Origin of the sequence: Escherichia sp. 20412-1 (assembly GCF_003027595.1) — a bacterium.
Classification (GTDB): domain Bacteria; phylum Pseudomonadota; class Gammaproteobacteria; order Enterobacterales; family Enterobacteriaceae; genus Escherichia; species Escherichia marmotae.
Genome location: NZ_PYQM01000008.1, coordinates 57672 through 115342 on the forward strand (window position 1 = coordinate 57672; position 57671 = coordinate 115342).

Sequence of the window (57671 nt, forward strand, 5' to 3'; positions counted from 1 at the left end):
TCGTAAGGGAAATAGAGATGGAGCTATCGCGCAGGAAGCTCAGATTTTTGGGCAAATTCATCTCTTCGGTGGAACGCGAACCTTTACCGCACATGCTGCCAATCCAGCCAGAGAGTACATACCCCAAAGTACCAAAGTGACCAAAAGCGATTTCATCATTCCCGGTAATACGCCTCATGTAACGTTGTGCTAACGCAGGGAAAAACGCCATCACTAATCCCAGAATAAGAGAACCGGTAAATACCAGTGATATACCTTCAAAACCAGCCACTGTCAGAATCACACCAATCATGCAGGCCATATAAAATGTGTGGTGTCCGGTAAGAAAAATATATTTCAGGCGGGTAAAGCGGGCAACAATAATATTCGCTACCATACCAAATGCCATAATAAGCGCCGTCGACGCGCCATATTTTTCCAACGCAATAGAAACAATAGCCTCATTATTCGGAATGATACCCTGAATATTAAAGGCATGTTCAAACATACTACCCAGCGGATTTAAAGAACCAACCAGAACAGTGGCACCACCGCCCAGAACAATAAATCCGAGAATGGTTTTAATTGTGCCTTTAACAACATCTGAAAATGCTTTTTTCTGAGCAACCAGACCGATTAAGGCAATCAAGCCGACCAGTACCGAGGGTACTTTGAGTATATCAACAACAAAATTCAGCGTTTCAAGGATAAACATATCCACCTCGCTTCAATTAAGGTTATTGTTTTGCGAACCAGTTACGCAGTTGCGTTTCAAGTTCATTAATATCAATGATGTTGTTGATAACCACCAACTGACTTTCCGGTACGCTGGCACTGGCGGCAATATCTTTAGCCATCACAAATAAATCGGCAGCCCCTGGCGTTGCTGATGAGAGATCGGAATGTTCCACTTCCGCTTCTATCTCCATTTTTTTCAGAACTTTTTTAATATTCATTTCGACCATAAAACTACTACCAAGCCCTGAGCCACAAATAGCCATAATTTTCATTATATTCACCATGTTAAGTTGTAGAAGTTCTCATCACGCAACGGCGTAATGTTGTGACAAGACTGAATTTTGAATGTAATTAGAATCGTGAAATTATCGTTTTTATTTCCTCCAGGTTGCGAGCCTGATGCAATTCCTGTAAATCCTTCTCACTGGAGAATAACTCAGCCAGTGCAGATATCATTTCGATATGGCTGTGTTTATCTGGCGCGGCAAGTAAAATGATGACATCTACAGGATCAAATTCCTCTGCATTAAAACTGACACCTTCTTCGAGTTTTAATAATGATAACCCCAATCCTTTTGCACCTTCTTCTGGTCGGGCATGGGGCATTGCCAGCCCAGGCGCCAGGACATAATAAGGCCCCAGTTTTTCATGTTGTGTTTTTATCGCACTGAGATAATCCGTCGTAATTATCTCCGCCTCCAGTAACGGTCTGGCACAAATATCTAATGCTTGCTGCCAGGTTGTGACATTCTTTCGTAATGCGATTGTTGAATCAGAAAGCCAGGTATTAAGCACTTGTCCTCCTCATTTTCCGTGTCAATGAGCAGACTTTAAGCAAGCAACGGCGGCATATCTGAGATCAATCTCACAAAGATAGCGCTATCAGTATGTATCATTCATATTTGTGATAGCGCTATCAAAACGGATTTCACTGATGAAATCCAAACTTCTACCAGAAATTAAGGGGTATACTCTGCTACCAACAGGAAGCCGTTGGTGATAAGTAAAAAAAGATCTCCATATGTAGTCGCTGAGCAGGATTTTGTATGGCAATAACCCGAAAACGTCGTAGTACTGGTAAAGTCACTATCGCCGATGTCGCGCAACTCGCAGGAGTTGGCACAATGACTGTATCCAGAGCGTTACGCACTCCCGAACAAGTTTCCGATAAACTGCGGGAGAAGATTGAAGCCGCAGTTAATGAATTAGGGTACATGCCCAACCTCACTGCAAGCGCGCTGGCATCGGCATCTTCGCACACGATTGCAATGGTCGTACCAAACCTGGCTGAAGCAGGATGCACGGAAATGTTTGCCGGGCTGCAACATGTACTACAACCAGCGGGGTATCAGATAATCCTGGCTGAGTCACGCCATCGTCTGGAGCAAGAAGAAAAACTGCTGGAAACTCTGCTGGCTTCTAATATCGCCGCAGCGATTTTGCTCAGTGTTGAGCATAATAATACCGTGCGTAACTGGCTCAAAAATGCCTCGATTCCCGTTATGGAAATCGGTGCCATTCGTACCGATCCGATTGATATGAACATTGGCATTGATAATGTCGCAGCAATGTTCGAACTGACGGATATGCTGGTACAACGTGGTTATCAGAATATCGGTTTGCTATGCGCCAACCAGGAACAGTGGATCTTTCAGCAGCATTTACAGGGATGGTATAAAGCTATGTTACGCCATCATATGTCTCCCAACCGTGTTATTAACGCTGCTCTGCCACCGGTTTTTTCCACCGGAGCATCACAATTACCGGAATTTTTACTCGCATGGCCGGAACTGGATGCCTTGGTATGTGTGTCAGATGAGTTGGCCTGCGGTGTTCTGTATGAATGTCAACGAAGACGCATCAAAGTACCAGACGATCTCGCCGTAGTGGGATTTGGTGACAGTGACGTTAGTAAAGTTTGCCAACCACCATTAACAACAATGGCCGTTCCTCACAGGAAAATTGGTCTGGAGGCAGGAAAGGCTTTGCTGGAACGAATTAGAGAAGGTAACTGGAGCGATCAAGTACTCATCGCTCCCAGTTTGTGTTTACGTGAAAGCTGCTGAAACTTATTAAGCCTCTTCTGGATCTTCTTTCGTTTCTACTTCATTCCTGGCATTGCGCTTCATCCACAATGCCAGGGCTTTCAGCGAGTCTGGTGTGAACTCATCGCAACGTGCGGTAATTTCTTCCGGCGTCAGCCAGCAAACCTCACTGACTTCATCTTCCTGGAGAGCGAAAGGACCGTGGGAGACACAACTGAATAACGCGCCCCAGACACGGCAATTTTTATCTTCGAAATAGAACTGCCCGTGCTCGGCAAAGGGGACTCCGGCAATGCCCAACTCTTCTTCCGCCTCGCGACGTGCGGATTCCAGCAGTTGTTCATCGGCCTGGACCACGCCACCTGCGGTCGCATCTAACATGCCGGGTAAAAAGTCTTTTGTCTCGGTACGACGCTGCACAAGAATTTTGCCCATACCATCATGTACAACGATGTAAGTTGCACGATGGCGCAGACACTGTGCCCGCATTTGTTCCCGGCTGGCTTGTGCAATGACTTCGTTCTCTTCATTGACAATATCCACCCATTCAGTACTTGCCAAACGACGCTGTTCCATTATCAGGAAACCTTCTTTTTCTGGCGCTCTTACGGCGCATTTTGAGTTGTGGGGTAAATTACGGATTAATCGCGACCTGCGCAATGATACTTTGATCATTGAGTGCGATTACGCTTAGTACGTCATCATCCAGCGTGCCATAACTCGCCGGATAGCCGCCTTTCGGAATGCTTACCGAACCGGGGTTAAAGTGGAAAATATCCCCCCGCTTTTCCGCTACTGGTAGATGGGTATGACCATACACCAGCACGTCGTTCTGGTTTAAAGCAGGCAGATTATCCGGGCCAAACAGATGGCCATGCGTCAAAAACAGACGTTGTTTTTCCAGTAACACCTGTTGCCACGGCGCGGTTATCGGGAAATGCAGTAGCATTTGGTCCACTTCGCTGTCGCAGTTGCCGCGCACGGCGATAATGTTATGCGCCATCTCATTCAGCCGTTCGGCTACTTTGGCTGGCGCATACCCTTCAGGCAGGGCGTTTCGCGGACCATGATTCAGCACGTCTCCGAGAATCACCAACCACTGGGCACCGCTTTGGGCAAATAAATCCAGAACACGTTCCGTCGCCGGTAACGACCCATGAATGTCCGATGCAAACATCAGTTTCATCACTCACTCCTCGTCGAAAAAACGTAAGCTATGATACTGGATTCTGTCGTTGCTATCAGCCAGATTGCTTTGCTGAAAGTGCAATAAAACGCTGAACTGAAGCCCGCTGCCACTGGAATGCCGCATAATCCACCAGACGTTCCGACACCTCATCACCATGTAGTACCAGACGATTAATCATTAACGCTAAATCAGTATCCGCAATACACCATTCGCCAAACAGATTCGGCTGACCATGCGCCAGTAAATGTTCTGCCATCGCGAACAGTTTCTCCGCGCTGGCTTTTCCCATTGCCGATAGTGGCGCTTTCTTCGCACCGGCAAAAACGACATCCGTAGAACGTTCTTCGCGGATGGGCATCAGATCGCTGCGTAGCCAGGCCTGAATCTGCCGTGCCCGCGCCCGGTGTTGTAAATCAAGCGGATAAATACGCTCCCAGGTCGGCGGCGCAAAACAGTCCTCCAGATATTCTGCAATGGCAGAGGATTCACTCAACTCAAAATCATCAATTTGTAACAACGGCACGCGCCGTGTCTGCCCATAACCTTGCCACGTCGGCTGCAAATGTTCACCGCTGTCGAGGTCGATGGTCTTCATATGAAAAGGCAGACCTTTTTCCTGCAACGCCACCCAGGCGGATAACACATAAGGGGAGAAAAAATGGGCATCTGACCAAAGCGTGATAGCGGGTTTACTCATTATGTCCTCAGCGATAAATGGGCTTGCTATCAAACTATAGAGCCTTTTTGTCACCGTTACGTGATGAAAACTCACACAAGTCGCCACGGTTTCTATACTTGAGATGTTCAGATTATTAGATAACCGGAGCTGCGATGATCGATCTCTATTTCGCCCCCACACCGAATGGTCACAAAATCACGTTGTTTCTCGAAGAGGCAAGGCTGGATTATCGCTTAATCAAAGTTGACCTCGGTAAAGGCAGTCAGTTTCGCCCGGAGTTTTTGCGCATTTCACCGAACAATAAAATTCCGGCAATTGTCGATCACTCCCCAATTGACGGCGGCAAACCATTAAGCATGTTTGAGTCGGGGGCTATTTTGTTGTATCTGGCAGAGAAAACAGGACTCTTTTTGAGCCATGAACCGCGTGAACGCGCCGCCACATTACAGTGGTTATTCTGGCAGGTTGGCGGCCTGGGGCCGATGCTCGGGCAAAATCATCATTTTAACCACGCTGCACCACAAAGCATTCCTTACGCAATTGAACATTATCAGGTTGAAACCCAACGTCTCTATCACGTACTGAATAAGCGGTTGGAAAACTCCCCCTGGTTGGGCGGAGAAAACTACAGCATTGCAGATATTGCCTGCTGGCCGTGGGTCAATGCCTGGGCTCGCCAGCGCATTGACCTCGCGATGTATCCGGCAGTAAAAAACTGGTATGAGCGAATCCGTTCGCGTCCTGCTACCGGGCAGGCGCTGCTAAAAGCGCAAGTAAATGATGAGATTTCGAATAGTTAACAGAACCGGGTTCTCGTGTATTATTTAATCCTAAATAAAACAACGGAGAACCTGCAATGGCACAACCTGCCGCTATTATTCGTATAAAGAACCTTCGTTTACGTACGTTTATCGGAATTAAAGACGAAGAGATTAACAACCGTCAGGATATTGTTATCAACGTTACGATCCACTACCCCGCCGATAAAGCGCGCACCAGCGAAGATATTAACGACGCGCTGAATTATCGCACCATTACTAAAAACATCATTCAGCATGTAGAGAATAACCGTTTCTCTTTGCTGGAAAAATTAACTCAGGATGTGCTCGATATCGCACGTGAACATCACTGGGTGACGTATGCTGAAGTGGAGATCGATAAACTTCACGCGCTGCGCTACGCCGATTCGGTATCAATGACCTTGAGCTGGCAGCGTTAACCGCCATATCGGGAGGCTGCATGAATATAGTGATCACCGGAGGGACGGGATTAATTGGTCGTCATTTAATCCCTCGTTTGCTGGAGTTGGGGCATCAGGTCACGGTGGTGACGCGTACCCCGCAGAAAGCCAGCTCCGTCCTCGGCCCTCAGGTGACACTATGGCAAGGGCTTGCCGATCAACGCAATCTCAACGGCGTGGATGTGGTGGTCAACCTGGCTGGTGAACCCATTGCTGATAAACGCTGGACTCACGAGCAAAAAGATCTCCTCTGTCAAAGTCGCTGGAATATCACGCAAAAACTGGTGGATTTGATTAACGCCAGTGACTCGCCGCCGTCAGTGCTTATTTCAGGCTCGGCGGCGGGATATTATGGCGATTTAGGTGAAGTGGTGGTCACCGAAGAAGAACCGCCGCATAACGAATTTACCCATAAACTCTGTGCCCGCTGGGAAGAAATAGCTTGTCGGGCACAAAGTGACAAAACACGAGTATGCCTGCTACGAACCGGTGTGGTGCTGGCACCAGATGGCGGTATCCTCAGCAAAATGCTGCCACCGTTTCGCCTTGGTCTGGGAGGTCCGATTGGCTCTGGTCGGCAGTATCTGCCCTGGATTCATATTGATGATATGGTTAACGGTATTCTCTGGCTGCTGGATAACGATCTGCGGGGACCATTTAATATGGTTTCGCCATATCCGGTACACAATGAACAATTTGCCCACGCGCTAGGCCATGCACTGCATCGCCCGGCGATTATGCGCGTCCCTGCCGCAGCCATTCGCTTGCTGATGGGGGAATCATCGGTTCTGGTATTGGGCGGACAACGTGCGCTGCCAAAAAGGCTGGAAGAAGCGGTGTTCGCTTTTCGCTGGTACGATTTAGACGAAGCGCTGGCGGATGTTGTTCGCTGATACGCTTTGCCGCGAACATCCGCCAGGTAGCCTCGGGGTTTACTGGATCAGTGACTTTGCGCCAGAAGCTCATCTGGCGAAAGTCGGGTTACCATCAGAACTAACTCTCTGTCTAAACCTCTCTCCAGCATCTCCTGAGCAATACGCAGAGCTTCTTCATGTTTGCCCTGCATTGCGCCCTCTTCACGTAATCTGTCAGCAATAGTCATCAGTTTCTCCTTTTCTTGCGGTGCTCGTTCCGCTATCTCACCTATAAATGTACGGAACCGCTGGGCATCCCCCGTTTGTAAAACGTAATTAAACAGTGCTTGTAGCTGCCTGTCATTAGTGTTCCCTGTAACTAAAAGAGAAACAATTTGCTCCACTAAACCCAATAAGTCGCGCTGGCGAATATGTTTCTGAATTAACTCCAGCAATGCCATTTTACGGTGTTGCATAATCTCGTCATCCGGCACTACAGTAATATCTACCAACGGAAAAGCCGATGAGTAAATTTTGCGGGCAATCGCAGGTTCTGCAAATTCATCAAGCCAGCAGAGAGAATAAGGATAAGGACTTCTGCAACCATGATAAAACAGCATTGGGATCACCAAAGGAAGCTCTTTATAGCCCGCATCCAGATGGTTTTGCATCGCCGCGATGGAATAACGCATCATGCGAAAAGCCATTAATTCTTCCGCCTTACTTTGGTGTTCAATGACGACATAAATATACCCCATCCCCTCCTGTGTTTTCACTGACCACAAGACGTCGGAGTAATATTGTCGCAGGTTTTCATCAATAAAACTGTTTGGTTCCAGTTTTAACGTTGTTAAATCACACAGATTGCGCAGCGGTGCTGGAAGATGAATATCAATAAAATCTCGTGCTGTATCTGGATGGCGTAAAAAGGATTTAAATACCGCATCATGCGGCGTGGAAGTGGTCGATATTGTCATGGCGTTCCGTCACCCATCAAATTTAAGAGGACGAGACAATAACTACCCTTTATAACCAATGCAGTAGGCAGTTTTTATATTTGGACAACGAATTCAGAAGTATTTTAAGTGGACTGAAATATATACATTTCAATGGAAGCTAACTCGCAAATTAGCCTTGAAAATACTCCGGCAGCATTAGCCGCCGGAGAGGCAATTATTTCAGTGATCCTTTAAGGAACTGTTGCAGACGCGGGCTTTGCGGGTTGCCAAATAACTGTTCCGGCGTCCCCTCTTCTTCTATTTTCCCCTGATGGAGAAAAATGACGTGGGTAGAGACATGGCGAGCAAAGCCCATTTCATGAGTCACCACCACCATGGTTTTCCCCTCTTCCGCCAGTTGCTGCATAATGCGCAGAACTTCGCCTACCAGCTCTGGATCGAGCGCTGAGGTAGGTTCATCAAACAGCAAAACTTCCGGTTCCATTGCCAGCGCCCGTGCAATGGAAACACGCTGTTGCTGACCACCGGAAAGATGCACCGGGTATTTCCCCTGCGCACGTTCGTCTATGCCAACTTTCGCCAGATATTTCACCGCCCGCTCGCGTGCTTCCTGCTTGCTCAGCCCCAACACCTGAATCGGCGCTTCCATGACGTTTTCCAGCACCGTCATATGGCTCCAGAGATTGAAGTGCTGAAACACCATCGTCAGGCGCGTACGCAGTAAACGTAGCTGATTTTTATCGGCAACTTTGAGTTGGCCGTCTTTATCGCGCACCAGATTGATGTTCTGCCCGTTAACCACGATCGCGCCTTCGCTCGGTTTTTCGAGGAAGTTAATACAGCGCAGAAAGGTACTTTTCCCCGATCCCGACGATCCGATGATACTGATCACATCCCCGGCGTTCGCTTGCAGTGAAACGCCTTTCAGCACTTCGTGTTCGCCGTAGCGTTTGTGCAAATCGATAACGTTTAATTTATTCTCGGACATCGTATTCTCAGTGCGTTGAAGAAGGTTTCACATGCTGCAACCAGCGTTTTTCCGCTTTGCGAAAGAGGCTGATCAGGACATAAGAGATGATTAAATAGAGCACCGCGGCAATGCCAAAGGCAGTAAAAGGTTGATACGTGGCGGCGTTGATATCGCGGGCAATTTTCAGCAGATCCGGCACCGTGGCAGTAAACGCCAGCGCAGTAGAGTGCAGCATCAGAATCACTTCGTTGCTGTAGGCCGGTAATGCAATACGCAGTGCCGACGGCAAAATAATGCAGCGATACATTTTAAAGGTTGAGAAACCATAGGCTCTGGCAGCTTCAATTTCCCCATGCGGCACCGACCGGATCGCCCCGGCAAAAATCTCAGTGGTGTAAGCACAGGTGTTGAGCGTCAATGCCAGCACGGTACAGTTCAGGCCACTGCGGAAAAAGGCGTTAAGGAACTCGGTGCCTTTAACAATCTCCAGCGTGTACATGCCGGAATAGAACACCAGCAACTGAACATACAGCGGCGTACCGCGAAAAATATAAGTAAATAACCAGATGGGAAACTGAATGTATTTATTACTTGAGACGCGCCCAATCGCCAGAAACAGCGCCAGAATCCCACCAATCACCACCGACAGAATCAGCAACCAGAGAGTGATCGCCACACCGGTAAAGCGATAACCGTCAGTCCACAGCAGCGGTTTCCAGTATTCATGTAAGATTTCGATCACAGGTCAGCCCTCTTCACACCCACGGAGTAGCGGCGCTCAAGGAACAGCAGCACACCATTGGAAACGGTGGTAAAAACCAGATAAATCACGCCACAGACGATGGCGAAATAGAATGGTTCCCAGGTACTTTTGCCTGCCAGTTGAGTGGCTTTCACCACATCTTCCAGTCCGAGTAACGAAACGAGAGCCGTTGATTTAAGAATGACCTGCCAGTTGTTGCCAATCCCCGGTAGGGCGTAACGCATCATCGCCGGGAACATAATCCTCCGAAACACTTGCCCACGGGTAAAGCCGAATGCTGTTGCCGCCTCAATATGCCCTTTCGGCACCGCCATAAACGCGCCGCGGAACGTTTCGGTGAAGTAAGCGCCGTAGATAAACCCCAGGGTTATAATACCGGCGACCATCGGGTCGATATCAATCTGTCCGACGCCCATCGCCTCCGTCACCGTGTTTAGCGCGATCTGCAAACCGTAGAATATCAGCAGCATTAACACTAAATCCGGCACACCGCGTATCAGCGTGGTATAGCCTTCGAAAATCAGTCCCGATAACCGATTTTGCGAAAGCTTACCGCCAGCGCCAATAAGACCGATAATTACAGCGAGCACTACAGAGCTGATAGCCAGCTCCAGCGTGACGAGCGCCCCCTGTAAAATTACACCTGAAAACCCATACAACATGCTGCCTGTCCTGTTGTGTGTGGTGAATTTACCGCCTCTTATCTCCCTCCGGAGCCTCGAAGGGAGCGTGCTTTCTTTCACCGATGGCGATTAGCCACCATAAACATCAAAATCGAAGTACTTTTTCGCTAATTTCTCGTAAGTACCGTCAGCGCGCATTTCAGCAAAGGCTTTGTTCAGTGCCTCGCGCAGTTCGTTATCTTCTTTACGCAGCCCCATGCCGGTGCCTACGCCAAACAGTTTTTCATCTTTAACAGACGGACCACCGAATTTGTAATCTTTACCGACTGGCTGTTTGAGGAAACCTTCACTGGCGGCAACTTCATCCTGGAACGCGGCATCAATACGTCCGGCAGTCAGGTCTGAGTAAATATTGTCCTGCCCCTGATAAGAGACGATTTCAATGCCTTTGGGAGCCCAGTGTTCGTTACCAAATGTCTCCTGGGTGGTGCCCTGCAATACCCCTACCCGCTTGCCTTTCAGCGATTCTACTGTCGGCTGGATGTCAGAATTTTTCGCCACCACCAGACGAGAATCGGCAGCATACAGTTTGTCGGTGAAGGCAATTTCCTGCTGACGTTTTTCCGTGATGGAAAGTGATGACATGATGGCGTCAATCTTCTTCGCTTTTAATGACGGAATTAACGCATCCAGCGGATTCTCAACAAAGGTACATTGCGTATTGATGCGTTTGCACAACTCCTTCGCCAGATCAATATCAAAGCCAACCAGTTCGCCTTGTGAATTTTTTGATTCAAATGGTGCATAGGTTGGATCGGTGCCGATACGGATATTTTGCGGAATAGCAGCAAACGCAGCGGTTGCGCTGGAGAAGGCCAGAACCAGAGAGAGCGATAGCACCAGTTTTTTCATAATGTCCTCAACTGACAGTCTTTTTATAGGGAATATTTACAGGCTTGTTACAGTTATCGTGCCATAAAATTGACCAACAAGGCAAAATATCCAGGCCAGTTAGTCGTATTATTTTTCATTAAAATTGCTTAAGTATGCATTTTAATGCACCACGATAGTGCAACAAACCTGGAATGCACCATGATGATTCCCCATCAGGCGCTACTTCCCTGCGACGTATCAGCCACCATAGACATTAAAGTCGAAATACTTTTTTGCCATCTTGTCGTAAGTGCCATCCTGACGCAGTTCGCCAAGCGCCTTATCAAAGGCGGCTTTCAGTTCGGCATCATCTTTACGTAGCCCTACACCTGTACCATCACCGAAGTATTTTTTGTCTTTCACTGATGAACCAGCAAAGGCGAACTCTTTACCGGCGGGTTGCTTGAGGAAACCTTCGCTGGCAGCGACTTCATCCTGCAGAGCGGCATCCAGACGACCTGCATCCAGATCGGAATAGACCAAATCCTGGTTAGCATAGGCCACCACATCGACGCCTTTACTGCGCCAGTTGTCATTGGCGTACGCTTCCTGGGTGGAGCCTTGCAGCACACCAACATGTTTACCTTTCAGCGAATCCAGCGTTGGTTGGATCGGTGAACCTTTAGCTGCAATCAAACGAGAATCCGCGGCATACAGCTTGTCGGAGAAGGCAATCTCCTGCTGACGTTTATCAGTAATAGAGAGCGATGAAATAATGGCATCGATTTTTTTCGCTTTCAGTGACGGGATCAGCGCATCAAAGTCACTGGCAACCCAGGTACATTTAACCTGCATGCGTTTGCACATCTCGTTACCCAGATCGATATCAAAGCCAACAAAGTCACCTTTGGCATCTTTCGATGAGAACGGCGCATAGGTGGTATCCGTTCCGATACGTACCGTCTCCGGCAGTGCCGCAGAGCTGGAAGCTGCTGCGGACAGACCGACTAACAAAAACAGAGCAAGAATCGACTTCTTCATACATAACCCTCAAGTGAAATGGCTTTTTTATGTTGTGTATTGTGTTGTGTGTTTGCAGGCTCGTTCATGCAGGTCTTATGCCATCTTGACAACAGCTCAAACATATAACGTTAAATGTGTTAATAAGACGTTGCATTATTGTCCTAAAGTTGAAGATAGCAGGTATGCCGGTTGAATCGCAGCGTTTCGATTCAATGGCAGGAACAAAATGTCGAGGATTTGATCACGGTTGCAAAATTGCCCCGAAACAGGGCAACAGCAAAGTTATGCGCCCTGCCAGCGGGCAAAGAGATCTTCGGGAAGGGTTATCGTAAACTGATCAAGTACACGGTTAACCGTTTGATTTATCACATCATCAAGCGATTGCGGACGATGATAAAACGCCGGAACGGGAGGCATAATTACCGCACCAATTTCCGCAGCCTGAGTCATTAAACGCAAGTGTCCTAAGTGCAGCGGCGTTTCACGCACGCAGAGCACCAGTGGGCGACGCTCTTTCAGTACCACATCTGCTGCTCGGGTCAGTAAACCATCGGTATAGCTATGGACAATGCCGGAAAGGGTTTTGATTGAACAGGGTAAAATCACCATCCCCAACGTCTGGAAAGACCCGGAAGAGATGCTGGCGGCAATATCGCGCGCATCATGGGTGACATCGGCTAATGCCTGAACTTCGCGCAGGGAAAAATCCGTTTCGAGGGATAAAGTCTGGCGCGCAGCCTGGCTCATCACCAGATGCGTTTCAACATCTGCGACATCACGCAGAACCTGTAATAAACGTACGCCATAAATCGCGCCGCTGGCACCGCTGATGCCTACAATGAGTCGTTTCATAGATAATTGCCCTGTCAGACTTGCAGGCAGACTTTGCAGGATTTCGGCGGGAGTTGCAAGTCAGGGTGCCAGACCGGCACCCTGAACGAAGGTATTATCCTTCGTTATGCATTTCCAGGTTTTCAACTTCGTTCTGACGTTGCACTGCTTTAGCGTCGTCATTACGTAAAGTATCGAGGAAATCGAGGTAGCCTTGATCAACGTCTTTGGTGACATAGACGCCATTAAACACCGAGCATTCGAACTGCTGAATATCCGGATTTTCAGCGCGAACGGCTTCGATCAGATCGTTTAGATCCTGGAAGATAAGCCCATCAGCACCGATGATCTGGCGGATTTCATCCACTTCACGACCGTGTGCGATCAGTTCCGTGGCGCTCGGCATATCAATACCATAAACGTTCGGGAAACGAATTTCCGGCGCGGCAGAGGCGAGATACACTTTCTTCGCTCCGGCTTCACGCGCCATCTCGATAATCTGCTCAGAGGTGGTGCCGCGGACAATGGAGTCATCGACCAGCAGAACGTTTTTATCGCGGAACTCAGCGCGGTTGGCGTTCAGTTTACGACGAACAGACTTACGGCGCAGTTGCTGGCCCGGCATGATAAAGGTACGGCCAACGTAGCGGTTTTTCACGAAGCCCTGGCGGTACGGTTTACCCAGAATGCGAGCGATTTCCAGTGCGATATCGCAGGAGGTTTCCGGAATCGGGATCACCACGTCAATATCCAGATCTTCCCATTCACGGGCAATTTTTTCGCCAAGCTTGGTGCCCATATTAACGCGGGCGCTATAAACGGAAATTTTGTCGATGAACGAATCCGGGCGGGCAAAGTAAACATACTCGAACAGGCACGGATTGCTGACCGGATTGTCGGCACACTGACGGGTAAACAACTGCCCTTCTTCAGTGATGTAAATCGCTTCGCCCGGTGCGACGTCACGCAGGAACTCAAAGCCCAGGGTATCGAGCGCAACGCTTTCAGAGGCAACCATATATTCTGTGCGATTGTCATCAACATCGCGTTTTCCCAACACCAGCGGACGAATGCCGTTAGGATCGCGGAAAGCAACCATACCGTGGCCGATAATCATCGCCACACAGGCATATGCGCCACGGATCAGACGGTTAGTGGCGGCAATGGCGGCGAAAATGTTATCGGCTTCCAGCGGATAGTGGCGGAAGTTATCCAGTTCGCTGGCGAAGATATTAAGCAAAATTTCCGAGTCAGAAGTGGTGTTGATGTGGCGGCGTTTTTCTTCAAACAACTTTTTACGCAACTCGTGAGCGTTAGTCAGATTGCCATTATGGGCAAGCGTGATGCCATATGGAGAGTTAACGTAAAATGGCTGCGCTTCAGAAGCGCTGGAGCTGCCAGCCGTAGGGTAACGCACATGACCAATGCCCATATTGCCCTGCAAACGCTGCATGTGGCGAGCTTCAAATATATCGCTCACCAGACCGTTCGCTTTACGCAAACGAAAGCAGTTATTGGCATCAATGGTGATGATGCCTGCGGCATCCTGACCGCGATGCTGAAGCACCGTTAAGGCATCATAAATCGACTGGTTAACCGGCATAACACCGGCGATACCGACAATACCGCACATACGTCTTTTTCCTCGTTAAGCCACATCTCAGAGCACTTACGCTCTGGGCAAGAAACTTGACGAGCTTTGCAGATAATCAAAAAACCATCTGATGATAAAACTGAACTGTGGGATCAGCTGTGATTTGCTCCAGTCTTCGCTTTTCGACACTCCGGTAAAGGAGTCGAGAAAGAAAAGAATAGCGGCAACAATCAATACGCCGCGCAACGCACCGAAACAGACGCCCAGCACCCGATCGGTGCCTGACAACCCCGTTTTCTCCACCAACTGACCTATCACGAAGTTCACGATAGCGCCAACGATAAGCGTAGCGATAAACAGTACCGCGATGGCAATCCCATTTCGAACCAGTTCGTCTTCAAAGCCCGTAAACCAGGCTGACAGGTAAGTGTAGTAATGACTGGCGACAAAGAACGCACAACCCCATGTCACCAGCGATAATGCTTCACGAACAAAGCCGCGGATCAGGCTAACCAGAGAAGAAAAAGCAATCACCGCGATTATGGCGTAATCAATCCAGACCATATGTGTCCCACGATTTTACGCCCTGTCATCCTGTTCGGGGCGCATTCTAACAGAAAAAGAAAACGTTTGCGTAGGGATTTCCTTCCCGCGCATCAATAAAAATGGCGCTGAAAAAATATTCAACGCCATCGACTTTTTGTGCCTTTGCGGCACCGGCTATACGTGTCGGATGCGGCGTGAACGCCTTATCCGACCTGGGGTTATGCTCCCGCGTAGACCTGATAAGACGCGTTAGCGTCGCATCAGGCAAACCGTATTAATTCGGCGTATAGCCCATCACCACGCCGCTCAAGCCAGAAAGCTGCCTCAACTCACCCAGCGAACCTTTCAGCTTCTCTTTAGAAGCATCCGGCCCAACCAGAATGCGGGTGATTTTACCCTGCACTGGCGTCGACGGCGACGTATAAACGCGATATCCCGCGCCACGCAGCTTAGCAACAATCTCATTCACTTTATCGGCATTTTTCAGCGCGCCCAGTTGCACTACATACGCTTTACCCGTCGGTACCGCTTTTTCTTCGACGGCAGGTTTTGGTTCTGGCTTCGGCGCTGGTGGCATTTCCACCTTCGGCTTCGGCGGTTCCACAGGTTTCGGCTTCGGTGGAGCAACCGGTGCAGGTTCCGGTTCAAACTCAGTATTATTGGCTGCAATGATTGCCGGATCGAGCGAAGGCGCTGCGGCATCGCCTGCCCGCACCTCTTCTGCCGCGCCTTCTGGCGGCTGTGTCGGCAACGCCTGAGTGGCGGCTGGCATCATATCAGGCTCGTCACGATCGCCAGCTTTCGGCACCAGCGGGATCGCTGCGAACTCATCCTGATAATGTTTTTTCTGCCCATCGAGCAGCCCTGGAAGCACAATCACCCCCAGCGCCACCAGCACTATTGTGCCAACTAACCGATTCTGAAACTTACTCGCCACCGCTTCTCCTCGCGTCAATCACTTCCATGACATGTGCGACCGTATGGAATGAACCACACACCAGCACGGTATCTTCCGGTTTAGCGTCCGCCATCGCGGCATCCCATGCCTGCGCAACGCTGTCAAATGGTTTGCCATTACCCAGATGTTCCAGCAGTTGCTCTGCTGTAGCACCGCGTGGCCCTTCCAGTGGCGCACAATACCAGTCATCAACTACGCTTTTCAACCAGGCCAGAGTTCCGGCAATATCTTTATCATGTAGCATACCGATAACCGCCAGCACGCGCCCGCTTTTCGGTAACGCTTGCATACGTCCGGTGAGATATTCTGCCGCATGTGGATTATGGGCGACATCAAAAATGACGCGTGGCAACTCACTCACAATCTGGAAACGTCCCGGTAAAATTGCACTGGCAATGCCCTCGCGAATTGCCTGTTCACTGACCTCCAGGCCGCTGGCGCGAAGTGCTGCCAGCGCCGTTGCGGCATTTGGTTGTGGGACAAGCGGCAACGGCAGGTTTTCTAGCGTACCGTGAGCATCGGTAAACGACCAGTCATGGTCTGTGACAGAATAATTCCACTCAACACCGCGACGTTGCAGCAATGCACCTTTTTCCTGCGCCACATCGGCAATGGTGTACGGCATTTCCGGTTCACCGACAATCGCCGGTTTTTCACTGCGGAAGATCCCCGCTTTCTCGCGACCAATGCTTTCGCGATCTGGCCCCAGCCAGTCGGTATGATCAAGCGCAATGCTGGTCACTACCGCGACATCAGCATCAACAATATTGGTGGCATCCAGACGACCGCCCAGCCCGACTTCCAGAATCACCACGTCAAGTTGTGCCTGTTTGAACAGCCACAACGCCGACAGCGTACCGTATTCGAAATAGGTCAGAGAAATATCACCGCGTACCGATTCAATCTCAGCAAAAGAGGCTGTATGAGCCGATTCCGGTAATTCCTGACCCTGCACACGAACGCGCTCGGTATAACGTACCAGATGCGGCGAACTGTAGACCCCCACTTTGTACCCTGCCGCCATCAGAATCGACTCCAGCGTGCGACAGGTTGTGCCTTTGCCATTAGTACCCGCGACAGTAAACACAAACGGTGCTGGTTTCAGAACGCCGAGACGCGCTGCCACCTGGCTTACGCGCTCAAGGCCGAGATCGATAGTCTTACTGTGCAGGTTTTCCAGATAAGAAAGCCACGAAGCCAAAGGCGACGCGGCTTGAGGTGTGCGTTTGATAATCATGGTATCCGCTGATTCATTACGGGGATAATAGCAAAAGGGCAGAGCCAGCGGCCCTGCCCTTATCAGTTATCAGGCCTCTGGTTCCTGATCCGGTGCTGGTGGCACCACTTCGCCTTCGCGTGGCGCTTCAGGATTCGGCGCTGGCAGATTCATCAGCTTCGCCAGGATGCTCGCCAGTTTCAGGCGCATTTCCGGGCGGCGGACAATCATGTCGATCGCGCCTTTCTCGATCAGGAACTCACTGCGCTGGAATCCCGGCGGCAGTTTTTCGCGAACGGTCTGTTCAATAACACGCGGACCGGCAAAACCGATTAACGCTTTCGGTTCAGCAATGTTGAGATCGCCCAGCATCGCGAAACTCGCAGAAACACCGCCCATGGTTGGGTCAGTCAGCACGGAGATGTACGGCAGACCGCGCTCCTGCATTTTCGCCAGCGCCGCAGAGGTTTTCGCCATCTGCATCAGCGACATTAGCGCTTCCTGCATACGTGCGCCACCGGAAGCGGAGAAGCAGATCAGCGGGCAGTTGTCTTCCAGCGCCTGCTCAACGGCACGCACGAAACGCGCACCCACCACGGATCCCATTGAACCGCCCATAAAGGCAAATTCGAATGCCGCAGCAACGACCGGCATTCCATACAAGGTGCCTTTCATTACTACCAGCGCGTCTTTTTCGCCGGTTTCTTTCTGTGCAGATGCCAGACGGTCTTTATACTTTTTGGAGTCACGGAACTTCAGCACATCTTTCGGCTCAAGCTCGCTACCCAGCTCCACAAGGCTTCCTTCATCCAACAGGCTATGCAGGCGATTACGCGCCGTCATACGCATGTGATGGTCACACTTCGGACAGACCTCAAGATTACGTTCCAGCTCAGCACGGTATAAAACCTGACCGCAGCTATCACACTTAGTCCACACGCCTTCAGGAATGCTCGCCTTGCGGGTGGGAGTAATGTTGCTTTTAATTCGTTCAATCCAGCTCATTAGGGACCTTTCTGTCTGAACCTGGTTCGATGCCAGCTTTATCTTTGGGGACGCATAATGCCATTTTTGCCCCCAACAGACCATGAATGTTGCACATTAAAACATAACAGCCCGAAACTTTGGATAAAAAAGTGGTCGAACCGCGGAGTTACTTTTTATTTTGCGGCGCGTGCCGCAGCGCGTTTGTGACGGATAATTTCGATGACGCCCGGCAGAATGGAAACCACAATAATCCCGACGATCAGCAGCTTAAGGTTATCCTGAACCATTGGGATTGTACCGAAGAAATAGCCTGCGTAGGTAAAAAGTAGAACCCACAACAGCGCGCCGATCACGTTATAAACGGCGAAATGACGGTATGACATGTGGCCCATCCCCGCAACGAACGGGGCGAACGTTCTGACGATTGGCACAAAACGGGCGAGAATAATGGTTTTGCCGCCATGTTTCTCATAAAACTGATGGGTTTTGTCGAGATAACTGCGACGGAAAATTTTCGAGTTCGGATTGCTGAATAATTTCTCACCGAACAACCGCCCAATAGTGTAGTTAACGGCATCGCCAACAATCGCGGCAACCAGCATCAGTACTACCATCATATGGACATTGAGATCGTTAGTTCCCAGCGAGGCCAGCGCCCCGGCAACAAACAGCAGCGAATCTCCCGGCAGAAACGGTGTCACTACCAAACCAGTTTCACAGAACAAAATCACAAACAAAATGGCATAAACCCAGACGCCATACTGCGCGACCAGTTCCGCCAAATGCACGTCAATGTGCAGGATAAAATCGATGAGGAAATAAATCAGGTCCATATTTGCCTATGCCTTGTACGACTAAAATTAGTCCGCCAGAAAGAGCGGGCCCATTGGCGGCTTTGGAAGATCGAATCTGTCCGGGTAATCCACCGCGACCAGATACAACCCTTCCGCTTTCGCCGTTGCTGCCGCCAGCGTCCTGTCCTTAGCCGCCAACAGCTCTGCTATCCAGCTCTCCGGCTGGTTGTGGGCACCCACTTCCATCAGGCTGCCGACAATATTCCTCACCATATGATGTACAAAGGCATTCGCTTTGATATCTACCACCACATAGGGACCGTGACGCGTGACGTTGATATGCATAACGTTACGCCACGGCGTTCGGGACTGACACTGCACCGCGCGGAACGAGGTGAAATCATTCTCGCCCAACAGGTATTGTGCCGCCCGATGCATCCGTTCGGCATCCAGCGGTTCGTAAAAGTGGGTAACACCTTTACTCAGTACCGCCGGACGCAGTCGATGATTGTAGATGATGTAGCGATAACGGCGAGCCGTAGCGCTAAATCGGGCGTGAAAATCATCGGGTACAGCTTTAACCCAACGCACGGCGATGTCACCAGGTAAATTCGCATTTACGCCTAACGTCCACGCAGCGTCTTTGCGTAACGCGGTGGTTTCAAAATGCACTACCTGCCCGGTGCCGTGTACCCCTGCGTCGGTTCGCCCGGCACAGAACACGGTGATGGGTTCGTTCGCTACCTGCGAGAGCGCCTTTTCCAGCTTTTCCTGCACACTGCGGACTTCATTCTGCCGTTGCCAGCCGTAATATCTGCTGCCGTCGTACTCAATACCCAGCGCAATTTTATAAACTGGCGGTTGTTGCTGGTCGGACATTAGTACAGGTACTCCTGCACCAGTTTTTCAGCGATCTTCACCGCCATCAGTGCCCCCCCAAAACGGACGTTGTCGGCCACCGACCAGAACTGGATTTGCTCTGGCATACCATAGTCATTACGAACACAGCCGACAGAAAGATGCGGAGAACCAGACGCATCGCCCACCTGCGTTGGGAATTCATTCTCTTCAGAAAGCACAATATCTTCGCTTTGGGAAAACGCATCACGCGCTTCTTCTGCCGCCAGCGGACGTAATGCTTCGAAGTTGACCATCTGAGCATGACCGTAAAATACCGGTGCCTGAACGACACTAGCCGAAATCATCAGCCCTTCGTCCTGCATAATTTTGCGCACTTCATCGACAATACGGCGCTCTTCGCGTACGTTACCTTCGCGATCCGGTAGCAAGGGCAGCATATTAAACGCCAACTGACGACCAAAGAAATCATCTTCATCAATCGGAATACCGTTGAGCAATTTCGCGCTCTGCCCGGCTAATGCATCCACCGCTTTTTTGCCCTGAGCGGAGGCAGAAATCAGGCTGGTAACGCTGATGCGCGACAAACCGCCCTGATCGATTAACGGTTTCAGTGCAGCCAGTAACTGGCTGGTCAGGCTATCAGGAACAGCAATAACGTTACGGTTACGGTAGTCCGCCAGTACAAACGGATTCACGTCCGGCACCACCAGCGGAACATCAGGTTCGAGAGCAAACAGGCCGCTGCTATCAATGACCAGACATCCCGCGTTAGTGGCTTCTTCAACCCAGGCGGCGGTAGCTTCTTTACCTGCAACAAAAAACGCCAGTTGCGCCTGCGTCCAGTCAAAATCGGCAGCATCCTGCACGGTGATTGTCTTACCACCAAAACGCAGATGTTCACCTGCGCTTTCGTTACGTGCCAGTGCATAAATTTCCCCAACCGGGAACTGACGTTCAGCCAGCGTTTCAATCAGGGCTTCGCCCACAGCGCCAGTTGCGCCCAGGACAGCAATGTTCCAGCCTTCAGACATGGTGGTTTACTCCAGAAATAGCAAAACTCCCTGCCGATATTACAGCAGAGAGCATGAAGAAGAGATTAACGTGCCGGATGATGAACGGCGTTAAAACCCAATTTACACAGTAATGCCGCCGCGTTGGCGTCATCGCAAATCACATACAGAGACGACCATTCACGGCGTTCAAGGTAATTTTTGCGCAGTTTATCGAACTCACCCGGTATCCCGGCGACTTTACGCAGCGGTGCGTCATCGCGGCGCACATCATACACCAAATGCACCAGCCTTTTTAGCGTTGGCTGATCGAGCGAGCCATGCAGCGTAATACGGCCAAATTCTGGTGTTGGCAATAAGGTATCCAGCGCGATGTGCTGTTCATGACCAATAAACTTGCTATAAGCCTCAAACACTTGCGTGGTGCCACGCGCTTTACCTTCGAGGGTATAGCCCGCGATATGCGGCGTGCCGATATCCACTTTTTGCAGCAGCTCGACGTTGAGTTCTGGCTCGCCCTCCCAGACGTCCAGCACCACGCTTAACTTCTGGCCTTCATTCAGACAGGTCAGCAGTGCGGTATTATCGACGACTGCGCCACGGCAAGCGTTAATCAGAATCGTCCCCGGCTTCAGGCTGCGGATCAGTTTTTCATCCGCCAGATGCCGCGTTTTGTACGGACCATCTTTAAAGAGTGGCGTATGGAACGTCAGAATATCCGCGTGCTGAACCAGCTCATCAAGAGAACGGAAATCTCCCTCATCCCCACGATCGGCGCGTGGCGGATCGCAAAGCAAGGTTTTAATTCCCAACGCCTCCAGCCGCGCCTGTAATCGACGACCAACGTTACCAACTCCCACGATCCCCACGGTACGGTCATGCAGTGAAAATCCATCGCGTTCGGCAAGCATTAGCAACGACGAGAAAACATATTCCACTACCGCAATCGCATTGCAGCCAGGTGCGGCAGAAAAACCGATCCCTGCCTGCTGCAACCATGCCTCATCAACATGGTCGGTCCCCGCAGTGGCGGTGCCAACAAATTTTACTGATTTCCCCGTCAGCAGCGACGCGTTCACTTTCGTGACCGAACGCACCATCAACGCATCCGCGCCATCCAGTTCTGCGACTGGAATTGGACGCCCCGGAACCGCTTTCACCTCACCCAAACGGCTAAATAATTCGCGGGCATAAGGCATATTTTCATCAACAAGGATTTTCACGTTTGTGCTACCTGTATGAGAACGAGAGTTAACCGGACAAGTGTGCCATAATCTCGCGGCCAGGCATACTTGCGATGATTTCAGGTATAAGGATACGTAATGATACAACCTCTTTCAGGCCCTCCTCCTGCGCAACCACCAGGTCAGGGGGATAACCTGTCGTCTGGCGCAGGCAATCAGCCTTTATCCAGCTTGCAACGTACCGCGTTGGAAAGTTTGATGATCAAAGTGACTTCGCTGACGCAACAGCAGAGCGCAGAGTTGTGGGCCAATATAAAGCACGACATCGGTCTGCCGGGTGATTCACCTTTGCTTTCACGCCATTTCCCGGCAGCAGAACAAAACCTTGCGCAACGTTTGCTGTCTGCGCAAAAAAGTTATTCTGTCCGCCAACTTTTGGCCCAATTGGGGGAGTATTTACGTCTGGGGAATAATCGTCAGGCCGTCACGGATTATATCCGGCATAACTTTGGTCAGACGCCGCTAAATCAACTCTCACCAGAGCAATTAAAAACCGTCCTGACGCTACTACAGGAAGGGAAGATGGTTATCCCGCAGCCGCAACAGCGCCAGGCGACCGACCGACCTTTATTACCAGCGGAACACAATACGCTCAAGCAACTGGTCACCAAACTCGCGGCGGCAACAGGGGAACCCAGCAAACAGATTTGGCAATCGATGCTGGAACTTTCAGGGGTGAAAGATGGCGAGTTGATTCCGGCGAAACTGTTTAACCATCTGGTCACCTGGTTACAGGCTCGTCAGGCGTTAAGTCAGCAACACACTCCGACGCTGGAGTCACTCCAGATGGCGCTAAAGCAGCCACTGGATGCAAGCGAGTTGACGGTATTATCGACGTATGTTGAGCAAAAGTATGGGCTTTCAACACAATCAGCCCTGACGTCTGCACAGGCCGAAGATATCCTTAACCAGCTCTATCAACGGCGGGTGAAAGGCATTGAACCGCGTGATATTCAACCGCTGCTCAATCCCTTTACCCCATTAATTGACACGATGAAAGAAATGTCAATGCGCCCCAGCCTGTGGATATTATTCGTCATCATCATTGTGATGTTGATCTGGCTAGTGGGTTAACCCCGGCGAAACGACAGTATCGTCACAATAATCCCCAGCACCGCCGATATCGCCCCGGCAAGAAATACCGAAGAGTAGCCAAACGAGGTCGCCAGAACACCCGCCAGCGGCCCGGAAACACCGAGGGCGATATCCTGAAACGCGGCATAGCCACCGAGCGCTGTGCCGCGCACCTGGGAAGGAACGCGTTTAACCACTTCCACACCCAGGGCCGGGAATATAAGCGAACACCCAGCCCCGGTTAACGCCGCGCCCGCTAATGCGACCCACGCTCCCGGTGCCTGCCAGAGCATCAACAAGCCGGCCGTTTCTACCAGCAGAGAGACTATCGCCACTTTTACGCCACCAAAACGGTCTGGCATCCAGCCAAACATTACGCGCATTACGACAAATGCGCCGCCAAAGGCGGTGAGCGTAAAGCCCGCCATCGCCCATCCTTTGCTGGCAAAGTAAAGCGAAACGAAGGTCCCGATAACCGCAAAGCCCACGCCCTGAAGCGCCAGGCCCAGCCCAGGCTTCCAGACAAGACCGACGACACTCCACAGCGAGGGGCGTTCTCCCGCCAGAGCTGGTACTTTGCGCACCGTGCCATTGCAGGCCCACGCCAGCAACGGCAGTATCATTGTCGTAAGTGCCAGGACGGCAAAACCGTAATGACTATGGATCAGTAAGCCAAGCGGTGCGCCGACAGCCAGTGCGCCGTAAATCGCCATCCCATTCCACGACATCACTTTTCCGGAGTGTTTTGGCCCGACGATGCCTAATCCCCAGGTCAGAGCACCAGTCAGCAACTGACTTTCACCAAAGCCAAGGATCAAACGCCCGACGACCAGCAGGGCAAATTTAATCGGCGCAGAAACGGGTAAAAGCGCAGCCAGCAATAAAGCACCACCGGCCAGGCCACAGGATAACATGCCCTGAAGTGCTGAACGTTTTGCCCCATATTGATCGGCCAGCCGTCCGGCATAACCTCGTGTTAATACCGTGGCCAGAAACTGAATGCCAACGGCAATTCCGACCATGGTGTTGCCATAGCCTAGCTCATGATGGACAAAAAGTGGGATCACCGGCAAAGGTAACCCTACGGTCATGTAGGTCAAAAAAACCGCAAAGGCGATGCGAAAAAGCGAAAAATTGGCAGAAGATCGTGTTTCTGTTTGGCTTACAGCAGTCATGCATTACTCCAGAATGCAGCGCAAGGCGAAGAATTTCCCCGTCTTATCTCTCTGGTTTTCAGGGTTACAGTGCGTTGGAAGGGTTTAACGCGTACGTATTTTCAGCAGGAAATCGACAAAGCAAGAAGTTTGCCTGGAACAAACAGCGATTGTCAATGATGTGAAAAAGGGAACCATAGGCTCCCTTTTGCGTTACTGCCGAATGCGGAGCTGGCGCGTAATGTCGGATGCGACGCTTACGCGTCTTATCCGAGCTGCTCCAACCGACTCCGACATGTCGCAGAATTAATCTTTCAGCTTACGCATTACCAGCGTGGCGTTGGTGCCGCCGAAGCCGAAGCTGTTAGACATAACGGTGGTCAGCTCGCGATCGGTCGTTTCGGTTACGATGTTCAGTCCCGCAGCCTGCTCGTCCAGCTCTTCAATGTTAATGCTTGGGGCGATAAAGCCGTGTTCCAGCATCAGCAGAGAGTAGATTGCTTCCTGCACACCCGCAGCGCCCAGTGAGTGACCGGTCATCGCTTTAGTTGCAGAAATCGCCGGGCTATTATCACCGAACACTTCCCGGATAGCTGCCAACTCTTTCACATCGCCAACCGGAGTCGAAGTACCGTGAGAGTTCAGGTAGTCGATTGGGGTATCAACGCCGTGCATCGCCATCTTCATGCAGCGAACCGCGCCCTCGCCAGACGGAGCAACCATGTCTGCGCCATCAGACGTTGCGCCGTAGCCAACGATTTCAGCGTAGATGTGAGCACCACGAGCCAGCGCGTGTTCCAGCTCTTCAACCACCACCATACCGCCGCCGCCAGCGATAACGAAACCATCGCGGTGAGCGTCATAAGTACGGGAGGCTTTTTCCGGGGTGTCATTGTATTTGGTAGACAGCGCGCCCATCGCGTCAAATTCGCACGCCATTTCCCAGCACAACTCTTCGCCACCACCAGCAAACACGATGTCTTGTTTGCCCAGTTGGATCTGCTCGACTGCGTTACCGATACAGTGTGCGGAAGTCGCACAAGCGGAGCTGATGGAGTAGTTAACACCGTGGATTTTAAACGGTGTGGCGAGGCAGGCAGAAACGCCAGATGCCATCGCTTTGGTGACCACATACGGGCCAACCGCTTTCAGGCCACGCGGGCCGCGCATTGCGTCAGCACCGAACACCTGGAAACGCGGGGAACCGCCGCCAGAACCTGCAATCAGGCCAACGCGCGGGTTATTCTGGTAAGCTTCCGGGGAGAGGCCAGCATCTGCGATTGCCTGCTCCATAGAAAGGAATGCATAGATGGATGCGTCGCTCATAAAGCGCACAACTTTGCGGTCAATGAGGCCAGTGGTATCCAGTTTTACGTTGCCCCAGACGTGGCTACGCATGCCGGAATCCTTCAGCTCCTGAGAGAAAGTGATCCCTGAACGTCCTTCACGCAGAGATGCCAGGACTTCCTGCTGGTTATTACCGATGCTGGAAACAATGCCCAGGCCAGTAATCACTGCACGTTTCATTCAATACCTCTGTAAGTCGCACATAGAGTAAGTTTCGAATGCACAATAGCGTACACTTGTACGCCGAACAAGTCCGATCAGACAATTTATAGAGAAATTTGCGCAGCCTGACACACATCGCTAAGATCGAGCCACCGCCTGTAAGACGAGTAACTTACGTGAAACACTACGCTATACAACCTGCCAACCTCGAATTTAATGCTGAGGGTACACCTGTTTCCCGAGATTTTGACGATGTCTATTTTTCCAACGATAACGGACTGGAAGAGACGCGTTATGTTTTTCTGGGGGGTAACCAATTAGAGGCACGTTTTCCCACACATCCACATCCTCTGTTTGTGGTAGCAGAGAGCGGCTTCGGCACCGGATTAAACTTCCTGACGCTATGGCAGGCATTTGATCAGTTTCGCGAAGCGCATCCACAGGCACAATTGCAGCGATTGCACTTCATTAGTTTTGAGAAATTTCCCCTCACCCAGGCTGATTTATCGTTAGCACATCAACACTGGCCAGAACTGGCACCGTGGGCGAAACAGCTTCAGGCGCAGTGGCCTTTACCCTTGTCCGGTTGTCATCGTTTATTGCTCGATGAAGGCCGCGTAACGCTGGATTTATGGTTTGGCGATATTAACGAACTCACCAGCCAACTGGACAATTCACTAAATCAAAAAGTGGATGCCTGGTTTCTGGACGGCTTTGCGCCAGCGAAAAACCCGGATATGTGGACGCAAAATCTGTTTAACGCCATGGCGCGTCTGGCACGTCCTGGCTGCACGCTGGCAACCTTCACGTCTGCCGGTTTTGTCCGCCGGGGCTTGCAGGAAGCTGGATTCACGATGCAAAAGCGTAAGGGTTTTGGGCGGAAACGGGAGATGCTTTGCGGCGTGATGGAACAGACATTATCACTGCCCTCTTCCGCACCGTGGTTTAATCGCACAGGTAGCAACAAACGGGAAGTGGCGATTATTGGCGGCGGTATCGCCAGCGCGTTGTTGTCACTGGCGCTGTTGCGGCGCGGCTGGCAGGTAACGCTTTACTGCGCGGATAACGCTCCCGCGCTTGGTGCTTCTGGTAATCGTCAGGGAGCGCTGTATCCGTTATTAAGCAAACACGATGAGGCGCTGAACCGCTTTTTCTCTAATGCATTTACTTTTGCCCGTCGGCTTTACGGTCAATTACCCGTTAAATTTAATCATGACTGGTGCGGCGTAACGCAGCTAGCCTGGGATGAGAAAAGCCAGCACAAAATCGCGCAGATGTTATCGATGGATTTACCCGCAGATCTGGCGATGGCGGTCAACGCAAATGAGGTTGAAAACATTACAGGTGTTGCGACAAATTGTGGCGGTATTACTTATCCGCAAGGCGGCTGGCTATGTCCGGCAGAACTTACCCGTAATGTACTGGAACAGGCGGAACAGCAAGGTTTGCAGATTCGTTATCAACATCAGTTGCAGGATTTATTGCGTAAGGATGACGGGTGGCAACTGACATTTGCAGATCATCAGCAGGTGATGCATAGCGTGGTGGTACTGGCGAACGGGCATCAAATCAGCCGATTCAGCCAGACGTCACCTCTACCGGTGTATTCGGTTGCCGGACAGGTCAGTCATATTCCGACAACGCCGGAACTGGCGAAACTGAAGCAGGTGCTGTGCTATGACGGTTATCTCACACCACAAAATCCGGCGAATCAGCACCATTGTATTGGTGCCAGTTATCACCGCGGTAGTGAAGATACGACCTACAGTGAGGACGATCAGCAGCAGAATCGCCAACGGTTGATTGATTGCTTCCCGCAGGCGCAGTGGACGAAAGAAGTTGATGTCAGTGATAAAGAGGCTCGTTGTGGTGTACGTTGTGCCACGCGCGATCATCTGCCCATGGTGGGAAATGTCCCCGATTATGACGCCACGCTCGCGGAATATACCTCGCTGGCGGAACAGAAAGATGAAGCGGTAAGCGCACCAGTCTATGACGATCTCTTTATGCTTGCTGCTTTGGGTTCGCGCGGTTTGTGCTCTGCCCCGCTGTGCGCCGAGATTCTGGCGGCACAGATGAGTGAAGAACCTGTTCCGATGGATGCCAGTACGCTGGCGGCATTAAATCCAAATCGGTTATGGGTACGGAAGTTATTGAAGGGTAAAGCGGTTAAGGTAGGGTAATCTGCTTTGGCATTGTTTGCCGGATGCGGCGTGAACGCCTTATCCGACCTACGTGTGACCTGTAGGCCTGATAAGACGCGGTAAGCGTCGCATCAGGCATGGTGCTCCCAATGTCGGATGCGGCGTGAACGCCTTATCCGACCCACGTGTGACCTGTAGGCCTGATAAGACGCGGTGAGCGTCGCATCAGGCATGGTGCTCCAGACGCCACAACTTACTGCTGTGAAGCCTGCTGAAACAGGTGTTCCCACATATCGGTCACCAGCGCCTGATCGCGTGGCGACAATTCACCCGCACCAATTGCTTTCTCCAGACTCTGGCTAACGGTTGTATGCACCGCCTGGGCGGAGTGGTCATCACCACTTTCCAGTTCTGCGATGGCTAACGTCAGGTGGCCACGCAAATACCCACTGGCAAACAACTCATCATCACTGGCATGGTCAACCATACCGTCGATTAATGCCAGAATGCGTGATTCAAACTCCGCGATCATCTTCTTTCCTCATTGTAAACGTGGCGCTGGCTTCAGTTGAGCGCTTCCGGCCACGGGAACTGTTCCGCCGTAAGTTCCGGCGTGTGATAATAATTTCGTAATGCTTTTATGAAGCGTGCCGGACGTTCAGGAATACCGTTCGCCAGATAATCCATCACCTGCGCATGAACCCGTCGTTGGAATACCACACGATCCGGTTCGACGTCGCCTTCCAGGTTGTCGCAACTGACGTTAAACGGATATCCCGCCGCCACGCAGAACAACCAGTCAAGCGCCTGCGGCTTAACTTCAACATCTTCAAACTGGCTTTGCGTCCGGGCATCGCGTCCGTCAGGGCAATACCAGTAACCAAAATCAACCAGTTCACGGCGCGCTTTCCCGGCAATACACCAGTGCGAAATCTCGTGGATAGCACTGGCGTAAAAGCCATGAGCAAAGACGATTCGGTTATATGGAACTTCCGCATCAGCAGGAAGATAGATCGGTTCGTCGTCGCCTTTAATCAGACGGGTATTAAATTCATCGGCAAAGCAGCTATTAAAAATTTCAATCAACTGCTCGTAGTGGTGTGTACTGTTCATTAGTTCATCCCCAACCAGTGGAGGATCTCCTGTCCATGGCTATCATAAAGTAATTTGGCACTCATCACCGCCGAGACGATAACGATCATCGGGCGGATCAGTTTTTGTCCTTTGCTCAACACCAGTCTTGAACCCATACGCGCGCCGAGGAACTGCCCCACCAGCATCACGAATCCTGTCGCCCAAATCACTTTGCCGCCGAGAATAAACAGCAGCAGACCGCCGATGTTTGACGTTGCGTTAAGTAATTTGGCATGGGCGGTGGCTTTGGCGAGGTTAACGCCGCACAGCGTAACGAAGGCCAGTGCGTAAAACGATCCGGCTGCCGGGCCAAAGAATCCGTCGTAAAAACCAACGCAGCCCCCTGCGACCAGCGCAAATGGCAGCCCATACATCCGACGCTGGCGATCTTCTTCTCCCAGTTTGGGCATCAGTAAGAAATAAAGACCGATACAAATCACCAGAATCGGTAAAATTTGCCGCAGCACATCAGCTTTAACATACTGCACCAGCAGTGCGCCGCTCATCGAGCCGACAAAGGTCATGGCGATATTGAGTTTCTGATCGCTTAAGCTGACGACTTTGCGGCGAATAAAGTAGATGGTGGCGGAAATAGAGCCACCGCAGGCTTGCAGTTTGTTAGTTGCCAGCGCGTTAGCCGGAGACATCCCCGCCGCCATCAATGCCGGAATAGTGAGTAACCCACCACCACCGGCAATCGAGTCGATAAATCCCGCCAGTATCGCGACAAAAAAGAGAACTCCCAGCAACAGCGGGGAAACCATAAACAGGCTATTAAACGTTTCCATTAGATCACGAGCTCATCCAGTAGCGCCTGGCAGGAAGGCGGCAACGGAGGCGGTGTCTTCTTCTCAGGCTTTGTTGTTCCCGGTTTTGGTGGTTCAAACCAGCTTTGCAGTTCTGCCCCGCAACCATCGCCCGGCGGTGGTAAAGGTTGGTCTTCACACTCCAGGCTATCGGCAGGACAACGTAATCGTACATGCATATGTGCGCGATGCTGGAACCAGGGTCGCACTTTCCGCAACCAGTCACGATCGGTGCCTGCATCAAGGCAAAGTTGTTGTTTAATCGCCGGATTAACAAAAATGCGCGTCACGTCTTTGTCCTGCGCAGCAAGTTTGATCAGACTGAAAATTTCCGGCTTCCACAGCGTTGGGACGACATGCTTGCCATCACGGGAAACCAAATCCAGCGCCTGCGGACGCAAAAGTTGCGCGGCGGTCCAGCGAGTTTTCGGCAGTTGCAGGAAGATATCGACATCCAGTCCGGTCTGGTGGCTGGCGTGGCCGCCGTTGAAACGCCCACCTGCGGGCATCCCCATATCGCCAATCAGCACCGTCCCCATACCCAGATTGTTCACCTGGCTACTCAGACGCTGGATAAACATCACCAGATCCGGATGACCGAAATAGCGACGCTGATCGGTACGCATCACCTGATAATGTTCGGACTGTATCGGCAGCGTGTCAGCGCCGACGATACAGCCATTGGAAAAACTGCCTATCGATTGTGCGCTACCCGGCACAGGTTGGGTAATTTTTTGCCACGGCGTTGCTGCCAGGCTGGTGCTACTGGCAAGCAGGGCCAGCAGCGCAATCGCAGTTTTGTTCATTTTTTACCAGCGTGGAATATCAGTCTTCACATCGGCATTTTGCGCCCGTTGTCGTAACAGGTGATCCATCAAAACGATTGCCAGCATCGCTTCAGCGATCGGCACCGCGCGGATCCCGACACAAGGATCGTGACGGCCTTTGGTGATCATCTCAACTTCTTCGCCAAAGCGGTTAATTGTACGCCCAGGCACGGTAATGCTGGAGGTCGGTTTTAGCGCCATATGGGCAATGATTTGCTGCCCGCTGCTGATACCACCGAGAATACCGCCCGCATGGTTGCTCTGAAAACCTTCTTTGGTGATTTCGTCACGGTTCTGGCTGCCACGCAGCGCCACCACGTCAAAACCGTCGCCAATTTCCACGCCTTTCACCGCATTAATGCTCATCAACGCGTGGGCGATGTCAGCATCCAGGCGATCAAATACCGGTTCGCCAAGTCCGGCGGGTACGCCACTGGCAACAACAGTCACTTTCGCACCGATGGAGTCGCCCTCTTTTTTCAGCGCGCGCATCAACTCATCTAACGCGTCGATTTTATCCGGGTCCGGGCAGAAGAACGGATTTTGTTCAACCTGCGACCAGTCTTTGATTTCCAGTGGAATGTCGCCCATCTGGCTCAGGCAGCCGCGAATTTCGATGCCAAATTTTCCGGCGAGATATTTTTTAGCAATTGCTCCAGCCGCAACGCGCATGGCGGTTTCACGGGCGGAAGAACGTCCGCCGCCGCGATAATCGCGCAGGCCGTATTTTTGTTCGTAGGTGTAATCGGCATGACCCGGACGGAAAACGTCTTTAATTGCGCTGTAATCTTGAGAGCGCTGGTCGGTGTTTTCGATCAACAAGCCAATACTGGTGCCGGTGGTGACACCTTCAAAAACGCCGGAAAGAATTTTGATCTGATCCGGTTCACGACGCTGTGTGGTATAGCGCGATGTCCCCGGGCGACGCCGGTCGAGATCGTGTTGCAGGTCTGCTTCCGTCAGCGGGATGCCTGGCGGAACACCATCGACGATGCAACCGAGCGCAAGCCCGTGCGATTCACCGAAGGTGGTTACGCGAAAGAGTTGTCCAATTGTGTTTCCAGCCATCACGGCTCCGTTATTGTTGTGTTTGCATTTTTTACTCTAAATAATTCAAGTTGCAGGAAGGCGACAAGTGAGTGAATCCCCAGGAGCTTACAGAAGTAAGTGACTGGGGTGAACGACAAATCCGCATGGAGCGGATTTGAACGCTACTTGCAGCGGCCCCGTAAAGGGGGAGGCCCATGGATGAGCCGAATAACCCGCAGACGCAGCACATGCAACTTGAAGAATGACGAGTAAATTTAATCTTTATAAATACCAAAATGTTCTCGTGCCGCAATAAGCTGCGCTTTGGTGAGCATAAACACACCATCGCCACCGTTATCAAACTCCAGCCAGGTGAACGGAACATCCGGATATTGTTCCATCAGATGTACCATGCTGTTGCCGACTTCACAAATCAGTACACCATCATCAGCAAGATAATCCGCCGCGTTGCCGAGAATGCGACGTGTCAGTTTCAGGCCATCAGTGCCAGACGCCAGCCCCAGCTCCGGCTCGTGACGGTATTCGTTTGGCAGGTCGGACATATCTTCCGCATCGACATACGGCGGGTTGGTGACGATCAGGTCGTACTGCACTTTCGGCAAATCACGGAACAGATCGGAACGAATCGGTATGACGTTGTGGATCAGACCATGTTCTTCAATGTTCTGTTCGGCTACCGCCAGCGCGTCGGGAGAGATGTCCACCGCGTCGACTTCCGCTTCCGGGAAGGCATAAGCGCAGGCAATAGCAATGCAGCCACTACCGGTACACATATCCAGAATATGTTGCGGTTGCTTGCTGATAAGTCCGGCAAATTTATTGTTGATCAGTTCACCAATCGGTGAACGCGGCACCAGCACGCGTTCATCGACGTAAAATTCATGGCCGCAGAACCAGGCTTTGTTGGTCAGATAGGCAACCGGAACGCGCTCGTTGACGCGGCGGATCACGCGCTCAACAATACGGTGTTTTTCGCTGGAGGTCAGGCGGGCGTTGCGCATATCTTCCGGAATATCCAGCGGCAGGTAGAGCGACGGCAATACCAGTTGCACCGCTTCGTCCCACGGGTTGTCGGTGCCATGACCGTACCAGATATTTGCCGCGCTGAAGCGGCTAACCGACCAGCGCAACATGTCCTGAATGGTTTGCAGTTCATTTACTGCTTCATCAACGAAAATTTTATCCACGTATTCCTCCAGGGCATGGTCGCATTAATTTCGGCGGCTAGTTTGCCATGAAGATGACGATAAATCAGCATTCACGCGGCAATGACGCAGGAAAATTATGTTTTGGCCGATCGATTGCGCTACGAGTCGGGTAAACTGTAGGAAAAATAAAATAGAGATGCATAGATGAAAAAGAAAACAACTCTCAGCGAGGAGGATCAGGCCTTGTTTCGCCAGTTGATGGCGGGTACTCGCAAGATTAAGCAGGACACGATTGTCCATCGACCACAACGAAAAAAAGTCAGCGAAGTGCCGGTCAAGCGGTTGATTCAGGAGCAGGCTGATGCCAGCCATTATTTCTCTGATGAATTTCAGCCGTTATTAAATACCGAAGGCCCGGTTAAATATGTCCGCCCGGATGTCAGTCATTTTGAGGCGAAGAAACTGCGACGCGGTGATTATTCGCCGGAGTTGTTTCTTGATTTGCACGGCCTGACGCAGCTACAAGCCAAACAGGAACTGGGCGCATTAATTGCCGCCTGTCGCCGTGAACATGTGTTTTGCGCCTGTGTGATGCATGGGCACGGTAAGCATATTTTGAAGCAACAAACACCGCTGTGGCTGGCACAGCATCCGCATGTGATGGCATTTCACCAGGCACCAAAAGAGTACGGCGGCGACGCGGCGTTATTGGTATTGATTGAAGTGGAAGAGTGGCTGCCGCCAGAACTTCCCTGACATTCAATACAACAAGAGCCACTTAAGTGGCTCTCTGAAAGTTGATATGCGATATAAACGTTGCGTAATTATATCGCTTTTGCCATTTTCAAATTACACGGGCTCATCTGCCAGTTAAATTCGCCTTTTCCGCTTTCATCAAGCGTTACGCTGGCAATAGCTGAAGTGGTAAACATAGGCGGCGTTTCGCCCGGACATAACTCGGCTACCAGATAACCGACTAAGGGTAAGTGAGAGATAACCAGTACCGACCCGACTCCCTCGTTGGTCAATGCCTGAAGATAAGCACTAACCAGACCGACATCGCCGCAGGGCGTCAATTCTGGCAGAACTTCGACACTGGATGGCAGTTCCATACAATCACCTACGACATCCAGAGTTTGCTCGGCTCGCAGGAACGGGCTCACCAGAACACGTTCGACTTCCACTTTTTGACCTTTCAGCCAGTTCGCCATCAGGCGAGATTCGTCACAACCGTTAGTGGTCAGAGGACGAACCGAATCACTGGCGGCATCGAGGGCTGCGTCGCCGTGACGCATGATAAAAACTTGCATATTGCACCGCTTTTGTTAACCAGATTCACCCGTCTTCTTTCATCTGAAACCAGAGAAAGAAGACGGTGGCCGGCATTGTGCCTTATCCATTCACCGAATGAAACGCTGTTTTTTACCTCAATGGCGTAAGTATAGTCAATATGCGTTTACATTTTAACCAAAGCTCCACCATTCAGCGCGGATTCATATAGCTTTGACCTTCTTATTGCAGGTCAGTTGCAGTTGTTTTCCAAAAACTTTCCCCATGCTCACTCATCTCAAGTAAACGCTCGCAAGGGGTAAAACGGGAACCATATTGCGCGGCCAGTCGTTGCATTATTGCAACCACTTCGCCCGCGCCGAGAGAATCGATATAGCGGAACGGACCACCGAGAAATGGCGGAAAACCAATTCCAAATACTGCGCCAATATCCCCGTCTCGCACGCTACGGATAACCTGCTCGTCCAGACAACGTACTGCTTCATTCAGCATCAACATCACACACCGTTCAGCAACCTGCGGTGCGGACAGTCGCCCCTGCCCTTGCGCGCCAATCAACGGGTAAATGGCGGGATCAACCTGTTTTTTGCTTTTACGCCCTTTTTGGCGGTAAAGATAGAAACCCCGGCCATTTTTTCTACCTTTGCGATCGTCGTTCAAAATTGAAGAAACAACATTTGCAGGCGCACTAAAACGTTCTCCATAAGTTGCTTCCAGTACAGGAATAATTTTAGTCCCTGTGTCGATTCCTACCTCATCCAAAAGTTGGATTGGTCCCACCGGAAAACCAAATTTAACCAGTGCGGCATCAATGTGCTCAACACGCTCACCTTCGGTCAACATGCGGATAGCTTCATTAATGTAAGGTGCCAGAATGCGATTAACGTAAAATCCGGCTTTATCCTGCACCACGATTGGCGTTTTGCCCTGTTTTTTCGCCAGTTTTACCGTAGTGGCGAGGGTTTGCGCCGATGTCCCGGCGTGAGGAATGATTTCTACCAGCGGCATTTTTTCTACCGGGCTGAAGAAATGCAGGCCGATAACCTGCCCTGGTCGTGAGGCGTGAGCGGCAATATCGCTAATCGGTAAAGATGAGGTATTGGAGGCAAAAATTGTATGAGGGGCGCAGTTTTGCTCCACTTCCGCCACCATCTGTTGTTTTAATTCGAGATTTTCAAACACTGCTTCAATAATCAGATCGCGATGGGAAAAACCGTGATAATCCATAGAACCTGAAATCAGCGCCAATTGTTTGTCGCGTTCACTGGCTTTGATATGCCGGCGGCGCACTTTCCCCTCCAACTGATCCCAACTGTATTTCAAAGCATGATTTATGCCCTGGGCGTTGATATCTTTAATTCTTACAGGTAGCCCCGCTTTACCGGCTGTAACGTAAGCAATACCACCGCCCATCAAGCCACCACCTAATATCCCCACGCTATTTAATGGGGCGGGGGCAACATCGCTGCCAGGATCTTTCTTCACGTCGGTACTGGCAAAAAAGATATTACGCAGAGCCTGTGATTGCGATGTCATTGCCAGTTCGCCAAAGGCTCGTGCTTCAGCGTCATAACCGCTACTGGAGCCCTGCGCTAATCCTGTTTCGATAACCTCAAGAATGCGTTCTGTCGCCGGGTAGTTGCCCTGGGTTTTCTGTTCTGTTTTCTTGCCTGCCATTTTGAATAACAGCGCACGACCTAATGGCCCGGCCATCACTCGTTCACGAATCGGGAGAGTCCGAGAAACTGTACGCTCCTGCTTCGCCAGCTCTACAGCGGCTTCCAGTAAAATAGAATGCGGAACGACGTCATCCACCAGCCCCAGCTTTAACGCCTGCTTTGCCCGTAGTTGCTTGCCAGTGAGGATCATCTCTAGTGCTGTGCTGACGCCGATCAGGCGCGGTAAACGCTGGGTGCCGCCTGAACCAGGTAACAACCCAAGTTGTACTTCCGGCAAGCCGAGCACGGTTTTAGGGTCGTCTGTACAGATACGACCGTGGCACGCCAGTGCCAACTCCAGACCACCGCCCAGGCAAGCGCCGTGAATGGCGGCAATAACAGGAACTGGCAAAGCATGAATTTCCGCCATCAACTGTTGGCCCTGCCGCGCCAGTGCTTCCGCTTCTTGCGCGGTTTTGCAGTTGCCAATCATGTTGATGTCTGCACCGGCAATAAAGTTGTCCGGTTTAGTGGAGATAAACACTACGCCTCGAAGTTCTTTATTTTCGCGGAGTTGTTTAATAATGGCGCGCACCTGCGAGGCAAACTCTGCCTTCAGGGTATTCATTCTTTCGCCGGGAACGTCAATGGTGATGACGGCAATATTGTCCAGACGTACATTGAGGGTAAAAGCCGATACCATTTCCATTATTCCGCCTCCAGAACCATTGCCGCACCAAGTCCACCTGCGGCACAGGCGGTCACTAAACCAAATCCACCGCCGCGACGGCGAAGTTCGTGTAATGTCTGGGTAATCATCCGCGCGCCGGTTGCCGCGAAGGGATGACCATAAGCAATGGAACCGCCAAGCACGTTAAATTTGCTATCGTCCACTTCGCCAGTGGCATGTGCACGCCCCAGCACATCGCGGGCAAAACGTTCGCTACCCAGCAACTGAATATTTGCCAGCGTCTGGGCGGCAAATGCTTCATGCATATCAATCAATGTCAGATCGGCCATCGTCAGGCCTGCTCTCTCCAGCGCCAGCGGCGTTGACCAGGCCGGACCGAGCAACATGTCCTGCCAGACATCAATAGCGGTAAACGCGTAACTGCGCAGATATCCCAGCGGCACCAGCCCTAATTCTTTCGCTCGCGATTCGGTCATCAGGATCACTGCCGCCGCGCCATCGGTCAGAGGCGTACTGTTCGCCGCAGTTACCGTTCCGTGTTTACGGTCAAATGCCGGACGCAGTTTTGCGTAATCAGCAAGCGTGGAATTACCGCGAATATTGTTGTCTTCCGCGAGGGGTTGTTTATAAGGAGGGATAAAGGCGGTCATCACCTCTTCTTTGAGTTTGCCTTCTGACCATGCCTGGGCAGCACGCTGGTGCGAACGGTGCGCCAGTGCATCTTGCTGTTCGCGGGTGATACCGTAGGTTTTCGCCATTTGTTCGGCGGTATCGCCCATTCGCAAACCGGTGGAATATTCCGCTACCGCAGGCGGAACAGGCATTAAGTCACGCAAACGCAAGCTGGAGAAGAGTTTAAGACGCTGGCTCAGCGTGCGGGCTTTGTTGACATCAACCAACACGCGCGCCAGTTTTTTACTGACGCCAATTGGCAATACCGAAGAGGAATCGGCCCCGCCAGCAATACCGGAGCGGATGGTTCCCGCCATCAGGCTTTCGGCCACGTTCGCAACCGCCTGGAAACTGGTAGCGCAAGCTCGGCTGACGCTGTATGCGTCGGTATGGACGTTCATTCCAGTGCCAAGAACAATTTCACGCGCAATATTGGGAGCCTCTGGCATTTGCACAACCTGACCAAAGACCAGTTGTTCAATCACTTCGGCGGGGATCTCACTACGTGCCAGCAGCTCACCGACGACCATCTTCCCCAAATCAACAGCGGGAATGCCATGAAAAGCCGTTGCCTGGCGAGCAAAAGGCGTACGTAACCCGCTAACGATGGCGATGCGATCGCCCTGGCGAGTAACCAGCGGTAAAACCTGACCCATAACACTCCCCTGTAAAAAAAGACATAAAGTGGTCTGACCTGATCATAGTCTTAACTATTTTTTTACATTTAGCCAAGTGGAGAAAAGGGAAAGTGGGAGCTATGACACAGAGAGAAAAGAAGAAGAGAAAATAAAACGCCCCTGCCAACAACCTGGCAGGGGCGTATGTACCCGAGAGGAATTAACGCAGACCCAACTGGAAAATCAGCATTTCAGCTTCGCAGGCAAAAGTGAAATCAATATCCAGGCGAACACCGTCAGACTCTTCAGTGAAAGTCGGGGTGATTTTGCATGGTTCGGATTCTACGCTACGGGCTTTTTCAGTCAGCGCCGCCAGCGTTTGTTCTGCTTCTGCGCGGTTTGCAAACACGCGGCTGTAAGACGCGGTGCAATCGGAGTTGTCCATAATGGTGCCAACATCCATACAGCAGCAAACCGGGGTTTCATCAGCACTACATTTACTCATCGTTGATTTCCTCTGTATGTGCACCCAAGGTGCCAGATAAACGTTACGGATATTTTACGCTTCTGAAAAGTGCTGCTCCAGTTGTTAATTCTGCAAAATCAGATAAGTGACCGAAATCACACTTAAAAATGATCTAAAACAAAATTCACCTGGATGAATGAGTGCGCCACCTCCAAATTTTGCCAACTGGATCGCGTTTCTTAGATCATATTTGAAAAAATATAGAAACATACTTGCAACATTCCATCTGGTCAGACCTATACTCTCGCCACTGGTCTGATTTCTAAGATGTACATCAGCCCCTACACTTCGCGCTCCTGTTACAGCACGTAACATAGTTTGTATAAAAATAAATTATTGAGGTTATGGTCATGAGCCAGAAAACCCTGTTTACAAAGTCTGCTCTCGCAGTCGCAGTGGCACTTATCTCCACCCAGGCCTGGTCGGCAGGCTTTCAGTTAAACGAATTTTCTTCCTCTGGCCTGGGTCGGGCTTATTCAGGGGAAGGCGCTATTGCCGATGATGCTGGTAATGTCAGCCGTAACCCCGCGTTGATTACCATGTTTGACCGCCCGACTTTTTCTGCGGGTGCGGTTTATATTGATCCGGATGTGAATATCAGCGGAACTTCTCCGTCTGGTCGTAGCCTCGACGCGGATAACATCGCACCTACAGCATGGGTTCCGAACGCACACTTTGTTGCGCCGATTAACGACCAATTTGGTTGGGGGGCTTCCATTACCTCTAACTATGGTCTGGCGACAGAGTTTAATGACACTTATGCAGGCGGTTCTGTCGGTGGTACAACCGACCTCGAAACCGTGAATATGAATTTAAGCGGTGCCTACCGCTTAAACAACGCCTGGAGTTTCGGTCTTGGTCTTAACGCCGTCTATGCTCGTGCAAAAATTGAACGTTTTGCAGGTGATCTGGGGCAACTGGTTGCTGGTCAGATTATGCAATCTCCCGCCGGACGGACACCACAGGGACAAGCGCTGGCTGCAGCCGCTAATGATATTGAAAGTAACACCAAAATTGCTCATCTGAACGGCAACCAGTGGGGCTTTGGCTGGAACGCCGGGATCCTGTATGAACTGGATAAAAACAACCGCTACGCGTTGACCTACCGTTCTGAGGTAAAAATTGACTTCAAAGGTAACTACAGCAGCGACTTGCCAATTGGCCTGAATAACTACAATCTCGGTTTGCCTGGTGCTACAGGTGGCGCAACGCAGTCGGGTTATCTGACGCTGAACCTGCCTGAAATGTGGGAAGTGTCTGGTTATAACCGTGTTGATCCGCAGTGGGCGATTCACTATAGCCTGGCTTACACCAGTTGGAGTCAGTTCCAACAACTGAAAGCAACCTCAACCGGTGGCGACACGCTGTTCCAGAAACATGAAGGCTTTAAAGATGCTTACCGCATCGCGTTGGGTACAACTTATTACTACGATGATAACTGGACCTTCCGTACCGGCATTGCCTTCGATGACAGCCCAGTTCCGGCACAGAACCGTTCTATCTCCATTCCGGATCAGGACCGTTTCTGGCTGAGCGCAGGTACTACTTACGCATTTAATAAAGATGCTTCTGTAGATGTCGGCGTCTCTTATATGCACGGTCAGAGCGTGAAGATCAACGAAGGTCCATATCAATTCGAGTCTGAAGGTAAAGCCTGGCTGTTCGGGACTAACTTTAACTACGCGTTCTAATAACACGTTAGCTTAATAAGAAAAAAGGTGAGTTTTACGACTCACCTTTTTTATTTGCATCTTATTCAGAATCGATATCTTTTAAATCATCCTGAATCGCTTGCGCGTTCGGGTTTTCCTGCGGTTTGAGTTCGCCGCCATTGGCGATGAAATCATGACGCTGGAAGTAAGCCTCGCGAACCATAATATAAGGATCGGACGACTGACGAAGCAGACCGTCGGAATCCAGTAACTGCGCACGGGTTTCAATCCCTTCAAGCGTCCATTTACCCACAGACATCGGCCAGGTCAACCAGGAAAGTACCGGGTAAAGAGCATCTGCCATATCACCGCCGTCATCACGCAGCGTGAAACTACCGTAGAACGGTAACTGAACATACGGCCCATAGCCCACGCCATAGTGACCGAGCGTACTACCAAAACGGTGAGGTTCAGTACGTTGCAGTTTCGGATTCGCCATCCCCGCAACATCAATAAAGCCGCCCATCCCCAAAATGGTGTTCAGAAAAAAGCGGGTAAAGTGAACCATCCCCTGATAAGGGTCGCCCTGCAGGAAATAGTTAACCATCACCGCAGGTTCTTCAAGGTTGCCGGTAAAATTGCTCAAACCGTTACGCGCCGGTTGCGGAACATAATCACGCCAGGCGACAGCTACCGGTCGAACCACATACGGGTCTAACACATTGAAGTTAAAATTGTACATGGTGCGGTTGAACCCTTCTAACGGGTCTGAACGCCCTTGCTGATCTGTACCGGAACTCGCACACCCCACCAGAAGCGTAGTTCCCAGAGCAAGCGCCGACAGGCGAAGCTTCATAAATGTCTCCCTGTTTTTTATGGCTTTTTATGGCTTATGCAGTTTGCCATCCATGACGGAACGATACCGTATCCGCCTGTTTAGGTGTGGGCGATTGTAGCAGCACGTCAACTGATGTCCAGACGCCCTGAAATGCTGATTTGATCATAGCCTGGTAATCGCCGCCCTGTAGGCTACTTGATTCCGTAGAAACAGAAAAAGGCAAACGCGGCCTTTTATACATTTTCAGAGTAACTCCCGCCAGTTGCGAGCAAAAAAGCCGCTACGCTTTAGCTATGCGTGCTAATTCAAGAGACGACACCATGGATAACGACAAAATAGATAAACACAGCGACGAACTTGAAGTAGAGAGTGAAGAAAAAGAACGCGGGAAAAAAATAGAAATAGATGAAGACCGACTCCCCTCCAGAGCGATGGCTATTCACGAGCATATCCGCCAGGACGGCGAAAAAGAGCTGGAACGCGACGCAATGGCGCTACTGTGGTCAGCTATTGCTGCGGGCCTGTCGATGGGCGCTTCGCTACTGGCAAAAGGTATATTTCATGTCGAACTGGAAGGTGTACCGGGGAGTTTTTTGCTGGAGAATCTGGGTTATACCTTTGGTTTTATTATCGTCATTATGGCACGCCAGCAATTATTTACTGAGAATACCGTAACTGCGGTACTGCCGGTAATGCAAAAACCGACTATCGGCAACATCGGCTTACTGATGCGGTTATGGGGCGTCGTGCTGCTGGGTAATATTCTTGGAACAGGTATTGCGGCGTGGGCGTTTGAGTATATGCCTATCTTTAATGAAGAAACCCGCGATGCGTTTGTCAAAATCGGCATGGATGTAATGAAAAACACCCCCAGCGAGATGTTTGCCAACGCGATTATCTCCGGCTGGCTGATAGCCACAATGGTATGGATGTTCCCTGCGGCAGGAGCGGCAAAGATTGTGGTAATTATATTAATGACGTGGCTTATCGCCCTGGGTGACACCACTCACATCGTCGTGGGTTCTGTAGAGATCCTCTATCTGGTATTTAACGGCACGCTGCACTGGAGCGATTTCATCTGGCCATTTGCGCTACCTACTCTGGCGGGGAATATTTGCGGCGGCACTTTCATCTTCGCGTTAATGAGCCATGCACAGATCCGCAACGATATGAGTAACAAGCGTAAAGAAGAGGCCCGCCAGAAAGCAGAATGTGCGGAAACTATTAAGAAAAATGATAAAAACCCGGTGTAAGTGGCGAGGGTTTAAGCAATCGAGCGGCGGTGTACTTACTCCGCTGTTTAATAGCGGTTATACTCATGCCGCATTGTCCTCTTAGTTAAATGGATATAACGAGCCCCTCCTAAGGGCTAATTGCAGGTTCGATTCCTGCAGGGGACACCATATCTTCCCCTCATTACCGCCTTCCATACCCCACCATAAAGCGGATCATCAAGCCACAAGCCGGGGCAAGAAACATAAATATCCCCGTTGCCAGCTCATTACCGCCAGTTAACCACATAGTGAAGTAATAAATGAGTGCGGCAAGGATCACCATGCCAAAAAAAGAAGAAACGGCAGATGCTATATTCAGTACCTGACCGATATACCCACTAACACAGACAATGCAAAGCGCGAGAAACATCCATAAATAAATCATAGCTCAACCTCCTGCCGTGCTAAAAAACCTGTAACTTCAGTTACTTTTATAGTAAGACAATCCTTATATACTTGCAATTTATGCAACAATTTATCAACATTCTTCTCTTACCCGACCAGCAGTGGAGTTAAAACAAGGTGTTACAAACGGTTCTTTGTCAGGTGGAAAAATATTTATTCAGCATGATTAATAAAAAGTGGCTGAAAACGATCTGCCAGTGTTACAGTAGAAGTACCGCATTCATGCTCCTCGTGGTTTTGTCCTGGCTAGTCTTTACACTCTTTACAGGAACCATTGTCGTACATGATGGCCTAATATATTGAGTGTACCGCTGTCGACATGGAATCTTCTGCGATACAACAATTAGTATCTACAGAAGGTAACTATGTTTCCACAACGCAAATTTTCCCGCGAGTTTCTCCATCCTCGCTACTGGCTCACGTGGTTTGGTCTTGGCGTACTCTGGCTTTGGGTACAACTTCCTTATCCTGTTCTGTGCTTTCTTGGCACACGTATCGGCACGATGGCCAGACCATTTCTGAAACGTCGCGAATCCATCGCGCGTAAAAACCTTGAACTTTGTTTCCCGCAGCATTCTTCTGAAGAACGCGAGAAGATCATTGCCGAAAACTTTCGCTCGCTTGGTATGGCGCTGGTTGAAACCGGAATGGCGTGGTTCTGGCCCGATCGTCGCGTGCGTAAGTGGTTTGATGTCGAAGGCCTGGATAACCTGCAACGCGCACAAATGCAAAATCGTGGCGTAATGGTCGTCGGCGTACATTTTATGTCGCTGGAACTGGGTGGCCGCGTAATGGGACTTTGCCAGCCAATGATGGCAACTTATCGTCCGCATAATAACCAGTTGATGGAATGGGTGCAGACTCGTGGTCGCATGCGCTCTAACAAAGCGATGATCGGCAGAAATAATCTGCGCGGTATTGTCGGCGCTTTGAAAAAAGGTGAAGCCGTATGGTTTGCCCCCGACCAGGATTATGGTCGTAAGGGTAGCTCCTTCGCCCCGTTCTTTGCGGTAGAAAATGTCGCAACAACCAATGGCACCTACGTATTGTCTCGCCTTTCAGGTTCCGCCATGTTGACTGTGACAATGGTTCGAAAAGCCGATTACAGCGGATACCGTTTGTATATCACCCCAGAAATGGAAGGTTACCCGACTGATGAATGTCAGGCTGCCGCTTATATGAACAAGGTTATTGAGAAAGAGATTATGCGTGCACCGGAGCAATATCTCTGGATCCACCGCCGCTTCAAAACACGTCCGGTGGGTGAAGCGTCGTTATACGTTTAACAAACGACCCGTTCTCTTTCCCTCTTCAAATTAGCCACAATAACTCAATGGTTTTTATGGCTTTTTTCTTAAGGCTTTTCCCTTCGCTAAATCGTGAATTATTACTGGCAGAAATTAAACTGTCGTCGATATGAGACACTCGTAAGTTACTAAAAGTAAATAAGAAAATGCCACTTGTTTCAATTTAGTTTTAGGCGTACATTAGCGCCGTCTCGAGCAAATCAGCTCAGAATTCTGGGATGATGCCCACGGCAAAGCTGAGGACTTTTAAGGTCGTTTTGCCCGGTGTCAACTCACTGTACCAGATGTAGTGAAGTCATTCAGGCGTAACAGTAATTACGCGGAGAGATGTAAAGTGAAATATTTCTTTATGGGCATTTCTTTTATGGTCATCGTTTGGGCCGGTACTTTTGCCCTGATGATCTAAAAGCAAACTGTGCAATGAAAAACAGGAGCCGTCTGGCTCCTGTTTGCTTTTCTGAGAATACATTTATTCGCCGTTTTCGTGAATATGTTTACTGCTGGCTGGCAGTAAGCCATCAGCGCGGAACATTGCTTTGATACCTCTGACAGCCTGACGAATGCGGTCACGGTTTTCAATTAACGCAAAGCGTACATGGGTGTCACCGTAGTCACCAAAACCGATACCCGGCGAGACGCAAACCTTCGCTTCATTGAGCAGCTTTTTGGCAAATTCCAGAGAGCCCATCGCTGCATATGGTTCCGGGATTTTTGCCCAAACATACATTGAGGCTTTCGGTATTTCGACCATCCAGCCCGCTTCATGCAGCCCTTTTACCAGCACATCGCGACGGCGCTTATACTGTTCGGCAATGTCGCACACACACTGCTGATCGCCTTCCAGCGCCGCAATAGCCGCCACCTGCAACGGTGTAAAGGTGCCGTAATCGTGATAGCTTTTGATGCGTGCCAACGCGCTGACCAGCGTTTTGTTGCCAACCATAAAGCCGATACGCCAGCCTGCCATGTTGTAACTTTTCGACAGCGTAAAGAACTCGACCGCTACGTCGCGTGCGCCCGGAACCTGCATAATTGACGGCGCTTTCCAGCCATCGTAGACGATATCGGCATAAGCCAGGTCATGAACCACCAGCACATCGTAGCGTTTCGCCAGCGCAACAACCTTTTCGAAGAACTCCAGTTCCACGCATTGCGCGGTTGGGTTCGACGGGAAGCCGAGGATCATCATCTTCGGTTTCGGATAACTCTCGCGAATAGCACGTTCCAGTTCATTGAAAAAATCAACACCCTCCACCAGCGGTACTGAACGTACCTGCGCCCCGGCAATCACCGCACCATAGATATGAATCGGGTAGCTGGGATTAGGCACCAGCACCGTGTCACCGTGATCCAGCGTCGCCAGCATCAGGTGCGCCAGCCCCTCTTTCGAGCCAATGGTGACGATGGCTTCTGATTCCGGGTCGATTTCAACGTCGTAACGATCCTGATACCAGCGGGAAATGGCGCGACGTAACCGTGGAATGCCGCGTGAAGTGGAGTAACCGTGCGTATCCGGGCGCTGTGCTACAGTGCATAACTTTTCAACAATATGCGGCGGAGTTGCGCCGTCAGGGTTACCCATACTGAAATCGATAATATCTTCGCCGCGCCGACGCGCAGCCATTTTCAGTTCAGCGGTAATGTTAAAAACGTAAGGCGGGAGACGATCAATACGCGTAAAGCGACGTTCAGGGCGAGTGTCAGCCATAATTTCCTCAGATTAACGTGAGCGCCCGGACCGTCCGAGCGACGCTACCACGATAGGTGGCTGTTTTGAAAATAGCCTGAATAAAATCTGTCTGTCGAGCGTTTTAGCAAAAAAATTTTTGCTGCCATAAAAGAGGAACATCAGTAATAAAACAGGAAATTCTCATCTTTTCCCAAGAAAACACCACCACATTAATTAACATTATAATTTCAATAAATTTACCAACCTGATGTGCATTATCAAGATATGTATTGCCAATGCACCATTTACCTGACAATCCCCTTTTAAATTTGTGGTTTTTCCTCAAAAATGGTCTGCTGGTCATCAGCCCTCAGGTTACCTATCATAGAGGTTTAATCCTTATCCAGAGTTACCCGTGCACGAAATATTCAACATGCTGCTGGCGGTCTTCGATCGGGCAGCGTTAATGCTTATCTGCCTGTTCTTCCTTATTCGTATCCGCCTGTTTCGCGAGTTGTTACACAAGTCGGCGCACTCACCAAAAGAGTTGCTTGCCGTTACCGCCATTTTCTCGTTGTTCGCCCTGTTCAGCACCTGGTCCGGCGTGCCGGTGGAAGGCTCGCTGGTTAACGTGCGTATTATTGCGGTAATGTCAGGCGGGATTTTATTTGGCCCGTGGGTGGGCATCATTACCGGCGTAATAGCCGGGATTCACCGCTATCTTATTGATATTGGAGGCGTGACGGCGATCCCCTGCTTTATCACCAGTATTCTGGCGGGCTGTATTTCTGGCTGGATTAACCTGAAAATCCCCAAAGCGCAGCGTTGGCGCGTCGGTATTCTGGGCGGTATGCTCTGCGAAACACTAACCATGATTCTGGTGATTGTCTGGGCACCAACCACCGAGCTGGGGCTGGATATCGTCTCCAAAATCGGGATTCCGATGATCCTCGGCAGTGTCTGTATCGGCTTTATTGTACTGCTGGTGCAAAGCGTTGAAGGCGAAAAAGAGGCCAGCGCTGCGCGGCAGGCCAAGCTGGCGCTGGATATTGCCAATAAAACCCTGCCGCTGTTTCGTCACGTGAATAGCGAATCGTTACGTAAAGTCTGTGAAATTATCCGTGACGACATTCACGCCGACGCGGTGGCAATTACCAATACCGAGCATGTGCTGGCCTATGTCGGTGTGGGCGAGCATAACTACCAGAATGGCGATGACTTCATTAGCCCAACGACGCGTCAGGCGATGAATTATGGGAAAATCATCATTAAAAACAATGATGAAGCCCACCGCACACCGGAAATCCACTCGATGCTGGTGATCCCATTGTGGGAGAAAGGCGTTGTGACCGGAACGCTGAAAATTTACTACTGCCACGCGCACCAGATTACGTCCTCATTACAGGAGATGGCGGTAGGACTGTCGCAAATTATCTCCACCCAACTGGAGGTTTCCCGTGCCGAGCAGTTACGTGAAATGGCAAATAAGGCAGAGCTTCGCGCCCTGCAAAGTAAAATTAATCCCCATTTCCTGTTTAACGCACTGAACGCAATCTCCTCATCGATTCGTCTGAATCCAGATACCGCTCGCCAGTTGATCTTTAATCTGTCGCGTTATCTACGCTATAACATTGAATTAAAAGACGATGAGCAAATCGATATTAAAAAAGAGCTATATCAAATCAAAGACTATATCGCCATTGAGCAGGCCCGCTTTGGTGACAAGCTGACGGTTATCTATGATATTGATGAAGAGGTGAATTGCTGTATTCCCAGCCTGCTGATTCAGCCGTTGGTGGAGAACGCCATTGTCCACGGCATTCAACCCTGTAAAGGAAAAGGTGTTGTAACTATTAGCGTCGCAGAGTGCGGTAATCGGGTCCGCATTGCGGTCAGAGATACCGGGCATGGCATCGATCCACAAGTGATTGAACGAGTCGAAGCGAACGAAATGCCAGGTAATAAAATAGGCCTGTTGAATGTGCATCATCGCGTGAAGTTATTGTATGGCGAGGGGCTGCATATCCGCCGTCTGGAACCCGGAACGGAAATTGCGTTTTACATTCCTAACCAACGCACCCCTGTCGCCTCACAGGCTACGTTATTGCTTTGAGCCGGAGTGATATTGTGAAAGTCATCATTGTTGAAGACGAATTCCTGGCGCAACAGGAACTGAGCTGGCTAATTAAAGAGCATAGCCAGATGGAGATTGTCGGCACCTTTGACGACGGTCTGGACGTGTTGAAGTTTTTGCAACATAACCGCGTCGACGCCATTTTTCTGGATATCAATATTCCGTCGCTGGATGGCGTGCTGCTGGCGCAAAACATCAGCCAGTTCGCCCATAAACCGTTTATTGTGTTTATCACCGCGTGGAAAGAACATGCGGTAGAAGCGTTTGAACTGGAGGCGTTTGACTACATTCTCAAACCGTATCAGGAATCACGCATCACCGGGATGCTACAAAAACTGGAAGCGGCCTGGCAGCAACAGCAAACCAGCAGTACGCCTGCGGTAACAGTAACGCGGGAGAATGACACCATTAATCTGGTGAAAGATGAGCGAATTATCGTCACGCCAATTAATGATATCTATTACGCCGAAGCGCACGAAAAAATGACCTTTGTCTATACGCGGCGTGAATCCTACGTGATGCCGATGAACATCACCGAGTTTTGCAGCAAATTGCCGCCGTCGCATTTTTTCCGCTGCCATCGCTCATTTTGTGTCAATCTGAACAAAATCCGCGAAATCGAACCGTGGTTTAATAACACCTACATTCTGCGACTGAAAGATCTGGATTTTGAAGTGCCTGTCAGCCGCAGCAAAGTTAAAGAATTCAGACAATTAATGCATCTATAAATCGGGGATATCCATGAAAGCAACAGGCTTGCCCGCCGATCAACAATTTTTCGCAGATCTGTTCAGCGGCCTGGTGCTTAACCCACAGCGACTGGGGCGCGTCTGGTTTGCCAGCCAGCCCGCCTCGTTGCCGGTGGGCAGTTTATGTATTGATTTCCCCCGGCTGGATATTGTGCTGCGCGGCGAATACGGCAATCAACTGGCAGCAAAACAGCAACGCATGGTGGAAGGGGAAATACTGTTTATTCCGGCGCGCGCGGCTAATTTACCGGTCAACAACAAACCTGTTATGTTGTTAAGCCTGGTGTTTGCACCAACATGGCTGGGGTTGTCGTTTTACGATAGCCGCACCACCACACTGTTACATCCGGTTCGCCAGCTCCAGCTTCCCAGCCTGCAACGCGGTGAAGGTGAAGCAATACTCACCGCCCTCACCCATCTCAGCCGTTCGCCGCTGGAGCAGAATATCATTCAACCGTTGGTACTCAGTTTGCTGCATCTTTGCCGCAACGTGGTAAATATGCCGCCGGGTCATTCGCAGCCGCGCGGCGATTTTCTCTATCACAGCATTTGTAACTGGGTTCAGGATAATTATGCCCAGCCGCTCACCCGCGAGAATGTGGCGCAGTTTTTTAATATCACGCCAAATCACCTGTCAAAACTGTTTGCACTGCATGGGACGATGCGATTTATCGAGTATGTGCGTTGGGTGCGGATGGCGAAGGCGAGGATGATTTTGCAGAAATACCACCTGTCAATTCATGAAGTAGCACAACGCTGCGGCTTTCCGGATAGCGACTATTTTTGTCGCGTCTTCCGGCGTCAGTTTGGTCTGACGCCAGGAGAGTACAGCGCCCGTTTTCAGGGCTAAATTTAAAAAGTTAGCTCTGTTTCGAGCAGTGTCAGAATACTTTGAGCATCTTTGGCGGCAAACAGCGATTGGCGGAAGTTTTTATTCACCAGTTTGCGCGCCAGTTGCGAAAAGACTTTCACATGGTTCATTCCTTCGCTAGCGCCCAGCGTCAACATGATCACCAGTTCGACATCGCCCATCTCTGACTGCCAGTCGACAGGTTTCACCAGGCGGGCAATACTGATACTGGAATGGCGGATCCACTGAGATTTGGTGTGCGGGATCGCCACGCCAAAACCAACGCCAGTGGTGACAATCTCCTCACGCTGCCAGACATCTTCTTCCAGCTCGAACGGATGCTCAGTACGCCCGTTAACGCCAAGGTTGCCGCACAGGAACTGAATAGCCTGCTCTTTATTGCTAAAAGTCTGATCAACGAAGATATTCTCCAGCGCCAGCAGCGGACGAACGTCTTCTTGCGGTGTAAACGCAGTGAGTAACGCTTCAATTTCCTGCGCGCTGCGGCACTCGCACGCCTGACGCGCCAGTTCCTGACACGCCTCGCTATCCAGTTGCCGAAGCTGGTTTTTCACCGCCGGAATGCGTGGGCTACTCACACTTAACTCATCCAGACCCAGCCCAAGCAGTAGCGGCAGATAGCGGCTTTCGCCACCCAGCTCCCCGCAAATTCCCACCCATTTGCCCCGCTGATGCGCAGTGGTAATGATCTGCCGCAACATGCGCAGGAATGATGGCGTAATCGGGTTATACAGCGGCGATACGCGCGGATTATTACGATCGACCGCATACAAATACTGGGTCATATCGTTGGAGCCGATACTGAAGAAATCGACCTCATCACAGAAGTGGTCGATGATGTAACACACCGACGGCACTTCCACCATGATCCCAAGCGGGATCGATTCTGCATGGCGCAGGCCATCGCGTTTAAGCTCAACGATTGCCTTCTGGATCTCACTCTTTACCCATAAGATCTGATCGAGGCTGTGCACCATTGGGATCATCAACTGAGCGTTGCCAAAACTGGCAGCACGCAAAATAGCCCGCAGTTGAGTGCGGAACAGACCAGCAAATTCCGGGTAAATACGTACCGCACGATAGCCGAGGAACGGGTTCTCTTCCTGGGGAATGTTGAGATAAGGAATGCTTTTATCGCCGCCGATGTCCATCGTACGGAAGATAATCGGCTTTTCGCCCGCTGCCAGTAACACCTGCTGGTAGGCTTCAAACTGTTCCTGCTCGTCCGGCGCACTATCGCGATCCATATACAGCATTTCGGTACGGAACAGCCCGACGCCTTCCGCGCCGTTAGCAAACGCGCCAGGTGCTTCCAGAGCAGTGCCAATATTCGCAGCAATATCAATACGCTTGTGATCGCGGGAGTACGCCTGTTGCGCAGCGGCAAGTGCTTGTTGCTGCTGACGTTTATCCGCCAGCGTCTGTGCCACCTGGTAATAACCACTCACCGCGTCATCAGGATTAATCGCCAGCACGCCGCACTGGGCATCAAGCACCGCCGGTTGTCCGGCATAGCGTGCTATCGCATCCAGCGGCAGGCCGCTAAGAACGGGGATCATCGAAGCACGTGCCAGAATCAGGGTATGCGAGGTGCGCCCGGTTTTCTCCAGAATCATGCCCGCGAGATTTTTTAGATCAAGGCTCAAAAACTGGCTTGGCGTTAAATCCTCAGCAACCAGAATGGTCGGTTTTTCAAGCACCAGATTATTGCGTGGCTTCAGCTCCGGCCAGGTGATATGCAACAACTGTTCGCTGATATCGCGGATATCGCTGACCCGCTCACGCAGGTAATCGCTGGCAGAGGCAGAAAGTTTGTCGCAAACCTGTTCCATATTACTGATGATCGCCGCGCCCAGCCCCTGATGCTGTTCAGCCATCAGCCGACGGATATTGCCTGAAAACTCGTCATCCTGAATCAGTGACAAATGGGCGCTGAGAATAGTTTTGCTTTCGCCGTCACGCTCACGCAGTTGCTGGTTCAGTTGCTCGGCAAGCGTTGCCAAGCTGTGTTCCAGTCGGGTGGAATCTTGTGCACAGGCGGGGATCGCGCGATAACTGTCGAGATTATCGCTCTGTAATAAGGTCAGTGTACCAACGCCGATACCGCTCGCCAGCACATTTCCATACAACAAATCTGGATTCAGGCGGCTTAATGAACGCGGTAACGGATGTGCCATCAGCTCTGCCTGCGTCGGCTGGACGCTGTCGCTGTCGATAAAGCGCACCTGGATATATTCTTCCAGCACGCGCCGCGCCTGCTCTTCATCGCTGCCGCTAATGTTCAGGCTGCAACTGTCATTAAATAAGGTTCCGGTGCCAATCAGTGCCAGCGAGCTTTTTGCATCGGCCTTCGCATTCTGGCGATGGTTGATGAAGGTCACTGCACTTTGCCACTGGCTGCACTGTTCTTTAAGTTCCCACGCCGGGCGAGCATGAAGACCGTTAGGCAAAGGGCAAAGAAATTGAATCGTTAACATAACCGCTCCGGGTTAATCAGGAGATCATCTGAAATCCGTCAGTTGAACAACGGTCTCACGCGTAATACGTTGAATAAGTGCAGATAAAAGTTGCTGCATTTGCAAAATGTCGCGGCAATCGGCAATCGACGCGGCACAATGGCCGTGGCGGGTGGCAGGGCCCATCACCACTGTGGGTATGCCTGTGCCGGTTAAGTGAATCGCTCCACCGTCCGTGCCGCCGTTGCTGAGCATATCCGCCTGCAACGGCACACCAATTTCTGCCGCCACGCTTTCAATCCACGCGATGAATTTTGGCGGCACAATCAGCGATTTATCACTTAACACCAGCATCGGGCCGTTACCAATCTGGCGATGGTTAGCCGCGCCATAATCAAAGTTTTTCGCCCAGCAGGCGGTATCCAGCACAATGGCGACGTCCGGCGACACTGCGCGGGTGGCGGTTTGCCCGCCGCGTAAGCCAACCTCTTCGCTGGAACTGGCCACCAGCCAGACTTCCACAGGGAGTTCGGCGTCGTGCAGCTCGCGCAGTAAAGTCACCAGCAGGTAGCAACCGAGGCGGTCATCAAAGGCTTTGCCCATTACCCGCTGGTGAGGGAGAACCTGAAAAGTGGTATCGAAGGTGACGCGATCGCCCGGACGAACTCCCGCCTGCATGACTTCGTCATAAGAACGTGCGCCAATGTCCACGCGCATTGCGCTAATGTCATTTCCCTGCCTTTCGCCATCGAGCAGGCCTGGAATTTTGCATTCTTCACGGGTGGTGATCCGCACCGGCTGAAGCTGGCGGGCGGCCATGCGCACATTACCAACCGGCAGCACGTCGATAGCACCCTCACAGGAGATGCTGCGTACCATAAATCCCACTTCGTCCATATGCGCGCAGATCATCACCTTCGGACCTGTCGATTCATTGAGGCGGATCAGCACCGATCCCAGACCATCAAAACGGACCTTTTTTTGCAGGCGATCCGCTTCCTCCAGCAGGATCTGCCGCACTTCCTGTTCCGAGGAGGCGATCGCATCTGCCTCGCTCAACGCTTTTAATAGCGATAAATCCATTATGCATCTCCCGTGAGCAACACTGTTTTCGGCATGGCGTACAGCACTTCTGCGCCTTGCGGGGTAACCAGCACGACATCTTCGATGCGCACGCCCCCTTGCCCTGGCAAATAAATCCCCGGCTCCACGGTCAGTAACATACCTGGCAGGAGCATCGTGCTGTCCCGCGGTGAAAAGCGCGGATCTTCATGCACTTCAATACCGATGGCGTGACCGGTGTTATGACCGAAATACTCGCCATAACCAGCCTCGGTAATCACCCGACGCGCGGCGTCGTCAACCTGCTGACAACGCACACCGGGGCGAATCGCAGAGATTGCCGCCAGTTGCGCCTGCAGGACAATCTGATACACGTTAAACAGCGGGTGAGATTCGGCGCTCACCCCTTCGCCATTCACCAGAAAGGTGCGCGTCATATCAGAACAGTAGCCCTGATACAGCGCACCGAAATCGAGAGTGACAAACTCGCCCGCGGCAACAATCTTGTCGCTGGCCTTGCCGTGCGGTAGCGCCCCACGCCAGCCACTGGCGACAATGGTGTCAAAAGAGGCTTTTTCCGCGCCCTGCTGGCGCATAAACCACTCCAGTTCAGCGGCTATCTCACGCTCGCTCATCCCCGCCTGTATAAACCGGCGGATATGTTGCGCACCGCGATCGGCAATCCCACAGGCGAGGCGGATTTTCTCTACCTCCTCCGGCATTTTGATTTGCCGCAGTACGTCCGGCGTGGCGCTGACCAACGTTGCATTGAGTTCAGTCTGCCAGCGATGTGCGCTTTCCCAACTCACCTGCTGGCCTTCAAAACCAAGCGTTTGCAGTTGCTCATCGGCAATGAGCTGATTGACGATGGTTGCAAGCGTCTGCGCCGCATCGAGTAAATGTAGCTGGTAGCCTTGCGCACGGGCTTCCACATCCGCGTAATAGCGTGAGTCCACCAGAATGTGCGCGCTCTCACGGCTAATCACCACATAGCCTGATCCGGTGGAGAGTCCCAGATGTGGCTGCTTGTTCTGCCGTGAAGAGAGAAGCACCGCATCAAGCTGTTGTTCCGCAAGCCAGTCGCGCAGCGAAGCGAGTAATGTCATCAGGATTGTCCTTCTTACAGGCTATCGATTAACAATTTGCCTTTGCGGAACATCATCAGACGCAGGAACACCACCATCAGCGCAGTGATGATTGCCCCCAACGCGATCCCCGCCATATAGACGCCGAGGTTAGTAACCAGCGGCCATGCCCAGATAGCAGATTCCGGGAACCACTGCACTGCACCCAGCCAGACAGCGGCGGTGGAACCAACAATCGCACCTACCATATAGGACGGAATGGCGGTGATGGGACTTTCCAGCGCGAACGGAATAGCACCTTCACTGATACCCATAAACGCAAGGAACATGGCGGTTTTGCCCTGTGGATAAAGCTGGGCGTTGAACAGGCGTTTGCCGGTTAAACGACGGTCGATAATGGTCGCCAGGCCCAGACCAATCGGCGGAATAACAATAGCGATAGAACGCGCGGTGACGGGTAGTACGTGGTCTGTCGTAAAGCTGAAGGCAACGAAACCTGCCGCTTTGTTGATTGGCCCCCCCAGGTCAATTGCCGTTGCTGCGGCAATTCCCATTGCGTACATCAGCGCGCCTTTTTCACCTGCTGCCGTCAACATGGCGCGAATGCCACCGTTGATCCAGCCACCAAACGGCGTGATCACGTAATACATCGCCAGCATGACAAAAATGGCGGAAAGAATTGGTAATAAAAAAGTGGTTTTGAACGCTAACAGGAAATCCGGCATCTGGATTTTCTGGTTCATCCATTTCACGAGGTAACCCGCGACAATAGAAATAATCAGCGCGCCAATGAAGGTGGACGGCACGGGCGAAGAGGTCGCCCACTGCATGGTGCTGGGGTCAAAATTCAGCAGTTGCGTGGGCTGGGTAGACATCAACCCGCCGATAAACCCTGCAGGGAACGCCAGTTTGCCACCAATGGAGTTAGCCACAAAGGCGGCGAACATCGGAATGGCAAAGCCAAATAGCACACCGCCAAACGACTGCGACAGCCAGGCAAATTTCAGTAACGAGAGGTCGAAACCGGTAAATTTCCCACTATTGAGCGCATCCATAATGCCAATGTCAGCGGGAATTTTCAGCCAGCTATAAGCAATCAACTGGCTGAAAGCGAGGATCACACCGCCCATAATTAAGGTCGGCACCATGCGTGAAATCCCTGACATCACGTGCTGCGGGAGTTCACCCCAGAAGCTGCTTTTAGAGGCCTGCGGATTCTTAACTGCCGCTGCCGCACCGGATGCGCCAGGCACAACGGTTGCACTGCGTTTTTTAATGGCCATAACAATATCCCTGTAAAAAATTACGCCTGTTCAGCGGCAATCATCTCTTCGATTTCTTTGATGATGCCCGCAGCGTTTTTAATTGCGTCCTGCAAAGTGATTTCATAAACATCGCGTGACTCAAAACGTTCGTTATCTTCCGGGGTAACCGCTACGGAGTGGATGATGATGGTCGCCTCTGCGATATCTTGCGCCGTAAGACGGTTCTGGATGCCATCTGCGCCCTGGGTTTCAATTTTCACTTCATAGCCTGCTTCTACCGCCGCTTCTTCCAGCGCCTGGGCAGCCATAAAGGTGTGCGCCAGCCCCATCGGGCAAGCACACAGGGCAATCAGTTTCTTACTCATCGTTATTTCCTCGCTTGGTTATAGTTAGCGAGTGAAATTATGAACGTGCAAAACAAATCGCTGTTACCAGACAAATAATGCTTTTACTGGATAATTAATCCCGTTATACGGAAGTGTGACGCAGGTCGGCCTTGTGATGAAACACAAAGAAAAATCTAATTAACTCTATGATTTAAATGACTATCGGGAGAGATTCCTCCCGATATGACAGGAAGGTTTTACAGGATGTGGCCTAAGGTCTGGCGTAGATGTGCGCCCGAACCGAGAAGTCCCGGATTGTCATGGACGATGAGATAAACCGGAATATCATGGACATATTCTTTAAAGCGGCCTTTGTCTTCAAAAGCGGCGCGGAAACCAGAAGCTTTGAAGAACTCGAGGAAACGCGGCACGATACCGCCTGCAATATACACACCGCCAAATGTCCCGAGATTGAGCGCCAGATTGCCGCCAAAACGTCCCATTATGACGCAAAACAGCGACAATGCCCGACGACAATCGGTGCAACTGTCGGCCAGTGCACGTTCGGTAATATCTTTCGGCTTGAGATTTTCCGGCAGGCGGTTATCGGCTTTCACAATCGCACGATACAGATTCACCAGCCCAGGGCCAGAAAGCACGCGCTCCGCCGAGACATGGCCAATTTCCGCACGCAGTATTTCGAGGATAATGGCCTCTTCTTCGCTATTTGGCGCAAAATCAACGTGACCGCCCTCACCCGGCAGGCTGATCCAGCGTTTATCTACATGGACCAGATGCGCAACCCCAAGCCCTGTTCCGGCACCGTACACCGCGATTGGTTTACCTTCTACTGGTTCTGCTCCGCCAAACTGGATCAGGTGCTCTTTTTTCAGCATCGGGATCGCCATCGAAACCGCCGTAAAATCATTGATAATTTCCAGATGGCTAAAACCGAGGCTCTTTTTCATTTCAGCAATCGAAAATGCCCAGGTGTGGTTGGTCATTGCCACCCAGTCACCGGTGATTGGGCAAGCGATGGCAATACAGCCGTCTTTCACCTCAACCTTATGTTCTTCGAGATAAACGCGAATGACCGCTTCCAGGCTGGGATAATCAAGCCCTGAATAGGTTTTAGCCTGCGAGATTTCGCCACTGGCAATATCACACAGGGCAAGACGTGCGTTGGTGCCGCCCACATCACCGACTAATGCATACTTTGTCATTCTTCTACTGCTCCGCTAAAGTCAAAAGAATTCTTTCTCACACTGTAAATACCTGGGGGCATAACAACAACGCCGGAAAGGCTGGCTCCCTGTAAATATCGATCTGGGTCACACAATTACTTTATCGTTTCAGCACCAATTGCAGCGATGCCTTTATGCAAGCTGGGCAAACTAAGTATCTGATCCCGCATAAGGAATAGAACATGCTCCATCCGCGAGCCAGAACCATGTTGTTATTATCGCTTCCCGCAGTGGCAATTGGGATTGCGTCCAGTCTTATTCTGATTGTAGTGATGAAAATCGCCTCGGTATTACAGAGTTTGCTCTGGCAACGACTACCGGAAAGTCTGGGGTTAGCTCAGGACTCACCGCTGTGGATCATCGGAATATTAACGCTGACAGGGATCGCGGTAGGACTGGTTATCCGTTTCAGCCAGGGTCATGCCGGGCCAGATCCGGCCAGTGAACCACTGATCGGCGCACCGGTTCCCCCCTCTGCGCTACCGGGACTGATCCTGGCATTAATTCTCGGTCTTGCTGGTGGCGTCAGCCTCGGGCCGGAACATCCGATCATGACCGTTAATATCGCTCTCGCAGTGGCGATTGGCACTCGTCTGTTACCACGAGTTCACCGGATGGAGTGGACTATTTTAGCCTCAGCCGGAACTATCGGCGCGCTGTTTGGTACACCTGTTGCGGCAGCGTTGATATTTTCGCAAACCTTAAATGGCAGTAATGAAGTCCCGCTATGGGATCGGCTCTTTGCACCGTTAATGGCGGCGGCGACTGGTGCTCTGACCACAAGTCTATTTTTTCATCCTCATTTTTCGCTACCCATTGCGCATTACGAACAGATGCAGATGACCGACATCATCAGCGGTGCCATTGTGGCGACGATTGCCATCGCTGCGGGGATGGTTGCTGTGTGGTGTCTGCCACGGTTGCACGCGATGATGCATCAGATTAAAAACCCAGTACTCATGCTGGGAGTTGGCGGTTTTATGCTGGGTATTCTGGGCGTCATCGGCGGACCTGTCTCACTGTTTAAAGGACTGGATGAGATGCAGCAAATGGTGATG

General features: G+C 51.1%; 58 protein-coding genes and 1 tRNA gene (2 of these 59 cut by a window edge). 16 read left to right on the plus strand and 43 right to left on the minus strand.

What is annotated here, in order from left to right; genetic code table 11:
• From C7B16_RS08130 to C7B16_RS08140, 3 genes are all read right to left on the minus strand, one after another.
• Nucleotides 1-694, minus strand: partial view of a PTS ascorbate transporter subunit IIC gene (locus C7B16_RS08130; RefSeq protein ID WP_001516785.1) — the 5' end (the start) only. Its footprint begins 695 nt before the window's first position; 694 of the gene's 1389 nt are visible here — the first part of the coding sequence; the start codon lies at nucleotides 692-694; its stop codon lies off the left edge, out of view.
• A 22-nt stretch (nucleotides 695-716) separates the two neighbouring features.
• Nucleotides 717-989, minus strand: coding sequence for a PTS sugar transporter subunit IIB (locus tag C7B16_RS08135; protein WP_000699821.1), 273 nt, complete (start codon nucleotides 987-989; stop codon nucleotides 717-719).
• 79 nt (nucleotides 990-1068) lie between these two features.
• Entirely contained in the window at nucleotides 1069-1512 is a 444-nt protein-coding gene (locus C7B16_RS08140; protein WP_000935564.1) for a PTS sugar transporter subunit IIA, read from the minus strand.
• A gap of 251 nt (nucleotides 1513-1763) precedes the next feature.
• On the opposite strand from C7B16_RS08140, the gene C7B16_RS08145 reads away from it, so the two are divergent.
• Nucleotides 1764-2783, plus strand: a complete 1020-nt coding sequence (locus C7B16_RS08145; protein ID WP_001516786.1) for a LacI family DNA-binding transcriptional regulator — start codon at nucleotides 1764-1766, stop codon at nucleotides 2781-2783.
• Between the two features lie 6 nt (nucleotides 2784-2789).
• Here the strand turns inward: C7B16_RS08145 and yfcD are convergent, their stop codons facing one another.
• Genes yfcD through yfcF form a run of 3 tightly spaced genes read right to left on the minus strand, consistent with a single transcriptional unit; the run spans nucleotide 2790 to nucleotide 4648 of the window.
• Nucleotides 2790-3338: an NUDIX hydrolase YfcD gene (gene yfcD / locus C7B16_RS08150; RefSeq protein WP_000437936.1), complete on the minus strand. Its 549-nt coding sequence runs from the start codon at nucleotides 3336-3338 to the stop codon at nucleotides 2790-2792.
• Between the two features lie 58 nt (nucleotides 3339-3396).
• Nucleotides 3397-3948 (minus strand): phosphodiesterase, encoded by a 552-nt coding sequence (yfcE, locus tag C7B16_RS08155; protein WP_001516787.1) that lies wholly within the window; start codon nucleotides 3946-3948, stop codon nucleotides 3397-3399.
• A 55-nt stretch (nucleotides 3949-4003) separates the two neighbouring features.
• Nucleotides 4004-4648 (minus strand): glutathione transferase, encoded by a 645-nt coding sequence (gene yfcF / locus C7B16_RS08160; protein WP_000042426.1) that lies wholly within the window; start codon nucleotides 4646-4648, stop codon nucleotides 4004-4006.
• Between the two features lie 134 nt (nucleotides 4649-4782).
• Here yfcF and yfcG point away from each other — a divergent pair, with 134 nt between their 5' ends.
• From yfcG to C7B16_RS08175, 3 genes are read left to right on the plus strand one after another with little or no spacing between them, the layout of a single operon-like run.
• A complete protein-coding gene (gene yfcG / locus C7B16_RS08165) occupies nucleotides 4783-5430 on the plus strand; it encodes a GSH-dependent disulfide bond oxidoreductase (RefSeq protein ID WP_107179557.1) in 648 nt (215 codons plus the stop codon).
• Nucleotides 5431-5486: 56 nt separating this feature from the next.
• Entirely contained in the window at nucleotides 5487-5849 is a 363-nt protein-coding gene (gene folX / locus C7B16_RS08170) for a dihydroneopterin triphosphate 2'-epimerase (protein WP_016249014.1), read from the plus strand.
• Nucleotides 5850-5869: 20 nt separating this feature from the next.
• Entirely contained in the window at nucleotides 5870-6763 is an 894-nt protein-coding gene (locus C7B16_RS08175) for a TIGR01777 family oxidoreductase (protein WP_107179558.1), read from the plus strand.
• Between the two features lie 47 nt (nucleotides 6764-6810).
• On the opposite strand, the gene rpnB is transcribed toward C7B16_RS08175, so the two are convergent.
• From rpnB to pdxB, 16 genes are all read right to left on the minus strand, one after another.
• Nucleotides 6811-7701: a recombination-promoting nuclease RpnB gene (rpnB, locus tag C7B16_RS08180; RefSeq protein WP_000156158.1), complete on the minus strand. Its 891-nt coding sequence runs from the start codon at nucleotides 7699-7701 to the stop codon at nucleotides 6811-6813.
• A gap of 196 nt (nucleotides 7702-7897) precedes the next feature.
• Nucleotides 7898-8671, minus strand: coding sequence for a histidine ABC transporter ATP-binding protein HisP (gene hisP / locus C7B16_RS08185; RefSeq protein WP_001293593.1), 774 nt, complete (start codon nucleotides 8669-8671; stop codon nucleotides 7898-7900).
• 7 nt (nucleotides 8672-8678) lie between these two features.
• Nucleotides 8679-9395, minus strand: coding sequence for an ABC transporter permease (locus tag C7B16_RS08190; protein ID WP_016249018.1), 717 nt, complete (start codon nucleotides 9393-9395; stop codon nucleotides 8679-8681).
• On the minus strand, nucleotides 9392-10078 hold the full coding sequence (gene hisQ / locus C7B16_RS08195) for a histidine ABC transporter permease HisQ (protein ID WP_000965518.1): 687 nt from the start codon (nucleotides 10076-10078) through the stop codon (nucleotides 9392-9394). The genes C7B16_RS08190 and hisQ overlap by 4 nt, the downstream gene beginning before the upstream one ends.
• A gap of 90 nt (nucleotides 10079-10168) precedes the next feature.
• On the minus strand, nucleotides 10169-10951 hold the full coding sequence (gene hisJ, locus C7B16_RS08200; protein WP_000737621.1) for a histidine ABC transporter substrate-binding protein HisJ: 783 nt from the start codon (nucleotides 10949-10951) through the stop codon (nucleotides 10169-10171).
• 219 nt (nucleotides 10952-11170) lie between these two features.
• The gene (gene argT, locus C7B16_RS08205; protein WP_107179559.1) at nucleotides 11171-11953 is read right to left on the minus strand and encodes a lysine/arginine/ornithine ABC transporter substrate-binding protein ArgT; all 783 of its coding nucleotides are present in this window, start codon (nucleotides 11951-11953) and stop codon (nucleotides 11171-11173) included.
• Between the two features lie 264 nt (nucleotides 11954-12217).
• Nucleotides 12218-12787 carry a flavin prenyltransferase UbiX gene (ubiX, locus tag C7B16_RS08210; RefSeq protein ID WP_000825693.1) on the minus strand — a complete coding sequence of 190 codons (570 nt, stop codon included), beginning with the start codon at nucleotides 12785-12787 and terminating at the stop codon, nucleotides 12218-12220.
• A gap of 94 nt (nucleotides 12788-12881) precedes the next feature.
• Nucleotides 12882-14399: an amidophosphoribosyltransferase gene (gene purF, locus C7B16_RS08215; RefSeq protein WP_000334207.1), complete on the minus strand. Its 1518-nt coding sequence runs from the start codon at nucleotides 14397-14399 to the stop codon at nucleotides 12882-12884.
• A 36-nt stretch (nucleotides 14400-14435) separates the two neighbouring features.
• Nucleotides 14436-14924 carry a colicin V production protein gene (gene cvpA, locus C7B16_RS08220; protein WP_000262105.1) on the minus strand — a complete coding sequence of 163 codons (489 nt, stop codon included), beginning with the start codon at nucleotides 14922-14924 and terminating at the stop codon, nucleotides 14436-14438.
• 256 nt (nucleotides 14925-15180) lie between these two features.
• Nucleotides 15181-15843, minus strand: a complete 663-nt coding sequence (gene dedD, locus C7B16_RS08225; protein ID WP_107179560.1) for a cell division protein DedD — start codon at nucleotides 15841-15843, stop codon at nucleotides 15181-15183.
• Nucleotides 15833-17101: a bifunctional tetrahydrofolate synthase/dihydrofolate synthase gene (gene folC / locus C7B16_RS08230; protein WP_000584593.1), complete on the minus strand. Its 1269-nt coding sequence runs from the start codon at nucleotides 17099-17101 to the stop codon at nucleotides 15833-15835. The genes dedD and folC overlap by 11 nt, the downstream gene beginning before the upstream one ends.
• Nucleotides 17102-17170: 69 nt before the next feature.
• Nucleotides 17171-18085 carry an acetyl-CoA carboxylase, carboxyltransferase subunit beta gene (gene accD, locus C7B16_RS08235; RefSeq protein WP_000118402.1) on the minus strand — a complete coding sequence of 305 codons (915 nt, stop codon included), beginning with the start codon at nucleotides 18083-18085 and terminating at the stop codon, nucleotides 17171-17173.
• 155 nt (nucleotides 18086-18240) lie between these two features.
• Nucleotides 18241-18900, minus strand: a complete 660-nt coding sequence (locus C7B16_RS08240) for a DedA family protein (protein WP_016262187.1) — start codon at nucleotides 18898-18900, stop codon at nucleotides 18241-18243.
• A gap of 27 nt (nucleotides 18901-18927) precedes the next feature.
• Nucleotides 18928-19740, minus strand: coding sequence for a tRNA pseudouridine(38-40) synthase TruA (gene truA, locus C7B16_RS08245; RefSeq protein WP_107179561.1), 813 nt, complete (start codon nucleotides 19738-19740; stop codon nucleotides 18928-18930).
• On the minus strand, nucleotides 19740-20753 hold the full coding sequence (locus C7B16_RS08250; protein WP_001289148.1) for an aspartate-semialdehyde dehydrogenase: 1014 nt from the start codon (nucleotides 20751-20753) through the stop codon (nucleotides 19740-19742). Before C7B16_RS08250 ends, truA begins: the two co-directional genes overlap by 1 nt.
• A 65-nt stretch (nucleotides 20754-20818) precedes the next feature.
• Nucleotides 20819-21955: a 4-phosphoerythronate dehydrogenase PdxB gene (gene pdxB / locus C7B16_RS08255; RefSeq protein WP_000699165.1), complete on the minus strand. Its 1137-nt coding sequence runs from the start codon at nucleotides 21953-21955 to the stop codon at nucleotides 20819-20821.
• Nucleotides 21956-22054: 99 nt separating this feature from the next.
• Between pdxB and flk the strand changes: the two genes are divergently transcribed.
• On the plus strand, nucleotides 22055-23050 hold the full coding sequence (gene flk / locus C7B16_RS08260; protein ID WP_107179562.1) for a flagella biosynthesis regulator Flk: 996 nt from the start codon (nucleotides 22055-22057) through the stop codon (nucleotides 23048-23050).
• Here flk and C7B16_RS08265 read toward each other — a convergent pair.
• Together C7B16_RS08265 and fabB are read right to left on the minus strand one after the other, a co-directional pair.
• A complete protein-coding gene (locus C7B16_RS08265; RefSeq protein ID WP_107179563.1) occupies nucleotides 23047-24225 on the minus strand; it encodes an MFS transporter in 1179 nt (392 codons plus the stop codon). The two genes, flk and C7B16_RS08265, sit on opposite strands and share 4 nt — an antisense overlap.
• Nucleotides 24226-24510: 285 nt before the next feature.
• Complete coding sequence (fabB, locus tag C7B16_RS08270; protein ID WP_000817180.1) at nucleotides 24511-25731, minus strand: beta-ketoacyl-ACP synthase I; 1221 nt, start codon at nucleotides 25729-25731, stop codon at nucleotides 24511-24513.
• A gap of 158 nt (nucleotides 25732-25889) precedes the next feature.
• Between fabB and mnmC the strand changes: the two genes are divergently transcribed.
• Nucleotides 25890-27896 carry a bifunctional tRNA (5-methylaminomethyl-2-thiouridine)(34)-methyltransferase MnmD/FAD-dependent 5-carboxymethylaminomethyl-2-thiouridine(34) oxidoreductase MnmC gene (gene mnmC / locus C7B16_RS08275; RefSeq protein WP_105267835.1) on the plus strand — a complete coding sequence of 669 codons (2007 nt, stop codon included), beginning with the start codon at nucleotides 25890-25892 and terminating at the stop codon, nucleotides 27894-27896.
• 214 nt (nucleotides 27897-28110) lie between these two features.
• On the opposite strand, the gene C7B16_RS08280 is transcribed toward mnmC, so the two are convergent.
• From C7B16_RS08280 to prmB, 6 genes are all read right to left on the minus strand, one after another.
• The gene (locus C7B16_RS08280; RefSeq protein WP_000559761.1) at nucleotides 28111-28389 is read right to left on the minus strand and encodes a YfcL family protein; all 279 of its coding nucleotides are present in this window, start codon (nucleotides 28387-28389) and stop codon (nucleotides 28111-28113) included.
• A gap of 32 nt (nucleotides 28390-28421) precedes the next feature.
• Nucleotides 28422-28970, minus strand: coding sequence for an elongation factor P hydroxylase (gene epmC / locus C7B16_RS08285; protein ID WP_107179564.1), 549 nt, complete (start codon nucleotides 28968-28970; stop codon nucleotides 28422-28424).
• A complete protein-coding gene (locus tag C7B16_RS08290) occupies nucleotides 28970-29779 on the minus strand; it encodes a sulfite exporter TauE/SafE family protein (RefSeq protein ID WP_107179565.1) in 810 nt (269 codons plus the stop codon). The genes epmC and C7B16_RS08290 overlap by 1 nt, the downstream gene beginning before the upstream one ends.
• A complete protein-coding gene (mepA, locus tag C7B16_RS08295; protein WP_107179566.1) occupies nucleotides 29779-30603 on the minus strand; it encodes a penicillin-insensitive murein endopeptidase in 825 nt (274 codons plus the stop codon). Before mepA ends, C7B16_RS08290 begins: the two co-directional genes overlap by 1 nt.
• A gap of 3 nt (nucleotides 30604-30606) precedes the next feature.
• Nucleotides 30607-31692 (minus strand): chorismate synthase, encoded by a 1086-nt coding sequence (aroC, locus tag C7B16_RS08300; RefSeq protein WP_107179567.1) that lies wholly within the window; start codon nucleotides 31690-31692, stop codon nucleotides 30607-30609.
• A gap of 236 nt (nucleotides 31693-31928) precedes the next feature.
• A complete protein-coding gene (gene prmB, locus C7B16_RS08305; protein ID WP_001516801.1) occupies nucleotides 31929-32861 on the minus strand; it encodes a 50S ribosomal protein L3 N(5)-glutamine methyltransferase in 933 nt (310 codons plus the stop codon).
• Nucleotides 32862-33026: 165 nt separating this feature from the next.
• On the opposite strand from prmB, the gene smrB reads away from it, so the two are divergent.
• Nucleotides 33027-33578 (plus strand): endonuclease SmrB, encoded by a 552-nt coding sequence (gene smrB / locus C7B16_RS08310; protein WP_000730816.1) that lies wholly within the window; start codon nucleotides 33027-33029, stop codon nucleotides 33576-33578.
• Between the two features lie 68 nt (nucleotides 33579-33646).
• On the opposite strand, the gene sixA is transcribed toward smrB, so the two are convergent.
• From sixA to C7B16_RS08330, 4 genes are all read right to left on the minus strand, one after another.
• Nucleotides 33647-34132, minus strand: coding sequence for a phosphohistidine phosphatase SixA (gene sixA / locus C7B16_RS08315; protein WP_001195823.1), 486 nt, complete (start codon nucleotides 34130-34132; stop codon nucleotides 33647-33649).
• Between the two features lie 202 nt (nucleotides 34133-34334).
• A complete protein-coding gene (gene fadJ, locus C7B16_RS08320) occupies nucleotides 34335-36479 on the minus strand; it encodes a fatty acid oxidation complex subunit alpha FadJ (RefSeq protein WP_107179568.1) in 2145 nt (714 codons plus the stop codon).
• Nucleotides 36479-37789 (minus strand): acetyl-CoA C-acyltransferase FadI, encoded by a 1311-nt coding sequence (fadI, locus tag C7B16_RS08325; RefSeq protein WP_105266021.1) that lies wholly within the window; start codon nucleotides 37787-37789, stop codon nucleotides 36479-36481. Before fadI ends, fadJ begins: the two co-directional genes overlap by 1 nt.
• A 181-nt stretch (nucleotides 37790-37970) precedes the next feature.
• Entirely contained in the window at nucleotides 37971-38255 is a 285-nt protein-coding gene (locus C7B16_RS08330; RefSeq protein ID WP_001296261.1) for a YfcZ/YiiS family protein, read from the minus strand.
• Nucleotides 38256-38626: 371 nt separating this feature from the next.
• Here C7B16_RS08330 and fadL point away from each other — a divergent pair, with 371 nt between their 5' ends.
• Complete coding sequence (gene fadL / locus C7B16_RS08340) at nucleotides 38627-39967, plus strand: long-chain fatty acid transporter FadL (protein ID WP_001516804.1); 1341 nt, start codon at nucleotides 38627-38629, stop codon at nucleotides 39965-39967.
• A 61-nt stretch (nucleotides 39968-40028) separates the two neighbouring features.
• Here the strand turns inward: fadL and mlaA are convergent, their stop codons facing one another.
• A complete protein-coding gene (mlaA, locus tag C7B16_RS08345) occupies nucleotides 40029-40784 on the minus strand; it encodes a phospholipid-binding lipoprotein MlaA (RefSeq protein ID WP_000776778.1) in 756 nt (251 codons plus the stop codon).
• A 302-nt stretch (nucleotides 40785-41086) separates the two neighbouring features.
• Here mlaA and C7B16_RS08355 point away from each other — a divergent pair, with 302 nt between their 5' ends.
• Nucleotides 41087-42019 (plus strand): formate/nitrite transporter family protein, encoded by a 933-nt coding sequence (locus C7B16_RS08355; protein ID WP_000368110.1) that lies wholly within the window; start codon nucleotides 41087-41089, stop codon nucleotides 42017-42019.
• A 75-nt stretch (nucleotides 42020-42094) separates the two neighbouring features.
• A tRNA-Arg gene (locus C7B16_RS08360) sits at nucleotides 42095-42169 on the plus strand.
• A gap of 13 nt (nucleotides 42170-42182) precedes the next feature.
• On the opposite strand, the gene C7B16_RS08365 is transcribed toward C7B16_RS08360, so the two are convergent.
• A complete protein-coding gene (locus C7B16_RS08365) occupies nucleotides 42183-42425 on the minus strand; it encodes a YfdY family protein (protein WP_000639873.1) in 243 nt (80 codons plus the stop codon).
• 385 nt (nucleotides 42426-42810) lie between these two features.
• Here C7B16_RS08365 and lpxP point away from each other — a divergent pair, with 385 nt between their 5' ends.
• On the plus strand, nucleotides 42811-43731 hold the full coding sequence (gene lpxP, locus C7B16_RS08375; RefSeq protein WP_000484419.1) for a kdo(2)-lipid IV(A) palmitoleoyltransferase: 921 nt from the start codon (nucleotides 42811-42813) through the stop codon (nucleotides 43729-43731).
• A 355-nt stretch (nucleotides 43732-44086) separates the two neighbouring features.
• Nucleotides 44087-44158 (plus strand): membrane protein YpdK, encoded by a 72-nt coding sequence (gene ypdK, locus C7B16_RS08380; RefSeq protein WP_010723117.1) that lies wholly within the window; start codon nucleotides 44087-44089, stop codon nucleotides 44156-44158.
• 63 nt (nucleotides 44159-44221) lie between these two features.
• Here ypdK and alaC read toward each other — a convergent pair whose 3' ends face one another.
• Entirely contained in the window at nucleotides 44222-45460 is a 1239-nt protein-coding gene (gene alaC, locus C7B16_RS08385) for an alanine transaminase (protein WP_085449113.1), read from the minus strand.
• A gap of 376 nt (nucleotides 45461-45836) precedes the next feature.
• Between alaC and ypdA the strand changes: the two genes are divergently transcribed.
• Genes ypdA through C7B16_RS08405 form a run of 3 tightly spaced genes read left to right on the plus strand, consistent with a single transcriptional unit; the run spans nucleotide 45837 to nucleotide 49154 of the window.
• The gene (gene ypdA / locus C7B16_RS08395) at nucleotides 45837-47534 is read left to right on the plus strand and encodes a two-component system sensor histidine kinase YpdA (RefSeq protein ID WP_000544386.1); all 1698 of its coding nucleotides are present in this window, start codon (nucleotides 45837-45839) and stop codon (nucleotides 47532-47534) included.
• Nucleotides 47535-47548: 14 nt separating this feature from the next.
• Nucleotides 47549-48283 carry a two-component system response regulator YpdB gene (gene ypdB / locus C7B16_RS08400; RefSeq protein ID WP_001516812.1) on the plus strand — a complete coding sequence of 245 codons (735 nt, stop codon included), beginning with the start codon at nucleotides 47549-47551 and terminating at the stop codon, nucleotides 48281-48283.
• Nucleotides 48284-48296: 13 nt separating this feature from the next.
• On the plus strand, nucleotides 48297-49154 hold the full coding sequence (locus C7B16_RS08405; RefSeq protein WP_000648321.1) for an AraC family transcriptional regulator: 858 nt from the start codon (nucleotides 48297-48299) through the stop codon (nucleotides 49152-49154).
• Nucleotides 49155-49156: 2 nt separating this feature from the next.
• On the opposite strand, the gene ptsP is transcribed toward C7B16_RS08405, so the two are convergent.
• From ptsP to glk, 6 genes are all read right to left on the minus strand, one after another.
• Nucleotides 49157-51652, minus strand: a complete 2496-nt coding sequence (ptsP, locus tag C7B16_RS08410) for a phosphoenolpyruvate--protein phosphotransferase (protein ID WP_107179570.1) — start codon at nucleotides 51650-51652, stop codon at nucleotides 49157-49159.
• A 24-nt stretch (nucleotides 51653-51676) separates the two neighbouring features.
• Complete coding sequence (gene ypdE, locus C7B16_RS08415; RefSeq protein ID WP_107179571.1) at nucleotides 51677-52714, minus strand: aminopeptidase; 1038 nt, start codon at nucleotides 52712-52714, stop codon at nucleotides 51677-51679.
• The gene (gene ypdF / locus C7B16_RS08420) at nucleotides 52714-53799 is read right to left on the minus strand and encodes an aminopeptidase (RefSeq protein WP_107179572.1); all 1086 of its coding nucleotides are present in this window, start codon (nucleotides 53797-53799) and stop codon (nucleotides 52714-52716) included. The genes ypdE and ypdF overlap by 1 nt, the downstream gene beginning before the upstream one ends.
• A gap of 14 nt (nucleotides 53800-53813) precedes the next feature.
• On the minus strand, nucleotides 53814-55061 hold the full coding sequence (locus C7B16_RS08425; protein ID WP_001516817.1) for a PTS fructose transporter subunit IIC: 1248 nt from the start codon (nucleotides 55059-55061) through the stop codon (nucleotides 53814-53816).
• A 20-nt stretch (nucleotides 55062-55081) separates the two neighbouring features.
• Nucleotides 55082-55408, minus strand: coding sequence for a PTS fructose transporter subunit IIB (locus C7B16_RS08430; RefSeq protein WP_000038452.1), 327 nt, complete (start codon nucleotides 55406-55408; stop codon nucleotides 55082-55084).
• Between the two features lie 218 nt (nucleotides 55409-55626).
• Nucleotides 55627-56592, minus strand: coding sequence for a glucokinase (gene glk, locus C7B16_RS08435; protein WP_000170363.1), 966 nt, complete (start codon nucleotides 56590-56592; stop codon nucleotides 55627-55629).
• Nucleotides 56593-56795: 203 nt separating this feature from the next.
• On the opposite strand from glk, the gene C7B16_RS08440 reads away from it, so the two are divergent.
• Nucleotides 56796-57671: the 5' portion of an ion channel protein gene (locus C7B16_RS08440; protein ID WP_107179573.1), read on the plus strand. 456 nt of this gene lie beyond the right edge of the window; 876 of the gene's 1332 nt are visible here — the first part of the coding sequence; it begins with the start codon at nucleotides 56796-56798; its stop codon lies off the right edge, out of view.

Bases quoted from the DNA above. Each gene is read 5' to 3' on its own strand.
- C7B16_RS08135 (WP_000699821.1), bottom strand. From the start codon at position 989: ATGAAAATTATGGCTATTTGTGGCTCAGGGCTTGGTAGTAGTTTTATG.
- C7B16_RS08145 (WP_001516786.1), top strand. From the start codon at position 1,764: ATGGCAATAACCCGAAAACGTCGTAGTACTGGTAAAGTCACTATCGCC.
- yfcD (WP_000437936.1), bottom strand. From the start codon at position 3,338: ATGGAACAGCGTCGTTTGGCAAGTACTGAATGGGTGGATATTGTCAAT.
- yfcE (WP_001516787.1), bottom strand. From the start codon at position 3,948: ATGAAACTGATGTTTGCATCGGACATTCATGGGTCGTTACCGGCGACG.
- yfcF (WP_000042426.1), bottom strand. From the start codon at position 4,648: ATGAGTAAACCCGCTATCACGCTTTGGTCAGATGCCCATTTTTTCTCC.
- yfcG (WP_107179557.1), top strand. From the start codon at position 4,783: ATGATCGATCTCTATTTCGCCCCCACACCGAATGGTCACAAAATCACG.
- folX (WP_016249014.1), top strand. From the start codon at position 5,487: ATGGCACAACCTGCCGCTATTATTCGTATAAAGAACCTTCGTTTACGT.
- C7B16_RS08175 (WP_107179558.1), top strand. From the start codon at position 5,870: ATGAATATAGTGATCACCGGAGGGACGGGATTAATTGGTCGTCATTTA.
- rpnB (WP_000156158.1), bottom strand. From the start codon at position 7,701: ATGACAATATCGACCACTTCCACGCCGCATGATGCGGTATTTAAATCC.
- hisP (WP_001293593.1), bottom strand. From the start codon at position 8,671: ATGTCCGAGAATAAATTAAACGTTATCGATTTGCACAAACGCTACGGC.
- hisQ (WP_000965518.1), bottom strand. From the start codon at position 10,078: ATGTTGTATGGGTTTTCAGGTGTAATTTTACAGGGGGCGCTCGTCACG.
- hisJ (WP_000737621.1), bottom strand. From the start codon at position 10,951: ATGAAAAAACTGGTGCTATCGCTCTCTCTGGTTCTGGCCTTCTCCAGC.
- argT (WP_107179559.1), bottom strand. From the start codon at position 11,953: ATGAAGAAGTCGATTCTTGCTCTGTTTTTGTTAGTCGGTCTGTCCGCA.
- ubiX (WP_000825693.1), bottom strand. From the start codon at position 12,787: ATGAAACGACTCATTGTAGGCATCAGCGGTGCCAGCGGCGCGATTTAT.
- purF (WP_000334207.1), bottom strand. From the start codon at position 14,399: ATGTGCGGTATTGTCGGTATCGCCGGTGTTATGCCGGTTAACCAGTCG.
- cvpA (WP_000262105.1), bottom strand. From the start codon at position 14,924: ATGGTCTGGATTGATTACGCCATAATCGCGGTGATTGCTTTTTCTTCT.
- folC (WP_000584593.1), bottom strand. From the start codon at position 17,101: ATGATTATCAAACGCACACCTCAAGCCGCGTCGCCTTTGGCTTCGTGG.
- accD (WP_000118402.1), bottom strand. From the start codon at position 18,085: ATGAGCTGGATTGAACGAATTAAAAGCAACATTACTCCCACCCGCAAG.
- C7B16_RS08240 (WP_016262187.1), bottom strand. From the start codon at position 18,900: ATGGACCTGATTTATTTCCTCATCGATTTTATCCTGCACATTGACGTG.
- truA (WP_107179561.1), bottom strand. From the start codon at position 19,740: ATGTCCGACCAGCAACAACCGCCAGTTTATAAAATTGCGCTGGGTATT.
- C7B16_RS08250 (WP_001289148.1), bottom strand. From the start codon at position 20,753: ATGTCTGAAGGCTGGAACATTGCTGTCCTGGGCGCAACTGGCGCTGTG.
- flk (WP_107179562.1), top strand. From the start codon at position 22,055: ATGATACAACCTCTTTCAGGCCCTCCTCCTGCGCAACCACCAGGTCAG.
- C7B16_RS08265 (WP_107179563.1), bottom strand. From the start codon at position 24,225: ATGACTGCTGTAAGCCAAACAGAAACACGATCTTCTGCCAATTTTTCG.
- fabB (WP_000817180.1), bottom strand. From the start codon at position 25,731: ATGAAACGTGCAGTGATTACTGGCCTGGGCATTGTTTCCAGCATCGGT.
- C7B16_RS08280 (WP_000559761.1), bottom strand. From the start codon at position 28,389: ATGATCGCGGAGTTTGAATCACGCATTCTGGCATTAATCGACGGTATG.
- epmC (WP_107179564.1), bottom strand. From the start codon at position 28,970: ATGAACAGTACACACCACTACGAGCAGTTGATTGAAATTTTTAATAGC.
- C7B16_RS08290 (WP_107179565.1), bottom strand. From the start codon at position 29,779: ATGGAAACGTTTAATAGCCTGTTTATGGTTTCCCCGCTGTTGCTGGGA.
- mepA (WP_107179566.1), bottom strand. From the start codon at position 30,603: ATGAACAAAACTGCGATTGCGCTGCTGGCCCTGCTTGCCAGTAGCACC.
- aroC (WP_107179567.1), bottom strand. From the start codon at position 31,692: ATGGCTGGAAACACAATTGGACAACTCTTTCGCGTAACCACCTTCGGT.
- smrB (WP_000730816.1), top strand. From the start codon at position 33,027: ATGAAAAAGAAAACAACTCTCAGCGAGGAGGATCAGGCCTTGTTTCGC.
- sixA (WP_001195823.1), bottom strand. From the start codon at position 34,132: ATGCAAGTTTTTATCATGCGTCACGGCGACGCAGCCCTCGATGCCGCC.
- fadJ (WP_107179568.1), bottom strand. From the start codon at position 36,479: ATGGAAATGGTATCGGCTTTTACCCTCAATGTACGTCTGGACAATATT.
- fadI (WP_105266021.1), bottom strand. From the start codon at position 37,789: ATGGGTCAGGTTTTACCGCTGGTTACTCGCCAGGGCGATCGCATCGCC.
- C7B16_RS08330 (WP_001296261.1), bottom strand. From the start codon at position 38,255: ATGAGTAAATGTAGTGCTGATGAAACCCCGGTTTGCTGCTGTATGGAT.
- fadL (WP_001516804.1), top strand. From the start codon at position 38,627: ATGAGCCAGAAAACCCTGTTTACAAAGTCTGCTCTCGCAGTCGCAGTG.
- mlaA (WP_000776778.1), bottom strand. From the start codon at position 40,784: ATGAAGCTTCGCCTGTCGGCGCTTGCTCTGGGAACTACGCTTCTGGTG.
- C7B16_RS08355 (WP_000368110.1), top strand. From the start codon at position 41,087: ATGGATAACGACAAAATAGATAAACACAGCGACGAACTTGAAGTAGAG.
- C7B16_RS08365 (WP_000639873.1), bottom strand. From the start codon at position 42,425: ATGATTTATTTATGGATGTTTCTCGCGCTTTGCATTGTCTGTGTTAGT.
- lpxP (WP_000484419.1), top strand. From the start codon at position 42,811: ATGTTTCCACAACGCAAATTTTCCCGCGAGTTTCTCCATCCTCGCTAC.
- alaC (WP_085449113.1), bottom strand. From the start codon at position 45,460: ATGGCTGACACTCGCCCTGAACGTCGCTTTACGCGTATTGATCGTCTC.
- C7B16_RS08405 (WP_000648321.1), top strand. From the start codon at position 48,297: ATGAAAGCAACAGGCTTGCCCGCCGATCAACAATTTTTCGCAGATCTG.
- ptsP (WP_107179570.1), bottom strand. From the start codon at position 51,652: ATGTTAACGATTCAATTTCTTTGCCCTTTGCCTAACGGTCTTCATGCT.
- ypdE (WP_107179571.1), bottom strand. From the start codon at position 52,714: ATGGATTTATCGCTATTAAAAGCGTTGAGCGAGGCAGATGCGATCGCC.
- ypdF (WP_107179572.1), bottom strand. From the start codon at position 53,799: ATGACATTACTCGCTTCGCTGCGCGACTGGCTTGCGGAACAACAGCTT.
- C7B16_RS08425 (WP_001516817.1), bottom strand. From the start codon at position 55,061: ATGGCCATTAAAAAACGCAGTGCAACCGTTGTGCCTGGCGCATCCGGT.
- C7B16_RS08430 (WP_000038452.1), bottom strand. From the start codon at position 55,408: ATGAGTAAGAAACTGATTGCCCTGTGTGCTTGCCCGATGGGGCTGGCG.
- glk (WP_000170363.1), bottom strand. From the start codon at position 56,592: ATGACAAAGTATGCATTAGTCGGTGATGTGGGCGGCACCAACGCACGT.